Here is a 57671-nt window from a genome sequence, read left to right on the forward strand (position 1 = left end):
GCTGTTCACTAGTGACAGCTGATATTTTTCAGGATAGAAATACAGCATGAGTTCTGGCTGAACCGTCGTGGTTAAATAAAAAAGCCACTGATAAAACGTGGCTCTCTGTGGGGTTGCTGGCGCTGGGATAAGCTGTCCTTCAGGGTGCTTTTCGCATAAATGCAAACAAATTGCTGCACTCTCGAAGATGATTTGGTCACCGTCGACCAATGTCGGGATCCTTCCTGTTGGATTGAGTTCTAAATAGGTCGCAGACTTTTGTTGTTGTGTTTTTCTATCGACCAAGAGCAGTTCTTTTTCTAGTTGTAGGTGCTCGAGTACGAGATGCGGTGCCCAACTGGCATTTCGGGGGTAGTAAAATAACTGATACATCTTTTGCTATTCCTTGACGATACTTTTTGTTAGCGTGTGGCTGGTTTACTGTTGATAGTTACAACTTTTTCGGAGGCTGTAAACCGCTATTTTGCTTTTAGTAGGGAGAATCAAAAATGTATATTGGCAAGCTGTCAAAGCAAACTGGGCTGTCAGTCAAGACTATTCGCTTTTATGAAGAGAAAGGGCTTATTCCTACCCCGGAGCGTGTTGGTAAGTATCGCGTCTATTCTCAAGTAGATGTCGATCTGCTGTTATTAATAAAAGAAGCAAAATCGCTCGGCGTGTCGATTAAGCAATTACAGCAGGTGATTGAGATTAAAGGGCGGCAAGTCAACTGGGTCGAAATCAACATATTTTTAGTTGAACTCAAAGTATTTTTCATAGAGCAAGTTGCGCAGCTTCAGCAAAAAATACAGCGTATTGAACATTGCATCGCATCGCTTGATGAATGTCCACAGATAAAACTATCCTAGTCTCAGGTAGAGTAACTTGACTCTCCCGTTAAGGGGAGACAGTACACTCGTTTCTCAGTCATGTGATAAGGAAACGACGATGAAAAAAATACTGCTACTCAACGGTAATCCCAAAACCAAAAGCTTGTGCCATGCTATTACCACAAGTTATGAGCAAGCTGCAAGCATCCAACATCAAGTACGCAGAATGGATCTTAGTGAGATGCACTTTGAAATCAATTTGATGTATGGCTATGAAGCGAGCCAAACATTAGAGCCATGCCTCAAGCAATTCCAAGAGAACTTACTGTGGGCACAGCACATTGTGATAGTAAGCCCAATTTGGTGGTTGGCGTTACCAGCCAAGCTCAAAGGGCTAATAGATAGAACATTACTTCCAGGCTTTGCTTTTAAATACAGTGAGGCCGGCACTGAAATTGAAAAGCTTCTACCGCATAAAACCGCAAGAGTCATTCTCACCTCAGACACGCCGCAAACTTATTTGGAAGAAGTTGCTGCTGGGCTTATGGCGCAGCTAGAACATGGGACATTGGGATTTTGTGGTATAGAGCCAACTCAACATACGTTATTTGGCCCTGCGCACTTAGCAACTCCTGAGGTAATTGATAACTGGCTGAGTGAAGTGACAAGTTTAGCCGTGCGGGGCGAGTGAATAGAAACACACAACTTCCATTGCTAAGCTTATTTTAAATCAAAATTTGCAATGCCGAATGTTGCTATCTTTTACACCAAGATGGCAACTTGGGCGGAGTGTATGCGAATTTGGAGTTTATTACTTTTTGCGTTTCCATTATTGGGAGCTGCAAATGAGCCAATTCTGCCTCTTGAGCCTGCAATAGGGCTTGATACCGATAAAGTCACCTTAGGCAGATCACTTTTTTTTGATAAGCGGCTTTCCCGAGGAAGCCAAGTTAGCTGTGCGTCATGCCATCAATTACGCAGCCATGGCGCGGATGTAAAGCCCCTTTCCAGTGGGATTAATGGTGCACTCGGTGAGCTAAAAACTCCAACTGTTTACAACGCGGCTTTAAATATTCGTCAAGCTTGGGATGGCCGGGCGCAATCGCTGTATGATCAAATCGACTCACCCATCTTAAACCCAAAAGAGCATGATATGACTTGGCCAGAGGTCGTTGCTAAGTTAAATCAAGATAAAACGCTGGTCGCGCAATTTACTAAAGTGTACTCGCAGGGAGTAACGAAACACACGGTAAAAGACGCAATAGCGACTTTTGAAGGGTCGTTAATCACGCTTAATGCGCCGTTTGATTTATGGCTTAAAGATAAAAGCATAGGTTTACCTAAGTCGGCTATTGCCGGTTATGAGTTATTTAAACGGTATGGTTGCATTAGTTGCCATCAAGGACGCAATGTTGGTGGCAATATGTTTGCCAAAATGGGCACCTTTGGTGATTATTTTGGCGATAGAAATACACCAATTCAAAAAGCGGATTATGGTCGTTTTAACGTCACTGGCAATGAGCAAGATCGTTTTGTGTTCAAAGTACCGAGCTTGCGACTTGCTAGCAAACAAGCATACTTTTTTCACGATGCTAGTCATAGCAGCCTAGAAGCCGCCGTTGCGACCATGGCCAAATACCAACTTGGCCGCAATATCTCAGACTCCGATATTAACAAGCTAGTTGCCTTTATTGACAGCCTAGCAGGACATCACCACGAAATGGATTTGGAAAACCACGAATGAAGAATAAGGCCTTCATTGGTGTGCAAGCGTTACTGCTGTGCGCGCCAATTGCGCTTTTTGCGTATTTTTACTCGCAGCAAGAGCTCAGCAGTCAAACACACCAAGCACGAGTTACCCTGCTCTTTGAAGCCAAAAGTATTGATGCCAAACTGGATGCCGCTGTGTTACAAATGCTTAGTGCACAGCTCAATCAATATGATGAGTTAGCGCAATTAGCGCATGCAATTGACGCTTTGAATACACCAGAGCAGGATGCATTATTTGCAGAAGCCACGCCTGACATTCGACAGCAATTTGATGCTTATCGTCGGTTACTCAGTAATAAAGTATTGCAAGTCGAGTCCATTAAAACTGCGGCGGCAAATATTAAAAATAGCCTGCTTTATCTCCCCGAGTTGCTAATCGAGCTGGAGCAGAGTGAGCCCGAACTGGCGACCCACGCTAATAGAATGCTTGCTAATTTAATGTTGGGTCAGCTCTATGAATTTGTCGCAGAGCCTTTACTGACCATCAGCTCAGAAAGTAGCTTAGAGCAGCTTATCTATCAGCATTTTAAAGTTGCTCTTGCTAACAGTGCAGAATTAAAAAAAGCAAAACAACGCTTTTTGTCTTTGCCGAGTGACCAAGCTTTTTCAGCCCTTTACGCGGCATATAGTCAGCACCACAGTGAAACCATAGAAAAAACCAAGCATCAAAGTGAATTGCTCTTACTGCTGACCATTGTGCTATTTTTGCTCTTGATTGTGTTTGCAAACCGACTTTATGTGGCCAAAAATAAAATTCTGAGCACCAGCCAAACTTTGTCCGATGCCGTAGCGCGCTTAACCGAAGGCTTTGCTCTTTTTAGTCGCAGCGGCAATTTGCTGCTCTGTAACAGTGCTTGGCGTAATCATTTCGCAATTGCCGATAGTGAAAAAATGCCACGCAAACTAGAAGAGTGGCAGCAGCAGTTTGGAGAAATTTTTAACTCCGACGCCAATTTGCATCAAACCGAATCTGGCGCTTGGTTACAGGTAAAACAAACGAACACACACAATAATGGCCAAGTGTTTGTGAGTGTTAATGTCTCCCTTTTTAAACAAGCGGAAGAAGAGCTTCGCAAGTGGGGCCATGCCATTGAGCAAAGCCCCTCCTCCATTGTGATCACCGACCCTCGTGCGCGCATTGAATACGTTAACCCTAAGTTTGAACAAGTTACTGGGTATTCACTTGAGGATGTGAAAGGACAAACACCCAAAGTACTCGGTTCCAAACAAGGGTTTACCGACTACAAAGCGCTGTGGCAAACCATTAAACAAGGCAAAGTCTGGCGTGGTGAGTTTTACAACCGTCGTAAGTCTGGAGATTACTATTGGGAGTATGCATCTATTTCCCCGATTAAAAACCAGCAAGGGGAAATCATTAACTTTATTGCGATCAAAGAAGATATCACTGCACAAAAAAGCGCAAGTGCACAGCTTAAGACCGCAGCGGCGGTATTTAATGCAACCCAAGAAGGGATCATGACCACCAACGCAAAACTTGAGATCACTGCGGTCAATCCTGCTTTCACCAAAATTACTGGATATGAAGAACATGAAGTGCTCGGCCAACGACCTAATATTTTAAGTTCAGGTAAGCATGACAAACATTTTTATGAGCAGATGTGGAGCACCCTCAACTCGCACGGACAGTGGGCAAGTGAGATCTGGAACAAGCGTAAAGACGGTACGTTATATCCAGAGTGGCTAGCAATCAGTGTCGTGCATGATGACAAAGGGCTAGTGCAGCAATATGTTGCCATTTTGTCCGATATGACCGAGCGCAAAGCGCAAGAGGAGCAGATTGAATATCAAGCCTATTACGATGTGTTGACTGGACTGCCGAATAGAACGTTATTACTTGAGCGCATTGAGCAAGATATTAAACGCATGAGCCGTACTCATCATCAAAGTGCTGTGTTATTTATCGATTTAGATAGGTTTAAGCGTGTCAACGACACCATGGGTCACGAGGCCGGAGACGCTTTACTTATCTCCGTAGCTAAGCGCTTAAACGGCCTGCTGCGTAAAAGCGATACCTTGAGTCGCTTTGGTGGAGATGAGTTTGTATTATTATTGAGCCAAATTGCTCACCCGGATCATGCTGCCCAAGTAGCTGATAAAATTGTCAAAGCACTGAACGAACCATTTGTGATCAACGGCTTTGAGGTGTTTACCGGGGCAAGCATCGGGATCGCGATTTTACCAAGTGATGCAAAAGATCAAAAAGAGTTATTACGACTTGCCGATTTAGCCATGTATAAAGCAAAAGAGGCGGGGCGCAATCAATATCATTTCTTTGCGCAAGAAATGCAGCAACAGGTGAATCGTCGAGTTGAGCTGGAGCAGCTGCTCCGAGCTGCTCTTGAACATCGGCGCTTAACTGTACATTACCAACCTATTGTCGATACGGTGTCGGGTAAATTATATGGTGTCGAGGCGCTCATGCGCTGGCCAACTGATTTCGGCCAGTATATCTCACCTGCTGAATTTATTCCGGTCGCTGAAGAAAGCGGCCTTATTGCTCCTCTTGGTGAGTGGTTACTTGCCAAGGCATGTAATGATATTCGCAGGTTAAATAGAGCGCTTGGTATGAACTGTTATTTGACGGTAAATGTCTCGAGTCAGCAGTATCGACTTGGCTTTAACGCCACTACCATTAAGCAAATCATGCAGCAATCAGGCTTTCTTCCAGAGAACCTAACGCTTGAAATCACAGAAAGCATCTTACTTGAAGATGATAAAGCCGTAACCGCTTGGTTGCAAAGCCTGCGGGCAACGGGAGTCAACTTAGCAATCGATGATTTTGGCACTGGCTACTCTTCTCTTAGCTACCTTAAACGCTTCCCCATCAATATATTAAAGATCGACCGAGGTTTTATTCAAGATATAGATCAAAACCAAGATGCGGCCGTTTTGGTCAACGCGATTTTGTCGATGGCAGAGAGTTTATCACTCAAAGTGATAGCTGAGGGCGTAGAACAACAAGGACAACTAGATTGCTTAAAAAGCTTGGGCTGTCAGTATGTGCAAGGATACTTTTATGCCAAACCAATGGCGATTGAGGGATTAATCGATTGGGTTGAGCAATTTGCCATTGCATCGGAGCGAGCATCTCCTAAGTTATGGTTGGATTGAGGTGTGTGGTTGTTAAATTGCAGTATGGAGTGATGTGATCCAATTAGAGCTGATATCTGGGCTCGTAAATGGGTTCCCAATCAAATGACAATCCATTCTAAATAGGTTGGCAAAGCTGTTGAGCTTTGCCAACGACTCAATGCAAAATGGCAGTTAGTAAAATTAAGATCTGTAAAAGTAGGCAAAGTACATTAGTAACAATGATTGCTATTCGCTGAAATCTCAGCCCATACATCAACCAAAAACTAAATACCAACACATACCCGATTAAAAACGTAAAAGACAAGTTGGTTGGGCCTTGGCGCTCAAGTTCGCTGAGTAGCTGGCCGAATAATGCGATAAAGCCGATACCGCCGAAGAATACACCAGCGAAATCCCAGTAGGTATCTTTCGTTTGATAAAAGCCTGTCAGCCATGTTTTCATTCGCTTACTTCCTCTGATAAGTAGATATCCTGATAGTGATTGATACGGGCAACAATATGGTCATGTTGAATGGTGCAAAAACGGTTAACTACGACTACGTCACAGCCAGCGCTAAGTGCAGATCTTACCCCTTGATCTGAGTCTTCAAATGCAAGACATTTAGAGGTTGCCACTCCTAGCCGTTTGGCCGCCAATAAAAATGGCTCAGGGTGAGGCTTACCTTGCCCAACATCATCTGCGGTAATTAATATTTCAGGAATAGGTAAACCTGCTGTGGTGAGTCGTGCAACTGCATTGTGACGATTTGCAGAAGTTGCAACGGCCCACTTGCGTTGCTGTGCTTTTATTTCGCTTAAAAACGATTTAGCGCCAGGAATGGCTGTGACGGTATGGGCAAGGTCGGCTTCTGCTTGTTCCAACAGCTCAACTTCATGCAGGCTATCTAAATGCGGAGTAAATTGTTCTATAAAGTCTTTGAAACGTGCACCTCTGCCCGTAGTTAATACCATTTCCAAATCGACATGATGTTTCTCACACCAAGGCGCGACGGCCTGTCGTACTGCAATTTCAGAATCAACAAGTGTGCCATCCATATCGAATATCAATCCCTGATAACGGTTCAGGTTGAGTGAATTAAGTGCCATTTTTACTCCTTATGATAATATTTCACGCATAAACAGGCGTTTATTGATATTAAATCGGCTTTATCATGCATGTATATGCAAATAATACGCTTGTATCTCGATCTTTTTCAAGTAAAATTACGCAAAAACATGCAGGAACATGCAATGCTATTGGCAGAACGTCATCAATTCATTCTCGATCAGCTTAATTTACAAGGGCGGATCACCTCAGTGTCCTTGGCGCAAACGATTGATGTAAGCGAAGACACAATCCGTCGGGATTTAAACAAACTGGCTGAGCTTAAGCTCCTGCGGCGTGTTCATGGTGGCGCTTTAGCGCTGCAGGATAATACCCCTGACTATATCGAGCGTTTAGATAAACCCGATACCAGTAAAATTCGTTATATTGAACCTGCCTTAGCGATGCTCGTGCCTGGACAAACGATAGTGATTGATTCTGGCGAGACGTGCCGTTATTTGGCACAACACTTACCTAAAAATATGCCGTTGACTGTGGTTACGGGTTGTCCACTGATCGCCAAAGAGTTGGCTTATCATTCGCTGGTGGATGTGATTTTATTGGGCGGCCCTATGTTTAAACCAGCAATGCGGGTGGTAGGCATGACGGCGATCGAAATGGTGAAACGGATCCGTTTTGATATTGTTTTTATGGGGATTTGCTCGTTCCATATTCACCACGGTTTTAGTGCAAGCTATATCGAAGAAGCGGAGATCCTCTCTGCGACTATTCGTCAAAGCGATCACACTGTGATTATGGGACCGAGTAATAAACTAGATAAAGTCGCTACTTATCAGATTGTGACAGCTAACGAAATTGACACAATTATTACCGATGAAGAAATTAATCCAAGCTTAAAAAAGCAGATTGAGTCGCTAGAGATAGCGCTGACTTTGGTCTAGGTTAATACGGAGCCACTTGATTGCTTGAGTAGCCTACTTACGGTTGTACTAAGCAACCGCTCATTTAAGGCTTTAATAAGGCAAAAATGTGATTGTTGTAGAAACGCTCATTTTTGAATATAGCGCGTTTTAACACCGCCTCTTGCTCAAAACCTGACTTCTCTAGTAGCTTCATTGATGCATGATTGTCGTCAAACACGGCGGCAAAGACCCGTTCAATACTGGTCGCGTTAAATACCTCTGAGGTAATGTGTAAAATGGCTTTATGAGTAATCCCTTTACGCCAATGGCTTTTTGCGAGCCAATAGCCTATTTCACCAGAGCGCTGATATTCAAACTCGCCAGGGGTAATACCTATACAGCCGATAAGCTGCTGACCATCGCAAATCGCTCGGACATATCCGTGTTTACTGCCTTCATTTACCCACCACATAGCATCTTGCTCAGTGTAAGGTTGCGGAATTTTTGTTGATAAATACCGAACGACATCGGGATCGTTCAAAATCACGACCATGTTGTCAACATCATTGGCTTGGAACGATCTTAGCTTGAACATTGAGCTCTCTTTCAATAAATTTAAACGTAAATTCATCAATAAGTTACCATTCCCTCTCGAGGTATACAATGCGTGCTTTGTGTTGAGAAAAGCAAGCTGGGGCTGGTTGTCGCCATTTAATGTTATTTTGCGTATTCTGATTGCATTAAATAAGGTTAATTACTTTATGGACGAGGAATCTACAATGCTAACTTTAAACCTTGCACCGCAAATTCTTCCATTGAGATTACCTAACCTTAACTCGGGATAAGAAGTTAGTTAAGCTACTAAAATACCTAAGTTCAAAAGCGTAATATCACTCTAGCCAGAAGTTATTTCTTAATACAAGGCAAATTTGTGCGTCAATAGCTAGCCTATTGCAAGCAAATTTAACGCAGTAGTAAGGGATAACAGCAGCTAGAGAACAAGTTGTTATCCCGAGTTCAGGTTACCTATATTGTTTTTACTTTTTTTGCCCTAATTAAGAGAGTGAGATAACAAATTAATTGCAAAGGATTAGGAAGAAAACACGATGGATAAAAATACCTTAATTGAATTGGTGACTGAGTACTTTAAAAAGATTGATGCTGGAGATTCAAGCTATTTAGACTTATTTCATGATGAAGTGATTTTCTTTTTTCCAAAGTTTGGTGACGCTGTTGGTAAGCAAGCATTACTTGAGTTTGGCGATAAAATTGGCAGCTCACTCAACAGTATTTGGCACGATATTGTGCATTTTAATTTCATTGTGTCTGGAAAAACTGTTGTTGTTGAAGGGCGCGAAGGCGGTGTGATGCGTAATGGTACGCACTGGCCTGATAATCAAATTTCATCTGGCCGTTTTTGTAGTGTGTTCGAATTCTCTGATAGCTTGATCACAAGAATGCATATTTATGTTGATCCAGACTTCTCAAGCCAAGATAGTGATAGAATTTCAATATTATCGCGCTAATGTTGACTGTTTTGATAAAGAAAAGGATAGCTGAATTATGGTTTTCTCTGAAAGTGAAAAAAACACCTTACTGGCCCTCAAAGGAGTCGGCCCTACGGTGATAAAGCGTTTTGAAGAAATCGGTATTTGCAGTTTGAGCGAGCTTGCAACTTATGAAGTTGAAGAAATTTCTGAGCGGGTCGCTTCAATGTTGCGAACAACCTGTTGGAAAAACAGCCCACAGGCCAAAGCTGCCATTCAAGCTGCAATCACAAAGGCGCGTGAGATGAACTAGCGTGTAAAGCCCCTTTACGGGGCTTACTTAAAGTAGTCTGGTAAACATATGATCTAGGCTTATTTGACGGCTTACTAAGCAACAGCTTCTACAAAGTTGATATCAAAGCGTCCGTCAGGATCTTCTACTTTGATAAGCTCGTTAAGCGGTTTATTTTTAAGCGCTTTATTCTCAGCAAAGATGTCTAGTAATAGTGGTTTTACTTCGTTTCCGCATAGTGCCTCGGCGAGCGCTTCATGAGATAGCTTGAACAACAGATCCATATTCTCGTCCTCGTCTTCAACGAGTTCTATATCTTCCCAGCTCTCGAAAATGTCTCTCAGTTTACTGACTTCTGGACAATCATCTTCAAAGTCAGACAAGATGATAAACTCGTCTGAAGCAACGTTTTTATGCTGTTCGAAACGGCTTTCGGGCAGGCTGTAGATATTCCAATTTACATCGTAATGCCAAAACTCAACAGATAACGACATATGAGAATAAGTACTTTGATTTACATAAAATTTTAACTCGTTGATACGCTTTTTAATGAGCGTAATTAAAACGTTTTCGTAGGCTTCAATAAGCGTATTTTTATCAAACATAATGTATCCTAACTGCAGTCTTAAACAATAAAACTACGTGCTCCTAAATTGGTTCTCAGTATTAATTCCACTCTACTATGTAAATGTGAACTTTTGTTACTGGTGTTTGCTAAAAGGAAATTTATCCAAAACAGATCAATTTAACCATCAGTGTAGAAAAAATACCAGCCTATGCAGAGCCTGTATGGCTTTAATTTGACAGTATAGGTTTACTCAGAATAAGTTAGCTGTTTCGTTATAAAGCCACTGCACAATAGGGCCTTTGCTTTGATCTCTGCGTTGCACTATGCCCATTTCGACGACTAGAGGGTTGGGGATATGCTCGGTTGATAGCTCGAATAGTTCTCCCATATACCACGGTGTGTTGACAACATGTTCAGGTACTAATGCCCACCCAACGCCTCTAATGACTAAACCCATGATGTAATAGTAACTGTCAATGTGCCAGTGGCTTGTGGATATAGCTTGTGATTGAGTATTACCAATGCGGTCGCGTATTACGAGCTGCCGATGTCGATTTAGCTCCTCAATGCTTGGAGCAGAATGTTGTGCCAGCGGGTGGTGAGGGGAGCAGATCAAGATTTGTTTAAAGCTGTTTATCGAAGTGAAATCCAGCGATTCTGGCAATGGTTTTTGGTGAAATAAAATGCCTATTTCTGCCCTTTTTGCGCTTACCCATTGTGCAATGTCGTCTTGAGAGCCATTAATAATGGCTAATTTTAATAACGGAAATTGCTGAGCTAATCGTTCAAATAAAGATTCAAATGCGATAATGGGCACTGCTTCATCCATGGCAACGGTGAGAGACACCTCTTCGCCACTATTAAGAGAATTGGCTCTTGATTGCAGTCGCTGACACTGCATGAGCACCGCTTCGGCTTCTTTCAACAGATCGAGACCAGCTTGATTTAACACTGGCAGTCTGGCGGAGCGGTCAAAAAGTGCAAAGCCTAGATCGGCTTCCAAATTGGCAATAGCGGTGCTGACTCGAGATTGTGCCTTTCCTAAGTGTCTTGCCGCAGCTGAAAATGACCCCAACCTGACGGCGGTGACGAAGGCTTCAAGTTGATCGAGTGTCCAATGCATGATGATTTAACCTATCCGAATTTCGGATGGATACTAACTTTGACCAATCTCAATTACAAGGATAATAACGGCTTTTCATGTTTAAGGATTTCATTATGCTGTTAGATTCTGCGAACAAAGCACATGCTAAATACGCCAACGTTACCCGTACTTTTTGGCGTTATACCATCCCTGCCGTTGTCGCAATGATGGTCAATGGATTGTACCAAATCGTCGATGGTATTTTTATTGGTCACTACCTTGGTGCTCAGGGATTGGCTGCTGTAAACCTTGTTTGGCCCATTATAGGGATCATTATTGGTTTTGGCGTTTTAATCGGGATGGGATCTGGCAGTTTGTTGTCGATTTATTGTGGCGCTGGCGACAATACAGGTGTGCAGCAGCTGATGAGCACCAGCTTTTGGCTCATCGCTATCTTGACTGTGGTTGCAATGACTGTCCTTATATTATTCGGACCGGGTTTGCTCGAGCTTCAAGGTGCATCGGGTGAGCTTTTACATTCCAGTTTGGCCTACTTACAGGTATTAAATTGGGGCGCTGGGGTTACCATTGCGGCAGGTGCGTTGCCGTTACTACTAAGAAACAGCGGTAAGCCAGAAGTGGCAACGGCTTTACTGATTGTAGGGGCGCTCAGCAATATAATGCTCGATTATTTTATGATTGTGAAAATGCAATGGCAGCTGCCCGGTGCTGCACTTGCTACGCTGATTTCACAAGGGATAGTCGCACTTGCAGCGCTCTACTTTTTACTCACTTCTGGTGAAGCAAATAAACCCAAAGGTGCGTTTAATCAGCTCCTAGCCCTAGAAATACTGAAGCAAGGCGCAGCAGGATTGGTGATGTTTTTGTATTTTGGCTTTATCGTTGCGTTACATAACAAGCAGTTGCTGATATTTGCCAGTGAAGTTGAGGTGGCGGCCTTCGCTGTGGTTGGTTACCTTGGCGTTATTTACTATTTTATCGCAGAAGGCGTAGCGAATGGTGTCCAGCCGCCTATCAGTTATTATTATGGAGCAAGCCTTTACCAGCGCATTCACACTATATTTAAACTGGCGCTCAAAGTGAGCTTGGGTGTTGGTGTAGTGATGGTAACGATGTTTTACCTATTTCCGACGGATGTACTTGGGCTCTTCAGTGAGGATTTGGCTTTGCTCAACGCGGCCGAGCGTGGTTTGCAGCTGCATCTATCCACGTTATTCTTGGATGGCTTTATATTTCTTACCTCAATGTACTTTGTTGCGGTAGGCAAAGGCGGTAAAGCGTTGGCTATTTCGCTTGGAAACATGTTGGTGCAATTGCCGTTTTTATATTTATTGCCCTTCTGGTTTGGTGTTGATGGGGTGTGGTTTGCGGTACCTATCTCAAACATCACGTTAACCGTTATTATCATCCCTCTGCTTTGGCGTGACTTATGTCAGTTAAAGCATGCAGATATGGAAGCTACGTCAGAAGGTAAGCAGTGCGCTTAGTTGCATACTGTAGGCGCTTATTTTAAGCGCCTTCTTAGGGTTATCTTTGGCGTACGTAGTAATTTTTTACCACGCAATCTAAATATCTCACCGCATTCACATGTTTGAATTTAAGCGGTTCGTTTAATTCTCCGAATAAAGGTGTTCCACCACCTAAAATAGTTGGAATGGTCGTGATAATTAGCTCATCAATGAGATCTTGTTGAAGAAAGCTTTGTATGGTTTTTGCGCCATCAATGTAAAGGTTTTTAAAGCCCTGCTGAGCCAGTTGTTTGACGATATTTGTTAGTTCACCTCGCACAAGCGATACCTTATCTGAAAAGACTTTTGGTACATCTTTAAGCGTATTACTTAATACAAAAACAGGTTTATTATATGGCCATTCGCAATCAAATCCTTGGATTGTCTCAAAGGTATTACGTCCCATGATGATGGCATCTACGCGGGCCATAAAATCGGCGAACCCAAAGTCTGAACCCTCAGGGTTAGGTAATTCGTGTAGCCAGTCTAAGCAGTTATTTTTATCCGCGATAAAGCCGTCTAGGCTTGCCCCAATATAGACGATGTTTGCCATTTTATACTCCGATTGAACCCTAAACCATTTCAAGATAAAATAAATTCTACGGTGTAGAATTTATTTTATCTTAGCGAGAGTAAACAATGAGTGTCAAGGATAAGAAGCGTGGCCGACCGTTAGCGGAAGGTGAAGCACTAAGTCAGGAGCGGATCATACAAGCAGCAAAATTGCAGATGAAGGAAAGTAGAAAAGTACCTAGTATTCGAGCGTTGGCGAGCAGCCTAAATGTCGATGCGATGGCAATTTATCACTACTTTAAAAACAAACAGGCTTTGCTCGAAGCTTTGACCTGCTCTTTAGTCGATGAAATATATGAACCTAGCTGCGATGAAAAGTGGCAAACAGAACTACAACAGCTCAGTGCAAGTTATTTACAGCTACTCGACGACTATCCAGGGTTGTTAACTGTGCTGCTGTCAATGGACTCAGTAGGTCCAGCTCAGGTATTTCAAACTCGATTTGAAGAAGTGACTCAAACGCTTGAATTACAAGAACAGGCACAACAAGATGCGATTTGCTTACTGGTTGATTATTTACATGGTTTTGCACTTGCTATGGAGTGTAACCCAGATAGAGAAGCGTTTAATGTCTCGATGACAAGCGGTGCAATTGCACTAATTTGTAAAGCGATTGAGGCTTAAGTGTCATTGCGTTGTGGCGTTGTAAAGGGGCATTACAACACATAGAGGCGAAGTACCTGTTAGGGGCGTTTGAGATAACGATTGGGAGTGGTGCCTATTATTTCTTTAAAATCTCTAATAAGATGTGACTGATCGGTATAATCCAACTGAGCCACAATGTCTGCCATTGTAGTCGCATCAGATTCAAGCAGTGCAAGCGCTTGGTGTAGACGATACTTTCGAATTAGCCATTTGGGACTAAAACCGATGTAGTGTTGGCAGAGCCTTTGTATTTTTCGTATTGGCATGTTGCACTGTTCGGCCAGTTGCTCAACCGTAAAAATATCGCTGTGATCTTGCAAAGTGTTGAGAATACCTTCAGCCATAGCTGCACCTGTGCTTAAGGGGAGTGTAAACGGCATTAAAAATTGTGATAGCACTTTTACCCGCTCTGCATCATCACTTGCCGCCGTTAATGAAGAAATAAGCGAACTCGATGGCACATCGCAAAGATGCTCCAAAGAAAAGGTTTTATCGACACATGTCAAAGGGGTGATATCAAATTGCGCTACTAGGGCACCTACCCTAAATTTAACCCCTAAGATCTGCCCTTTTCCATGCATTGTGTAATCGTATACTTTGCTTACAGGACCAATAATTTTTATTTCATCGGTACTTAGTAGTAAATGAAAGTTGGGATCTGGTAAGTTTCGTTGTGTATGGGTTTTATTATCCGGCAAACTCCAGTCGACAAACCAAAACTGCTCGACAAGACCTTTTAACTCTGTACATGGGAAATACCGTCTAAGCTGGTAGTTTGGAGCGCTTTGTTGCTGGTGGAGTACACCGTTGATTGGGCTAAGGTTAGATTTCATCGCTGCCTTGTTATGGATAGAGCTCATTGTTTGTTGTCGCGTTTTTACAATACCAATTTTAAATTGCGTGCTAGATTTAAAACAAGCTGCATGAAACTGCAGAGCAAGGTCAAACTCCTCTACTATAAAATTAAGGGAAATGCGATGCAACTAACAGGTGTGTACGAAATTATCAATTGGCAAGAAACCACAGAAAAACAATTTGATGATGGTGCTAAACTCTCCAAAGCCGTGGTGAGCCTCAGTTATGACGGCGAAATTGAAGGCAGTAGCGAAGTTTATTATCAGCTTCACTATACCGAAGAAGGAGATGTTGAATTTAATGGCTTTGAAGCAGTAATCGGGTGCTTTTCTGGGCAACAAGGCAAAGTTGTATTGATGCACGACGGTCGTTTTAAGCACGGTAAAGCACATAGTAATTTTACGGTGGTACAGAGCGATGTTGACGCGATTGCGGTGGGTGACAAAGGGTCCTTTGAGTCGACTGAGGGAAAAAAGGCAAACTACCAAATAACACATAACTGATAGCTTCAATGTTATTGCGCTAGGCTAAGTAGCGGTGTCTTCTCATGTCTAGCGTGTACAGCGCATCAACTAACTCAGCAAAGTGACTAATGACGACATCTGCTTGCTCTGCGTAGTGAGGTTTGTCATTGGGGGCAAACAAGCATGATGGCATATTGGCGTTATGTGCCGCCTCTATATCGTAGAGGTAATCGCCAACATAAACGCATTGATAAGGTGGCACTTGCCAGGTCTGAGCAACTTGCAGCAGTGCGGCTGGGTCTGGTTTGGCTGGCGCGTCGTCCCTCGTTAAAATCAATGGGATTGGCAATCCCGCTGTTTTAAGCTTCAGTCGCGCCGCTTTTGCAAAGTTTCTGGTCACAACGGCAAGCGGGACACCCATTCTCGAAAGGTGCGCAATAGACTCCTTAACCCCAGGAATAACTTCACAGTGCTGTGCGTCACATAATTCATGTTGGTGGACGATGTTCATGGCCTCTTCACGCATATAAGGTGAAGGCAATCCACTGATAAAACTGAGTAAGTCTTGCCCTACCGGACAGCCAATTTGTGCCCGAATAAGTGAGAAATCGAGTTCAGATGTCACTAGTGTGCCATCTAGGTCAAAAATGATGCCTTTAACCGGTATCCTATCCATTTTTAATATCCTTTGGTTTCGCATATGTACTGCGTAGCCCTACTTAAAGGTAGGTACGTAATTGAAGTTTGTAAAGATCAAGACGATGGAGTTTTGCTTTTGCGAGATGAGTGGCTCACTGATGGTAACGGTGAGCCACTTTTTAGGCTTTTCGAAGTTTTATGCGAGTTTGCGTAGTAGTCCTTGTGTGTTTTGTTTCATGGTATTCGCCACCATAAAGTAGCCAATTACAGCGACGAACGTTGCGCCAGTTGCAGGCCCTAATAGCCAAATATAGGGGTGCAAGCGGCCATCCACATCGAATGTTTGGACTTGGATCACAAAAAGTGCAATGTCACTGACCACGGCAGCTACCAGCCCTGCTAATCCGCCAAGTAATAAAAACTCATAAAGCGTGGCGAGTTTTATCAAACGACCTTTGGCACCGAGAGTGCGCAAGATAACGATTTCTTGCATACGTTCGGCAAGGCTTGCCTGAACCTGAGAAATGAGCACCAAAGAACCGCTGATAAGCACGATACTAAGTACAAAGCTAATCGCCAGTGAGACTTGAGAAATCATCGATTGCGCCTGTTTGAGCTGGCTTTGAATGTCGATCATGCTAATTGTCGGATACGCTTTCAAAAACTGGGTAATAACCTTAGTGTCTGCTATTTCAAGCTTGGCGGCAGTAAAGTAAGTCACTGGGAATTGGCCGGCGATTTTATCGTTAAATATCATCACAAAGTTAGGTTTCAGCGAGCCCCAATTGACACTACGTAAACTCGTTACTTTGGCTTCAATTGTTTGACTATTGATTAGAAAGCTAAGCGTGTCCCCCACTTTTATCCCTACCCGTTCGGCGAGCCCTTGAGCGACGGAAACTTGAAGCGCATCAGAGTCTTCAAACCATTCGCCATCGACTACTTCATTGCCCGCTGGCAATTCATCTAGCCAGGTAAGGTTGAGCTCTCGCCCTACCCCTTCTCGTGCATCTTCGTCTTTTTCTTCACCTTCTTGTAGTGAGACCCGGCGCGCAAACTCTTCGCCATTTAGCGCATTGACACGGCCCAAAAAGACGGGGTAAAAATGTTCATGTTTGATGCCACTTTCATCGAGTTTGCTTTGCATTGGCTGAATTTCTTGTTCCATGATATTGATAAAAAACGCATTAGGTGCGTCTTCTGGAACTTGCATCTGCCAATCTGAGATCATGTCATTTTTCAGTACCACTAAAAACAACATTAATTTGATAGCCAGAGCAAAGCTAATAAGCTGTACCGCATTTGCATTAGCACGTTTTTGCAGTGTGGCAATGGCAAGAGACCAACTTGAGCCAGGGCTCAACCCCAGTTTTCTGCCCGCTGAAAATAACAGTCTTGAGATCACGTATAGCACGGCCATGAGTAGCAAGGTTGCGCCGAATAAAATCGCGGTGATCTTAATATCGCGACTAAATAGCCACATTAATCCAAAAATAGTTAATACCGAGAGCGCCATATGAATTCGGCTAATCGCGATGGTGTCTCCGAGGTTACGTCTTAGGACGCGCAGCGGCGGGATATCAAATAAATCTAATAGTGGTTTCAATGAAAACATCATTGCACACACTACACCCACAGCAATACTCAACAGCCAAGGCCTGAAGCCTGCTTCAGGCAGGGCTGTATCCATAAAGTTAATCAGGTAAGCGGCCCCAATACTTTGCAGCCCGTAACCGATAGCAAGACCGACTACAACGGAAAAAAAGGTCACTAAAGAAAGGTGTAAAAGATAAATACGGCGGATGGTTTTGCGACTACCACCGAGAGTTTTCATCATGGCGACAGGATCATATTGGCGCTCACAATAGCGCTTTGCAGAAACTGCCATCGCTACGGCAGCGAGCATGATACCGAACAATCCAGCAAGGAGTAAAAAGCTCTCCGAACGAGCTAAGTTTTCACCTAAAGGTGATTGCCTGTCTTTTATTCCCTGCCAAGATTGGTTGCTCTTGAGTTGCGGCTTGAGCCAAGTGTAGTACTCTCCCAGCTGCTGCTCTGTGCCCGAAAATAGTAGGCGATAAAATACTCGGCTTCCGGGTTGAATGGCTTTCGTCACCGCAATATCATCATAATTAATAAGGACGCGTTTGTTCCCCGCCAGCGAGAAGAAAGGGGCATCAGGCTCGCTAATAAGCACCTTACTCACGGTAAACTGCCCTGCCCCTATTTCTACCACGTCGCCAATGTTAAGACTAAGGGAATAAAACAAGCCTTCGCTGAGCCATACATTGCCCTTTTTTGGGGCGGCTTGAACTTGGTAATTCTCGCCATTAAGGCTATCTCTTAAAGTAAGTTTACCTCTAAGTGGATAGGTTTCTGTCACAGCCTTTAGCGCGCCAAGTATTAACTCATCGTTGGCAAATAACATCGAGTCAAAATACACTTGCTTGGCGGTATTTAAGCCAAACTCTCGTGCCGTGGTCAGTACTCGGTCGTCGAAATCATGGTTGCTCGAAAGCCGCCTGTCAGCAGCGATAAAATCTGCGGATTTTTGTTCTAGATTCAAACGGATCCGCTCGGTAATGGAAGACAAGCTAAACACAGTCAATACTGCAAGCGCAATTGCAGCTAGGATGATGGTGAGCTCGCCTCGTCTAAATTCCCTAGAGAATAAAGTAAGTGCTAACTTAAACCACATTGACAGCCGCTCCTTGTTTTATTACTTCTAGTTTTCCAGCTTCAATATGAATGATGCGATCACACTGTTGAGCGAGTTGCTCATCATGGGTAACAAGCACCAAAGTGGTGCCATTTTCCTTGTTTAGGTCAAACAGCAAACGCTCGATAAGATGGCCGTTCTTACTGTCTAAATTGGCTGATGGTTCATCGGCGAATAAAATTTTGGGTTTGCCAACAAAGGCTCTGGCTATAGCCACTCGCTGCTGCTCACCACCCGAAAGTTGTGAGGGATAGTGAGTTAGTCGATGAGACAAACCAACTTTTTCTAATAACTCTGTCGCTTGATTTTTTGCACCTTTGTCCCCAGCTAATTCAGCAGGAAGCATCACATTTTCAAGCGCCGTTAAGCTTTGTACTAACATAAATGACTGAAATACGAAGCCGACTTTTTCTGCTCGCAACTGAGCTCGAGCTTCTTCATCCATTTTTTGCAATGATTCGCCATCTAAATGAACTTCTCCTTTGGATGCGATATCTAATCCGGCAAGCAAACTAAGTAAGGTTGACTTACCAGAGCCTGAAGCACCAACGATAGCCACGGACTCACCTGACTTGACAGTGAAATCGATATCACTAAGGATAGTGAGATTACCTTCGACGGTAGAGACCTGTTTAGTAAGGCCTTTTACTTGGATCATATTTAACTGAGAAAGCACTGACATGAAGTACTATTTCCTAAAGTTGTTGTTCATACTTGTTGTTGTAATGGCGCCGTTAAGCGCAAATGCCAAGCAAAAACTCATGATAGTTGGTGATAGCTTAAGCGCCGCTTATGGCCTGAAACAAGATGATGGTTGGGTTAAATTGTTACAAAATAAATACGAAACAGAACAAAATCCGATCGAAATTATCAATGTTAGCGTTAGCGGTCAAACAACAGGTAATGCTGTGGCAAAAATAAATCAGCAATTGAAAACGATTTCGCCTACTCATGTATTAATCGAATTGGGCGGTAATGATGGCTTACGTGGCTTCCCTGTTAAAAGGTTAAAGGCAAATCTCACACAACTGGTGCAATCTAGTCAACAAGCTGGCGCCAACGTTGCCGTAATGGAAATCCAAATACCTCCTAACTTAGGTCCGCGTTATACCAGTATGTTTACTGAGAGCTACCAACAAGTGACAGAGCAAACCGGTAGCTATCTAATGCCCTACTTTATGTTAGAAGTGGCGGACAAACCGGAGTTAATGCAAAACGATAACTTACACCCGAACAAAGAAGCACAACCTCTAATCCGCGACTTTATGTATAAAGAAATCAATCAATGGTTGGCAAAGTAAGCATACATCGCGCAAAAAAACCCGCTAAGAGCGCGGGTTTGGGTGTGTTTTAGTTTGAAACTTGAACGTCAAGCGATTACTTGAAGTTTGCGATGCTCGTTTTAGTCGCATCTACCGTTTTCCAAGCATATGATTGACCAACTACACCGTAAGGCACACCGCCAAGAGACCAGTTCGGGTTAGCGAAGTAGTCGTACTGTGTTGCATTACCAAATACATGTGGATAAGCCATGATACTGGCGAAGTTGTCTTGTACGCCGTGGCCCATACCGTCAACGTATACACCACCGCTGGTGTCACCTTGTTTGCGTGAATGCGCTAGACCTTGGTTGTGACCAAGCTCATGAACAAATGTTGTTGCACCACAATCGATACCTGTAATGCTGAACATACGGTTGCTCATGCTTGAATATAGGTTGCCATTGCTACCTTGACCTACCCAAGCTAGACCACATGTGATGTAGTTACCATTGCGCTCACCTGTACCAAGTACTGCAACCATATCTGCACGCCAAGTATTACGTAGGTTAGCTACATAGCTGCTGTTAGTCACAGAATCTAACCAAGCACTCGTTGGTGTGATGTTGTAGTTACCTAAATTTTGCGTGCCTGCAAGACGTAGTTGCAGATCGATACCATTTTGGCTGTAAACTTGGTTTGTAAACGCAATCAACTGATTGATTTTAGTGTTAATGTTTGATGTAGCAGCCGCTGACTGATCAGTATAAAGAATGCCGATATCAACGGTGACTGCTGATGCGCTTGCAGATAGAGCGAGTGCTGTTGCCAGCGATGCTGCCTTTACTGTTGTCTTCATTGTTTTTCCTTTCTTTTAGTTAACGTTACTTTTGGGTTGAAAAATATCTTCCTTCACAGACACTGAGTTACGTTCTGTTTCGTCATGACTATCATGCGGATGCAATTCTTCTTCTTTGTGAGAGCGATATAAGTCTCGCTTGGCTGCGATCCAGCCAAATTGGTCTTTTGATTCGAATACATAGTTGCCGCTTGGCGCGGTGAGTTGACCATATACGGCGTCTTTTCCTACCGTCAAAACGGTGGTATGGAAACGACCATCAGCACCAGTGACCTTACCAAAGACGCTTTTATCGCCGTTTTCTGCTAAGGATATGCCGGTCACTTCTGCTACAAATGACTCTTGTGTTTGCGGAATAAGCAATTCAAAGTTATCGCCGCCTTCTAATTTTCTGAGTGTAGGTAAGTCAAATTCAATATAAGCTTCATTGTTTAAGTCTTGTGGTAACACCTTTGCGGCTGACAGCACGGCTTTTGCTTTATTCGATACCTTATTCACCGCATAAAAGTCACTGCTTTTTTGTATTGGCGCTGCTGTGATGGTGACTTGCTTAGAACCTTGTTCAAGCGTATCAAGCTCTAGGGTCGCCTTAGACTCATCTTCTGGGTTGTTCGAAACTTGAATTACATTTGCATGTGAAGGCTGAGCTTCAGGCATCATTTTCCAAAAAGCAATTCCAATAAAACCAACAAGTAATGCAACAATGAGCAATCGCATAATCCACCACGAATACGTTAATAAGTGGTGAAATACTATTCATTTTGAGGGGTTGTGATCAACTTTAAATTTACCAAATGTTTTCATTTTGATTCATTAAAATTAAATATCTTCATGATATATATGTATAAATCTCATTAACAAATCTTTACAATGTGATGTGCTTAAATGTGTTATGCAGTATGTTTGTCAAACTAATGTAACTAAAGTGTGTTTTTGAAAGTGATTGATTAAATTGACTTTATTTTTTCAATTAGTGGTATTATTTATCTGTTACTTTCCATCTATTTGATTTATATATTTAAAGTTTTCTGCTTTAGTTGACGCTTTTATTCATAATCCTGATGCGTGTTCAGGGTATTTTGCCATTTGTTTTGAAAACTGTTGTTTGACTTGGTGAAGTAACTGATCTGGAGTGAACTCTGTAGTATTGTTAATCGCCGGCATAACAACAAAAGTTTTACTACGGTAATCTATTGCCATAGGCACAATGGGGACTTTGGCGGATTGTGCGATGTAGATAAAACCTTTTTTCCATTCTGAGGTGTATTTACGAGTCCCTTCTGGGGCTAGGCCCAAAATTAATTTGTCGTTGGCATTGAAGATATCGCGAACCTGCGTGACCATACCATGAGGTGCATCTCGCCTAACCGGAATACCGCCCCATTTGCGTAACAGCCAGCCAAATGGTGGGATAAAAATGGTGTGCTTGCCTAAAAAACGAATTTCAACATCAAGTGCAAGCTTGACAGCAATGCCAATAAAGAAATCCCAGTTTGATGTATGCGGCGCGACAGCTGCTACGAATTTGTCTTCACTAGGGAAGGTGCCAGCTATCTTCCATCCCATCATCTTAAGCATCAAGTTTCCAAGCTTTCGACCAATAGGGCTGTTCGAGCGTGGGATATTGGGTGGAATATTGATCAAGGTAATGGCCTTATTTGCTTTTGTTATTTATTGATGGTGAATGTATTTTAGCTGAAAGTTCTAAGTACCAGCACTGGTGTGCGATACCATTGTATAAGATGAATTACTGATTAGGCAGAGAAATCTACAAAAGCATGATTGAACTAATGTCGATCCCTTACTGCTGTACCCCAGTCCCAGATTAATTAACCAAAACTAGGGCCTGTTGATCTTTCAAGTTTGTTTTTGCCGCAGTTTGATTGGTATTTATTCAAGGCAGAGCCTGCGTAGCATAGTTATTCTATGTGAGTCAGGCGATAAAGACTTTGTGCTCCTGCAAAGTCACCTTACCCCACACCCTTGTGGGGCAACACAGAAGAAATGCCAATCAAGCGCTGCCCTTCGGGTTCACCTGAGTGCGCTTTGTTCATTGTTGCTCAACTTTTGCTTAGATTACTAGGCGGCAAGTCGAGCGCCGCGACCAAAACCCACTCAGGGGAACAAAAATCAAACAGCAAAGGTAAACAGGCCCTAATAATTCAAGTTTCAATAGTTTGTTACGCTGAGTTAGGTTTAGTTGGGTGATATGCACTGGTGGATAGGTTGCCAAGTATATTTGGGGTTAAACAGGGTATCCCTTGTGTGGCCACTCAAGTTTGGGTTTTGCAGTTTTAATGCTTTTCTCTCTTCAAATTTAGCTTTTGTAATGGCTTCACGAGTAATTGGGTGATTGAAAAACAGTTTATCAAACGAGCCATCTTCTATTGCTTTGTTGAGGCCATAGGTAAGGCGCTCCTTGAGTCGATGATTGTTTTTATTGACGAAAAAATACATGGCGGCGGGATAACAAAACGCGAACTTGGACTCTACTACTGCACTATTCATACTTTGTAACTCGGTCCATGGTTCGTGAAGCGCACGAGGAAAGAGCTCAAAGCGCTTTTCTTCTAGCATTTTAGGTAAAAGGGATGCCATGCTAGTAACCACAACAAAGCCATTTTTTTCGTAGATTGAGGTATCAGGCCAATCGATACCACTACCAAGTGTTAAACTCATTAATTGGGCGGGAGAGTGAAGTAGAGAGAGTCTTTCTTCGCTATCTTTGTGGATAAGAAATAAACGCGCGCCCATCATTCCTTTTAGTAGTGGCACATATACCGTCGCTAAACTTTTTTCCCTTCTGAGTGACGTCATGCTCCAGTGAACATCTAAAAGCTTCCCTTGTTCCAAAATTTCTAAGGTGCGTCCTTGGGGGGTGTGATCGAAAGAGTTTTCACTGAGTTGGTAAGCACCGTATTTATCGCGGCTCTTATTTAGAGCCAGTCTTAATAACGCGATATAGTAGTCTTGCTTGGGATCGGCAAGTTCTTTAGAGATGTTATAGCGCACTAGATCGCTCGCACAGACGCTATATGATGTCAGTAATATGAAGGTCAAAACCAGCTTTAGTGAGGCCATCATTCCTTTTCCTCATCGCGCATTAACAATGTATGCTTTAACTTTAGCGCAGAACGCGAGTTGATAAAGTAAAAAAGGCACCGAAGTGCCTTTTCCTCATCGCGCGTTCACAATGTATGCTTTAACTTTAGCGCAGAACGCGAGTTGATAAAGTAAAAAAGGCACCGAAGTGCCTTTTCCTCATCGCGCATTAACAATGTATGCTTTAACTGTAGCGCAGAATGTGAGTTGATAAAGTAAAAAAGGCACCGAAGTGCCTTTTCCTCGTCGCGCGTTCACAATGTATGCTTTAACTGTAGCGCAGAACGCGAGTTGATAAAGTAAAAAAGACACCGAAGTGCCTTTTTACTTTAGCGATTTGGATAACCTAAAACGTAACGCTTAGCCAATCATCATTGCCATCAAAGTGCAACGACCTGACTTTTCCTTTGCCTTCAAAGTTTACTAAATTGACTTGTTCTGACCACACATCTCTGAGTGCATTATGACGCATTTTAAGCTCAGTTATTGGTGAGAACAGCGGGGTTTCTTGATATACCCAAAAGAATTGGCCATCAATTTCCGCACCAACCAAATTTAAAGGCAGCACTTTCCCTGCGCCTGTTTTTATTTCAACGTGCTTACTGACATAATCCGCAAAGCTTGCTCTATCTGCAGCATTGTTAAATATGTCGGCATTGTGACTCAGTAGGCTCTCTATCGCATGCTCAGTATCATGGAGATAAAATCTGTGCATGATCTCGATATTGCCACTGCGTTCGTTAAATAACACGGTGGTGATCGCTGCTTTCAATTGGTGCGCCTGACAAAACGGCGAAATCAGCACCAGTAAACAGGCTAAACGCCAGGTTTTCATTAGTTATCCTTTTTCTCTTCAAGTGGTTTTAGCTCGGTTTTCACGTCTTGCATGATATCGCGATACACTTTACCTTCACGCTCTTTCTTTTTATAGAGTTCTAGGCGGGATTCTATAATGCGCCTTGGGTAATGGTTATTCTCGATATCAACGTCAGCAGTTTCCCATCGCGGATCAACAGTCACGGATGCAAGCGGCTTATCTTTATCTGTAATAATTAGCTTGCTGACGTTACGGGCATTGCGCCGCCAAATCTCGGCAGGGATAACGCGTTCTTCTTTGCTACCATCTTGGTAAGTGAGCTCAAGTAAGATTGGCATCACGAGTCCGCCGACATTGCTAAACTTAAGCACGTAATAGTTTTTGTCTTCTTTTACCGCGCGCTCAAGGGTACGTTTTTCCCAAGGCTTAAGCTCAGATAAAAACTCACGATACTCATTTCGTTCTTCATTGGTTACCGTAAACTGGTCATTACTATCATAAAAGTCTGTTATGTCTTGGTTTTTATCAATCCAAAGTGCGCGCCCTTGTTCTTGATTACGCTTGACGAATAACGACATTGGTTTGTTCTTTTCAAACTCACGTAGACGGCCAAAGTCGATGTCTGGGTTTTTGGTGTCTAACCGCAATTGATAGATTTTATCTAGTGAGATATCGACATGATCTGTGCTGTAAAACCAGCCACGCCAGAACCAATCTAAATCGACTCCAGAGGCTTCCTCCATTGTTCTAAAAAAGTCGGCAGGCGTTGGGCGCTTATATTTCCAGCGTAGGGCATATTCTTTAAATGCAAAATCGAATAGCTCACGGCCTAAAATCACCTCGCGCAGAATGTTAAGAGCCGCAGCTGGCTTAGTGTAGGCATTTGGACCTAAGTGCAATACGCTGTCTGATTGCGTCATGATTGGAGACTGATCTTCAGATTTCATGTAGGCAGCAACATCTCTTGGCTCAACGCCCCAAGGAATGGTGGGATCCCATTCGCGGCCAGCAACGCCATCTAAAAAGCTATTGAGGCCCTCATCCATCCATGTCCACTGGCGCTCGTCTGAGTTGACTATCATAGGGAAGTAGATGTGCCCTACTTCGTGAATGACAACGCCGATTAAAAAACGTTTCTCGGCCAGTGAATAGGTGCGAGAGCCATCATCTTGCAATTTCGTACGAGGACCATTGAAAGTGATCATCGGATATTCCATCCCACCGACAGGACCATTTACCGACTGCGCGGTTGGATAGGGGTAATCAAACGAGAAGCGTGAATAGACTTCCATGGTATGAATAACGGCTTCGGTGGAGTACTTTTTCCACAAGTCACCCCCCTCTTTGGGGAAAAATGACATGGCCATCACGAGAGGCTGTTCGTCACCACCTTGCTGATAGCCTTTAGCATCCCACATAAATTTACGTGATGAAGCCCAAGCAAAATCGCGCACATTTTTGGCCTTGAAGCGCCACGTTTTGGTGTCATCTGTACCGGCTTTTTCGTTTTCTAGTGCTTCTTCTTCAGTAACGACAAATACCGGACGTTTTGCTGTTTTTGCTTGCGCTAGTCTGTCACGCTGGGTTTTGCTCAGAACTTGCTTTGGGTTATCTAACTCACCGGTTGCAGAAACGATATGATCGGCCGGCACCGTGATTTCAACATCGTAGTCACCAAATTCAAGCGTGAACTCACCACTGCCAAGAAACGCCTTGTTGGTCCAAGCTTCATAATCTGTATACGCCGTTAGACGAGGGAACCATTGCGCGAGCAAAAAGATGTCATTACCATCTTTTTCAAAGTGCTCATAACCCGAACGTGCGCCAACCGCATCTTCTTCAACAATATTAAAGGCGAAGTCCATGCTAAATTGCAGATCTTTACCTGATTTGAGCGGTTCGTTTAGGTCAACACGCATCATGGTATCAACAATCGTGACCTTGAGCGGTTTACCGCGACCATCCTTGACATTATTGATGACAAAACCGAGCTCAGTGTCATCCATAAACTGCTGGCGTCTGAGTTGATTTAGTGAAATTTTTGCATGTTTTGTAACCGGATTACTCTGTAATTCGTTCCCAAAAGTTGCAGTGCGTTCAGCGATTGAATCGTTTTTGAAGATATTTTGGTCTAATTGTAGCCATAAATATTTGAGGGTGTGAGGAGAGTTATTTTTGTAATGTATGGTCTGCGTAGCGGTTAATCTTTTGGCTTTCTCGTCCAAGTTGACATCAATATCATAATCCACCTTTTGTTGCCAATAACGCTCTCCGGGCTCACCGGCTGCGCTGCGGTAGATATTTGGGGTCGGTAAAGTCTCGTCTAATTGGCGAAACTTATCTTCAAAGTGCCCTTTGGTTTGTGAAATAGCGCTGGCGTGTGCGACACCGGAGAGCGCGAGTGCAACCAATAAAGGCATGGCAGGTGTTGATTTTTTCATTGTTATTTCCCGTTTTATCGTGCCAAGGCATTGACCAATAAACATTTTTATTTCAGTTTTTTGCTCGGAGTGAGTAGAGGGGATTTACATGGTGACAAAGGAAGACAAATAAAACCTTCTACGTGTCAATAAACTGACAAATAAAAACACATAAATCAAAGTTTTGAGATAAAGTAACAAGATTTGGACACGACTGAAATCAGACTGTTTTGAGTGTTTTTTAATCTATTGTTTTTGATAGAAAAAATACAGTGGTCTAAAAAATTAATTTGTATGCCAAAAAGGTATTTTGCTGGGTTATTGTGTACATTTTATAAATAAATAAAGAAAACAAAATTAGTTGTTGATATTGACCCAAGTTTGTCTTTAAAATCGCGCACTTTACAATCTCTGGGTAAAACTGGCGTTAGTTTTGCTCTGTACTAAATACCCGTTTAGCGAATCAAATGTGGTGGGCAGTATGGATTTCTACATACTAAAAAAACAAGAGAAGTTTGTTGCAATTCCTGCAGACGAACAAAACTGTAAAGATTATTTAGATGACGGCTATTTTTATGTTGATAAAGTGGCTGCCTGTAACGAGAAATCGGCGATTAAACGCGTGCAAGATAAGCATAGTCGTGTTTTCAAGTTACCTGCTAAATTCTTTTTACTGGCATTACCTATAATCATTTTTGCTTGGTGGCAGTTGACTCACTAAGTTGTTAAAGCGTCAATATTCACAAGACGAATATTGCTCGACGGTGCTATATTAGCGTTTCTATAGGAAAAGGAACGCTAAATGAAGGTTTTACACACGTCTGACTGGCACTTAGGGCAATCGTTTTACGAGCATGATCGCAGTGAAGAGCATCAGCTGTTTTTAGACTGGCTATGCGATGCGCTGGTTGAACAGCAAATCGATGTACTGTTGATCAGCGGTGATATTTTTCATACCGCAACACCGCCCGCCAGTGCTGAAAAGCAACTGTATACCTTTATCCAAAAAGCATCTCAACAGTGCCCTCAGCTGCACATTATTCTGATTGCTGGCAACCACGATTCCGCTAATCGCATTGAAACCGCAAAACCACTCTTAACCTTATTTAACACCCATGTTATTGGACGTTTTAACAAGCAAGCGCCGGAACAGGTTGTTATCGATTTACCCATCGCAGCGCAGCATATGCATGTTGTGGCAATGCCATTTTTACGCAGTGCTGATTTACCAAAACCGCTAGATGACGAGTTTGACTATCAAGCAGGGGTGCAATTAGCTTATCAGCATGCGCTAAGTACGATAGAAGAAGTGAAAGGCCCTATTGTGCTAATGGGGCATCTGCACGCCAAGGGGGGAACGATTTCTGAAGATTCTGAGCGTAACCTCAACATTGGCGGCTTTGATGCGGTGTCTGCAGGCGTGTTTGGCGAGCAGTTTGACTATGTTGCGCTAGGCCATTTACATAAAGCGCAAACCGTCGCTAAGCAAAGTGCTATCAGATACTGCGGCACACCTTTGCCAATGTCATTTTCCGAGCGCAATTATAAGCATCAAGTATTGCTCGCTGAATTTAACGAGCAAGGTCTGGTCGATGTAAACCCCCTTTACGTTCCCCGTTTTAAAGATGTGTTATATATCCCTGAAGATGGTGCAAAGCGCTTGACTGAATTATGCGAAGCTATCGCGGCGCAGGATTTTAGCAAGTTCGATAGCGCTCCCTATATTCGCTTAAAATTATCTGCTGCGGAAACCAACAGCCGTTTTCGAGCCGAGATTGATGAAGCGCTAAAAGGAAAGGATATTAAGTTTTGTGGTATTGAGCGGGTGTCCAAAGGCGCAGCTGCCAGTGAGTGGTTGTTTGAAGATTTGGGCAAAGTTGAATCGTTATCGCCCAATACCTTGTTGGATATTGCCTATCGCGAAATTGAACCTGAGCAGGAAAAGGCACCCGCGACATTGCATGAAAAATTAGCTGAAGTGATCGCGAGCATGGAGGAGTAGGGCGATGAAACTTGAAAAAATATTAATCACCAACCTTGCCTCTATAGAAAGTGCAGAAGTCGACTTTACTGCGGCACCACTCAAAGACACCGGTCTTTATGCCATTACTGGTGATACAGGGGCGGGAAAAAGCACTTTACTGGATGCGGTTTGTCTCGCGTTTTATGGCAAAACCGCACGGTTAAAATCGGACGACAAAGAGAAAGTTGCCTTTAATGGCGATAACATTAAATTAAATGACCCGCGAAACTTATTGCGTCGGGGCTGTGTTGCGGCTTCTGCGAGCGTGGTTTTTATTGCCCAAGATAGTAAACGTTATCAAGCTACCTGGTCGGTAGAGCGCGCTAGAAAAAGCCCTAAAGGTAATTTAAAAACCGCCACTATAGAGTTGTTTAGCCTACCTGATATGACCCTAGTCTGTGAGAAGAAAAAAGAAACAGAACAAAAAATCGAACAGCTAGTCGGGCTTAACTTTGAACAGTTTACTCGAGCCGTGCTGCTTGCTCAGCATGAATTCTCTGCGTTTTTGAAGGCAGGGGGAGATGAACGGGCTCAGTTACTAGAATGTCTTACGGGTACCGAAAAGTTCAGCAATATAGGTAAAGCGGTTTTTGAAGCGCACAAACAAAAGAAAATTGAGCTGCAATCCCTGCAAGATAGGCTAGGTCAAATTGTGCTCTTGTCACCAGATCAGCTTGCCGAACTTGAAGCACAGAAGTTGGCGTTGATTGAAACAAGAAATCGACAACAAGAAACAAGCACAAAGCTGCAAGCTCAGCTGCAATGGCTCGCGGATGTCGAGCTAAGAAAGCAAAAAATAGCTGAGGTGGAACACACGCTAAAAACGCTTGAGCAGCAAATAGCAGAGGGAAAGCCACAGCAGGAATATGCGCAGCAAGTCTTAAAAGCCAATGAGATGCGTGATAATCGTGAGCAGTATGAGCTGGCGGATAAGCGCGTTGCGCAGCTATCGCAAGAGCGGCTAGCATTGCAGCAACAAGATTTTGCATCCGCTATTGCAACGCTTAAAGCAAAACAGCAGCAACTGGAACAGCAGCTTATTACGCAGCAAGCCAATTTTGTAAAGTTAGAACCAAGCTTTAATACCATTCGTATATTGGATGAAAAGCTGAGCCTACACAAAGCGCAAGAACGAGAAACTAAGCCCTATCTCGATAAGCACGCCAATCTTATTGCGCAACATGAGGCTGCAATACAGCGGTATCAAGTGCAACAAGGCGAGATCGCTAATGAATTACAGCAGCTAGAGCATGAGCAAGCGAATTTGCACTCAGTTAGCAATATTGCTAGGCAATGGAGCGTGGTTCAACCTCAATTCGATGATCTGCAAAAGTACCAACAACAACGCAACGATCATGAAACCCAGTTGCAAAAATTACCGAACGAACAGCAAGCGCTAGGTACACAATTGAGCAAACATGAGGCTGAGGTACAGCACCTACAAAAGGTTTACGACACCGAAGCCAGCGTGCTCTCCGCGTTAAAAGAAGCACTCGCACCTTTGACTCAACAAGACCTAAATTTGGCATTGCAGGACTGGTCTCTATGCGTGCAAGCCTATCGTAGTATTGAAGAAGGGGATGCCTTGCTGCATCAGTTACGATCGCAACAAACTCAGCATCATATTGGCTTGGAAAGGCTTGAGATACTGATCCGAGATACCAAGCAGCAAGATGAGTTGTCTAAACAGCGTCTAGCCCTAACTCGTGATAACTTGGAGCAAGTGCAGTTACGCGCAAGTGAGCGGATCAGCGATTTACGTTCTCAACTGCGAGCAGGGCAAGAATGTATGGTGTGTGGCTCAAAAGAACATCCTTATGGTGTGGAGCATATCGATGCCCATTGGGAACAGTTACTATCGGATTTCCGGTCTCAGTATCAAGCTGCTGAGCAAGCTCGGGAACAGGTGTTGCAGCGTTATAACCAACAAGTCGGTGAAAAAGAGCGTGAAAATGCACTATGGCAGTCCGTCAGTCAGGAAATTGCTCACTGCACTAAGCAAATAAATGAGAATCGCGCTCGACTAGATACGTTAAATGATGAGTATAAAGTTGGCAGCGCTGAGCAAGCTGAATTGCAACTGGAGAATATACAGTCACGGCTAAATGAACTATCCAAGTTACGCAATAATATCGACCGCCAGTGGCAATCGGTTCAGCAGGCACAACAACACCTCGAGCAGGCTAAACATAAAGGGCAGGCACTTCAGCAGCAGCACCATGATTTAGGTAATCATATTGCCTTTTTGCGAACCGAATATGATCAGCTATCACAGACAGTGGATGCCTTACGCAATCGGCTTGAAGCGTTAATTTCCGATAAGTCGTGGTGGCAAGACTTTGATTCATCTCCTCAAGCTGCCATCAGCCAACTTAAAACAGGGGTGCAAACTTGGCTAAAAACCACCGAGCGTACAGATGCATTAACGGCGAATAAAGTTCAGCTTGAGCATCAATTACATCTTGTCAGTCAACAAAAACAAGATGAGGCGCAGCGGCTTGAAGAATTAGAACATACGCTTATACAACATCAGCAGAATATTGAACGCCTCAATCGCGAACGTGCTGAATACTTACCACAGCAGCACACCAGCTTGGATGATTGGATTGCAGAGCTTAAGCAGCAAGAACAGCAAAGCCGAGAGCAGATCACACAAACCCAGCTGGCGCTGAGCCAAACCGAAGCACAGCGTGAAAAGGCTCAGCACAGCCTGACGCAGCTAGAAAAGCAAATTGCCGAGCAAACATCGCGGTTGCAGCAACTTGATGCGCGCTTTGAACAATGGTTGCTCGACCAGCAGGGGCAGCTAGACAAAGTAAAAGTATTAGCATTACTTGAGGTTTCGTTAGATGAAGCTCGAGCGAATTTAGAAAAGTGTGCGCAAGTTCAGCAAGCTTTTCAAAACACTAAGCTGCAGCTTAGTCATCAGCGTGAAGAACTCAGCCAACTTGAAAGTAAATACCCTGATGGAGTTGATAGTGAACAAGTGAAACTAAGTCATGCCGAGACGGCGCAAGCACTTGAGCAAACTCAAAATCAGTTGCTACAAGTGCAAAGTGCATTAGAGGTCGATGCTCAGAATAAACAACAATTCTCTTTGCAAGCGGCAAATCTCGCTCAGCAGCAACAAGACTACGAGCAATGGCATTTGCTAGATAAGCTATTAGGCGACGCAACAGGCAAAAAGTTGCGTAATTGGGCGCAAACGCAAACGTTAAAAATCTTATTGCAGTATGCTAACCAGCAATTGCATACGCTTTCTAGACGTTATCTGCTTACCAATATCGAGCAATCTTTAGAAATTGCGGTGATAGATAAAGACATGGCTGACGAACAACGTAGCGTCAACACCTTATCTGGAGGAGAGTCCTTCTTGGTATCTTTATCTTTAGCACTTGGACTTGCCGCGCTTTCATCAAATAAAGTGCAAATACATTCATTATTCATTGATGAAGGGTTTGGTACGTTAGACCCCGAGACGCTAGGTGTCGCAATTGATGCACTAGACGCGTTGCAATCACAAGGCCGCAAGGTTGGAGTGATCTCGCATGTTGCTCAGATGAGCGAGCGGATCGCCACCCGTATCCATGTGAATAAACAGCCGGGAGGCTACTCATCTTTAAATTTAGTACCACAAACATAAGGAAATTTGGATGCCGACTTTTACGGGCGAAGAAGCCCAAAACTACGACTCTAGGATCACAAAACTGGTGCCAGGTTATGCGTTAATTCACCAACTTACCGGGGCGCAACTGTTAGCACTTTACCCAGATAGCGCAACCATTTTGGTTGTGGGTGCAGGGACAGGCAAAGAAATTGTAGAGCTTGCTCAGCTAAACCCGAGTTGGCGGTTTATAGCGCAAGATGTATCTGCTGATATGTTGGCAATTGCAGATCAGCATTTTACTAAGTTTGGCCTACAGGAGCGTGTGCAGATCCATCATGGCGCGATTTCACCACAGGCCTACCAAGCGGATGCAGTACTGTGCTTGCTGGTGATGCACTTTGTAAAAGATAACGGCGATAAAGCAAGCTTGTTTAAACAAATGAGTGAGCAGCTAAAGTCGAATGGGCGTCTTTTTATTGCCGACTTAGAAAAACCTGCGACAAGCTTTGAACGTGAAGCGCAATTAATTGTTTGCAAACAACTTGGGCTGACTGATGTTGGCGAGCAGCGTATGAGGGTGAATTTAGAGCATGAGTTTTACCCCGTGGATAAAATGCGCCTTGCAGAGCTGCTAGACACCGCAGGTTTTGGCATCGCCAAACCTTTCTTTAAAGCCCTTGGCTTTGCGGGCTTTGTGGTAGATAAACAGTAGCTTTTTTTATCTAAATAACCTGATCTTCGGATAAATAAGCCAGACCACATAAGGGTTTGGCTTTTACCTTCTAACTCTTTCAAAGTAGCTTGTATTAAGTTAGTAAAATAGTGATCTATACCAAGTCAATTGCTGCTCTGCCACTGACGTCACCGCGCTTTATCTATCTATAACTTCTAAAAAGTTAGTAAAACTCTGATCTCAATGACTGTGATACGGAAGGTAGATCAGTATTTTACTTAGTAAAAATTTGATCTATTCACGAATTGGTATGCAGTTCAGTTGTCGCCTAATATCTAACCTTGTCTTATTATTTCCACTAACTTATTGATTTTTATATTACTAAGTTGGCGATAATCCAAAAATGGCGAAATGATAAGGCGCAAGTTATAGTCAACGGCGAACTCATCATCTAGCCAAATTAGATTGTTAGTAAAAATCTGATCTCTGAGCAATGATTTCGCGTAGGTGCGTCCTGCAATAATATGCCAATCGTATGTTTTTGCTGAAAAATCAGGCGTTGAGAAGAGCAGGGCTTCTTGACTTGAAGCTTGAAGTAATGCGCTATCACGATATGACTGCCAAGTTGAATAGTTAGTAATATCGTGATCTGGCAGCTTTGCAGCAAATAAGAACTTGGCAAAAACATTGAAGATTTTCCGCCAACCATTGCCGCAATGCGCATTAATATGTTCGATCTCCCTATTGGCTAACGCACTGACTTGCATCAAATTATTATAAGGTTCTATGCTTGGTGGATGTTCAATATAAAACGCAACTTTACCCGTTGCTACACCCAAACCATGAGTTAGTATTTTTTTGCTCTGTGCTGTATTCATCATACTTTGCTGCGATCTATTTATTTGCACGTAAGTTTAAAATAAATAAGGTGAAATTGGCATGGTAAGGGTCTCAATTTAAATTTTATTCTTACTAGGTAAAAATCGAACCTATCGTTAATCTTAGTGCTTGGTTACTACGTATGACATTAAGATGGAATATGGAGAACTTATATGAAAGTACGTCAGTTATTTTTCACGGTGATTTTGGTGCTTGTAGTTTCAGCATGCACAGGGCTGCCTGAGGGCATCAAACCAGTTAAAGACTTTAATGTTGAGCGTTACACAGGCACCTGGTATGAAATCGCGCGATTAGATCATTCATTTGAAAGGGGCATGCAGAATGTCACGGCGACGTATAGCCAAAATCCTGACGGTTCAATTAAAGTCGTCAATAAGGGATATGTAACAGAGGAAGGGGAGTGGAAAGAAGCGATTGGCAAAGCTAAGTTTGTTGCAAATGATGAAATAGCGCATCTGAAAGTGTCATTTTTTGGTCCGTTTTATGGCAGTTATGTGGTATTCGAGTTAGATGAGGATTACCAATATGCATTTGTTACCAGCTACAACCGTGATTACCTTTGGTTGCTTTCTAGAGCACCTAAAGTGTCCGATACCGTAATGAACAAGTTTAAAACCATGTCAGAACAATATGGTTTTAACACCAATGAACTTATCTATATGAGACACAAACCCGTTCAAAAAGAATAGTGTAAACCCCCTTTACACTAAAGTTCCTTTTATGGGTATTTTAACTTACTAACAGAAGGGAGGCTGTATGTAGGTTGAGCCTAAGTGTCTTATTCCTGTAGGAAATGGTTAATAAATCATTCAGTCAACTGTAACAGGAACACTTCACACTGTTGCACGCTTTACAAAAAATAATACTTAGGAACTGGAGTAACTCATGAAGCGTGTAGCATATTCTCTTATTGCAGCGGCAGTTGCAATGGCACTTACAGCCTGTGATGGTGACGACGGAGCACAAGGTCCTGCGGGTCCTCAAGGTGAGCAGGGCACTGCTGGCCAAGATGGTGCAAACGGTACTAATGGCTCAAATGGTACAAACGGCACAAATGGACAAAATGGTACTGACGGCCAGGACGGTCAAAATGGACAAGACGGCCAAAATGGTCGTGATGGTAGTTACAGCGTACCAGGCCTTGTTCGCATCGCAACCGTCCCAGCTGGTGCTGAAGTAACTGGTCTATTTCTTTCTGAAGGGGGTGACTTGTTCTTCAATGTTCAGCACCCAAATGACACCAACACAGCTACTGATAAGTTCAATAGCAAGCCATTCAATACGGGTACTGTCGGTGTACTAACCGGTGTGAACTTTAATAATCTACCTGCAAATATCCCAAGCGCGCCGGTTCCTGCTTCGACCATGGAACAACAAACCGTGATTTCTGCAATTGGTCAATATCAAATTCTAGGCCAAACAGGTGATACATTTGCAAACCTCGGCACTAAGGGGTTAGCGGGTGGCTTGGGTGTACATTACAGCATCTCAACTGGTGAAGAAATCATTAAAAATGATAACCCTGATTTCAATGGCTATATTCCAGTCGATGCAAACACAGGTTACCTATTCACAAACTGGGAAGCGTACCCAGGTGGTGTCAGTCGTTTGAAAATGAGTAAAGCGACAACGGGTAAATGGTCAATCGAAGAAGCCATGATGGTAGACTTCGACGGTGTTAAAGGCACTGCTGCTAACTGCTTTGGTTCAGTATCACCTTGGGGCACACCGCTGACTTCGGAAGAATGGATTGTCTGGTCGGCTGTGGATACTACTCAAGATCCCCAGTGGAATAATCCTGCTGAAACAGGCAATGACACAATGGAAGCGTTAATGGCACCTGATTTCCCTAACCCTTATCGCTACGGTTACATTGCAGAAATCAAAAATCCTACAACCGAAACGCCTGATGTTGTAAAACACTTTACAATCGGTCGTTATGAGCATGAAAACTCAGTTGTAATGCCTGATCGTCGTACTGTTTATTCATCACAAGATGATACCGGTGGTGTACTATTTAAATTTGTTGCAGATCAACCTGAAGACTTAAGTGCAGGTACCTTATACGCAGCAAAGCTAACTCAAGATGCGGGCCTTACCGATCCGGCTGTAACTGGTTTTGACATTAGCTGGGTTGAGCTTGGTAGCGGCAGTAATGCACAGATAGAAACTTGGGTGGCTGAATATGATGGCATCAATGAAACTGACTATGTTGAAGGTCAAACAAGCTATCTGTCTGTTGCTGATGTAAAAGCGTGGGCAGAAGGTGCTGCTACTTATCCAACAGTTGCAAACGGTGGCGGTAAAGTAACAGCAGGTAAAGCGATGGACAACCGCGCTATCTTCCTTGAGTCTCGTCAGGCTGCACGCCAAAAAGGCGCTACGGCTGAATGGCGTAAACTTGAAGGCTTAAGCATCAACCATAACCGAGTACTTGAGGCAGTAACTGGTCAAGATGTTGTGGCCGGTGAGGTGGTAGATAAAGCCTATATGTATATTGGTATCTCTGATATCGACAATACCATGATTGATGGCGAAGGTGACATGCAGCTTTCTGCGCGTGTTAAAGATTGTGGTGGCGTATACCGTGCACATATCGATAACAACTATAACCTAACTCGCATTGAGCCAGTTGTTATGGGTGCAACTTACCGCTCTTCTCTGACTGGCGCTGAGCGTTGTGACGTCAATCAGCTTTCACAGCCTGATAACGTAATCGTTATGGAAGATGGTCGCATCATTATTGGTGAAGATGGCTTCCAAGAAAACAACACGCTTTGGCTTTATGACCCTAAAGCAAAATAATTAAGCAAGTAGCAGCGCACTTCATGGTGCGCTGCTTTTTTTTAGCAAAATTTTGGAGTCATAAAAATGAAATACGTTAGCCTAACTCTAGTGGCATTGACGAGCGTAGCCTTGTTTGGTTGTAATGATGAACAGACTCAAGGGCTAACCAATACCGCACTTATGTCGGCGCAAACTACAGCACCTTATAAACAGGGTGATGACATTCCTGCGACCGCGTTTATGCAGCACAATGAAGTCTATAACCCCGAGTCAGTGATCCCACCTCAGTGTTACACCAAAACGGATGGCGTGAATAACCCTTGCTATGCTTGCCATCAGTCATATGATGAAAAGAACCGACCAAATATGATGCGCGATGCCAATTTACAAGGCGCCTATGAGTTTTCCGATCTTGGATTTAAAAACCACTGGAAAAATTTATTTAAAGATCGTTCTGAGCTTATCAAAGGTATCTCAGATCAAGATATTACTAACTGGATCAACCAAGATAATTACAGCCCTTTCATCGAAAAACTAAAGAATAACCCTGATTGGAAAGGTGAGATCACCCCGCTTAACAACTTGGCATATCCAGAAAAAGCCTTCGATGACCTGGGTATAGCAAAAGACGGCAGTGGCTGGGTGGCATTCAATTATAAGCCTTTTCCTAGTACTTTTTGGCCAACGAATGGCTCGACGGGGGATGTCATGATCCGCCTTGCTGACGCCTTCAGAGAAAAGGGCGAAACGTATAATCAGGACGTCTATCTTGCCAACTTAAGTCTGGTTGAAATGGCTGTAAAGGGGCTTGACGAAATATCAACGCCAGTGATTTCTGAATCGCGAGTTGGCGTAGATTTAAATGGTGATGGCAAACTCACACAGATCACCAGCATGCTGCGCAGTGAACGTTACCTTGGTGATGCCAATACTATCGAGCTTGCTCATCAGTTATATCCACAAGACACTGAATTCTTACACACCGTTCGGTATATTGGAGTGGATGATAATGGCCAAGTATTTAATGCGCCAAGAATGAAAGAAGTGCGCTACATGAAGAAGCACAACTTTAAATCCAAGCAATCACTCGGTGCTGCTTATTACAGAGAAGCGAAAGAAAAGTCATTCGAAAATTACCCACAAACGCTTTATTTGGGCGACCAAGGGATCAATAACAACTTCGGTTGGACGATTAACGGTTATATTGAAGACAAAAATGGTGCACTTCGTCCGCAACATGAGCAAGAGCTTGCTTTCTGTAATGGTTGTCACAAAACCATTGGCTCAACCTATGACCAAACCTTCTCGTTTGCGCGTAAAGTTGAAGGCAAACTGGGTTGGGGTTATATCAATTTAAAAGAGATGCAAGACGTACCTAACAAAGGCGAAGAGCAGGGCGAATTCTTGACTTATATGATGCGTGTTGGCGGCGGTGATGAGTTTAGGCAAAACCAAGAGATGCTAATGCGCTGGTTTAACGAAGATGGCACGGTAAACAGCAAAAAAGTGCAGTCTGCGAAAAACCTTTATGAATTGATCACACCATCAAAACCACGTGCGCTGGCACTGAATAAAGCCTATTTAACCATTGTCAAAGAGCAAAGCTACCTGTTCGGTCGTGACGCCACTATAGTAAAAGCGCGTAATGTGCTTGAACAAGTCGATGATTCTCAACAGCCTCTAGAGCCAGAGCACCGATACGTGTGGGATATGCAGCTGGATTGGAATAAAGCCGAGTAAAAATGGTAGGAGCTCAATGAGCTCCTACATCAGATTTAACCTTTTTTAAAGGTTAACAAACGCTTTGGGGATCTCAGGATGAAGGTCCCTAGGAGTAAAATAAGTAAAAGCATATGCATGTTGCCAGAGCTTTTCTCTGGTGGTGTTTTTGGCTGATTTTTCACACTGATTTCAACCATCTTAGTTTCTGAGTTTGCGAAACCATCAGATACAAAGTACTCAAAGTGGAAACTTTGTGGTGTACTTTCATTCGCTGTAAATTTTACAACCCCTGTTTGGCTATCAATAATGAAATTTGCAAGCTTATTTGGGTTACTCACAGTGTAAATAAGTAGGTCTGAGTCAGCATCGTTACCATCAAGTTTAATTGTTGTCAGCTCATTTCGTACAGCATCAAACGCTAAGTTCTCGGCGGTTGGTGTGCTGTTGGTGAGTTTAATCGATACAATGCCAGTTTCAGAGTCCACATAACCATCATTTACTTTGTATTGTATATAGACGTCACCGCAACAAGATGTGGGTGTAAATAGTAAAATCCCGGCTTCTCTATCAAGCCATGTGAGCCCTTCGATATTTTCTTTATTTAGCAAGGAATAGCTTAAAGATGTTGAATCGTCGTCTTCTGCAGGTAATGTAATCTTTAAGGGCTTATTCCAGTGAGTAGCCACTTCAATATTGTTTATTTGTGGTTGGGCATTGTAGACTTCAATGTTGATGTCCCCTTTTGCGACTTCCCACTCTCCCTGCGTTGCACTATATTCTAAGTATTCATGGCCAAGAGACTGTGGCTGATATAAAAAGCGCTGACTAGGTGCAGGATCTATTGAGCTTAGCTCCCCATGACGGGTGAAATTTGTGAAAGCGTAGGAGGTATTTTCATGTTTTTCTGGTAGCGTAATAGATAATTGCTCGCTAATATGAACTCTATAGTCGAGTGGCGGTATTACTTCCTGATTTGGCTGACCTTTTGCGATTTCAAACACTTGGGGAGCGGATCCAGATGTCACCAAAAACTTACTATCGTTCACTACCGAAGTATTAACATAGCCGTTATTGGCAACCCCATTGATTTCCCAATCTATTTGCTGAGAAAATGTATCAAGCTGGCCGAACTTTGTACTGCAAGAATAGATCAGTGAATGTGGGCCACTTTGGTGTAACCCGACCGGCACATCACCTTCACACACTGTTGTGATTGGAAGTGGAGTTTCGCTTGTATTGATCACAAGAATGGCACCATCTTTCGTTAAGGCATAAGTGCCAATTTCTTCATGGTATGCTGCAGATGCTATGTCGACATATGACCCGTCACCAATTTGCTGAAATTCTGAATCAAATTGGTAATACCATGTAGAATCCTGCACTTGAACATATAACCCATGCAATAGATGGCTCTCTATCGTTCTTGCGTAGACAAGCTTTTTAAGTGGTTCGACATGAAATTCTAGAGGGAGAGTAGCACTATCTAGACTGTTTTCATTGGCTTCTTCTTGAGTGGTAACAATGAAGCGATGAGGATATTTGTCGAGTAGCAAATACGTATAGAAGAGTTTATCTAGCTTTCCATCGTTGTTGAAGTCATCATAAAATTCAAACTTTTTGCTTGTGAGGTACTCGGCAAATTCAGAATCATACGTATACCTTGAGAGTGTATCGCTGTTTTGTAAGCTGATTTTGGTTCTCATGTTCTTGGTGTAAGTTCCCCCGCTCATTGCACTTTCAAAAAGCGTTTTGGAGTGGCAAGATAATTGCGCTTGATCGTTGTTGACATCCTCAACCATATTCTGCTGAGAATGCATACAGCGAACATCATATGCTGGTAACATGGCTTGCTGTGAAGCGACATGAGTATCAAAAATAATGTTTTGACGGTTAAATTCAGTAGTATAAATCAAATCTACTTTACCATCGAAAGTGATGTCTCCATAGTAGGTTATAAAACGATGGACGTATGTAAGGTCATGATCGAAGCGATAGCATTTTGCTGCGGGAGCATTTCTTTTTAAGTCTCTAACTCAGTATCGGTATCGCTCAAACTGCCGTTCGAGGCCTCTTGTGTGCGATGACCAAGTTATCAACTTATCAGTTTCTGTTTGATTTATTGGATGGACTATTCGGTGCTCATCTGGCAGTCCGAAAATAGCTTCAACTCGTTGAGAAATACTATCAAAGATCTCAACTTGAGAATCAGCGTCATTTTGCATTAAGATTTCGTGAATACCGTCCTTATTTTCATCTAAAGTCTTTAAGAAGTTTTTGCCAGATAATACATTTGCATTGGCATTACCCACCACCGTTAACTGTTCCGCGATGAGCTCATAGATAGCTCCTGTGGACAGCAATATCTGTTTACGATTCTCAGCAGTAAAGCTACCTGCGAGCATGCTACCACCAACATCAGATAGTTTTCGAACTTCGGTATTACTGTCGATGGATACTGCGTATATTGAACTTGCTGTTGTAATCAACACCTCGCTTTGTTTCCACGGCGATTTTTGCAAAGAAACAATGGGAGATGTTGATATTTCAGTCGAATTAACAAGAGTTTTACTATTAGTATCAATAACTAATAATCGATTTTCTGCTGCTAAGACTAAAAACTGAGACCCAGTGTTATTTACAGTAACAAGTACATGTTTACTTGTAGCTGCACCAAGTAACATTCTTTGATTAACGATAAAACGATCATCTTTTTTGACTAAGAAAGTCACATAATTAGAATTGTCGATTGTGTCGACTAATACTATTTCATGCTCTCCATTTGGTTTTTTCTCTGCATGTAAAACTTTTTCAAATTGTCCAATTTCAGAGAGGTTGAAATAAGACTGTGGTAATTCATTTTGAGCTTGAGCAAATGAAGCTGTAAGAAGAAGTGCTAGAGCAAAGCTATTACTTACTTTTAAATGTACACTCTGCATACATAATCCTTTTGTTTTATAAGAACTTTATATTTAAGGGGGTATCATGAGTTACTTACATTGTTTATTATCAGTAACTTAGTTTGGCTGTTTTTTTATGAAAAGCTTTTTGTCGAAAGAATATAGCACGAGTTATTGTTGGATAGCAGTAAGTAGTTAATTCTGGTTCACCTAATTATATCTCTGTGTAAATCATGAAGAGTTGGGAGTGGTTGTTGATTGAAAAAGTTAGCGGTAATAGTCATTTTTATTAGCCTTTGCATTCTATTTTCTCTGAGCTTGTACGAAAATACTCATAAAATACCGGCAAGTAACGATATTAATGTCGTTGAAAAACCTTCCATAATAGAAGCTTATGCGAGCAAGAAAACTGTAAGTAATGAAGTCATAACCCAATCGGATCATTTAGATCGTGAGCGTCTATTTCAAAATGCAAACAACATAAGAATATGCAGAAGAGTGCCTAAAACGCAGAGCGAACTCGATACTTGGGCTGAGCGAGCGCATGCTAATGATGAGTACTATGAAATCATAGATAGTATGCATAGAAAATTTAAAATGTGCTTAGGCATCGCAGATCGCGATGGCCCTTATGTTGACATGTTGATAGAAGCTGCTGAAAAGGGCTCAGATAAAGCGGTGTCTTTGCTTTGGCTACTGGGCGACGTTGAGCTGGTTGATGAGCTGAAGTTAAAATATGTCCCAAGAGATGAACAAGTTTCGCGTCGACAAGCATTTATCGCGACTAAGTATCGCTTAGCGCACAAGGTCGCACTTCAAGGTGGTGAGAGTTCGATGCTAAAGCTTATCTCTGGCTTTCAACACTTAGATCCACAAACTGGTGGGCAGGATTATGTTAAGTCTCTCGCTTTTGCTTACTTTTTTGTAGAAGTGGTGAGTAACAGTGAGGTATTTGGCAGAGTTGAGTGGACTATCAGAGATCTCGAGGGAAAAATGTCACCAGAAGAAATTATTCAAGCCAACGAACTGACCCGTGACTTTTTAGCGCAGCATAGAGCGCTATAGACCTTGAAGGTAAGATAAAACTTAAGCTCGGAGCAGAGCTGAGTTACTCTTCTCGTTTTCTGGATCAGAATTTAACTAACCAATAGTATTCCTTTGGCGCTTAGATCAGGATTTTACTAAGCTAGTCCGAAAACAAGACTATCAGATCATATTTTTACTAACTGATTAAGCTAATTGAGCTCATTAGATCACGATTTTACTAACTTACCTTAGTTTGAGTTAGTAAATTTGCGGTGTATACCGCCATTATTGCTGATATTTTATGCTAAATGATGTGGTTTCAAAGAGTTAACAAAGGAATGTTAGTAAAATTGTGATCTAAAAAAGGCGCCATTAGTGGCGCCTTAGTTAAAATATGATCCAATACAGCGTACTGAGCAGCATACCGGTAATGACTAGGTAAAATAGTGATCTGAAGTAACTAGGTTTGGTCGCAAAGATAGCGATAAGTAGTAATACTGCCAAGGTCATATAACCGATAAACTCTAAGCTACCGTAGGCCCCTTGAGTTTTAAGAGCAAGTGCCAAGCTGCCGCTGAGGCAAAGCCAGCCGGCAATGGTTAATTGGTTTGTTATGTTTCCTTTTGGACGTGTACCAAATACTTCTTTATAGTGATTGGGTTTTGCTACTGCAAAACCCATAAACGCTAGCAGACAAAGTAAAAATGTTAGCCATTCCATTAGGCGTTTACCTCATGTTTTGCTTGGCGACGTGGTGTCGCTGGTGCTGCTTTGGTACTGCCGAGCTTTTTGGCTTGAACCAAGAAACCGAACGCGATACCGATAGCCATCACATCAAAACCAAATAATACCCACTGACCATTAATGAAATAGCTCACAAGGCTGCCATCAGTGGTTAGCATGTTTACGACAGGCAGTAAGCCCCACACGATAGCATTTACTTTCGCAGATAGCCGCCAAGCTAGCCTATCCGACTTAAAGAGAGCAGCCAGAGTGAATACTCCCCACGTAACAAAGAACGCCAGAACTTCTTTGTCTGCACGCCCCGCTAATTCCACTGGAAGCAATCGGTTTGCATAAAAGAACATCGCCGTTGCGGCTGGCAGACCCATAATGGTGCCTAAATTGAGCGACTCCACAAGCCTAAGGCCTACACCCGGCTTGTCATCACCTTTGAGCTTTTGGCGCAGTCTTTTTGCCCACATAACCGCACCCGTTGCAATCATGGCACATCCTGCTAATCCAGCAACAAAGTATAACCAACGCAAAAGCGGCTCTGCTAACCGCCCGGTGTGCAGTGCTATCATTCCGCCGTAAAGATTTTCAGCGCCAGACAGTGTCACATTGTGTGTTTTTAACAACTCTCCTGATGCCGCGCTATACATCCAGCTTGGTGGATCATCCTGAACAGCACGTTGAGCATTGGCATAAAGCTTAATTGTTGCACTTGCATCTCCTGGCGAAGAGATCACAATGCGGCGAAGCGGTGCGTCGCCTGAGTTAGTAAAATAATGATCTAACGCTGTATTTAATTCAAGATCCTGCAGTGGCTGTCCTGTTTCAGGGATCTCAGCAAGAAAGGGGTAGCGTTCGGCTCGGAGCGTTTTGGTATCTTCAAAGCGCTGCTCGGCAGGTTGTGGCAGCAACATAAAGATAAGCGTCACTAAGCCGGTATAAGTGATCATAATATGAAACGGTAATGCCACCACGGAAGAGAGATTGTGGGCGTCTAGCCAACTTCTCAACCCTTTCCCGTTTCTAAATTGGAATAGGTCTTTGAAAATGCGCTTATGGATCACTACGCCAGAAATAAGCGCAATCAGCATAAACAGAGTTGCAAAACAGACAATCCAACGCGCGGTGATCGCGTTCATGTAATGTAAGTCAAAATGCAGACGGTAGAAAAAGTTACCACCTTTAGTCTCTCTAAACTCAGGAAGTGCCTCCAGCGTTACTGGGTCGAGATACTCCGTGTGACGTTTTCCACGTCTTTCCCCTTCGGCTGGTTTTTCGGAATACATCAATAGCAGGCTTGGGCGACGCTCCGTTGGCATTTCAATACGCCAAGACTTGGCGTTTGGTGCTATATCTTGAAACCGTTCGATACTCTTTTTGACGGTTTCATTTTGTTGAGCGCTATCGTAATGAGGTAGATGATGTGTCGCTGGTTGTGCCCACAGACTGACCTCATGTCTGAAAAAACTCGCTGTACCGGCAAAAAAGATTAAAAACAGCAACCAACAAACGAGTAAACCAACCCAAGTGTGTAGCCAAGTCATACTGCGGAAAAATGACTCTCTCACAGGGAGCCTCCAAAATGCGTCAGTGCGCCGTAAAGAATACAAAGTAGTCCGATCATGCCAAGAAAGACTTTTCTAAAAGAGCGGCATCCAAACACCCAAATAAAAACGATGGCGTAAAAGACGATGCCGGTTGTTAATGCATATAAAAGCGCATCTAGGCGCGGAGTAGGTAAAGTTAAAGCCAACAAAGATGAAGCCAAAACGGTCACGTAATAGCCGCCGAAAATAGCGATGAAAAAGCGTGCTAGCACTTCAGCTCTGTACAAAATAGCCTTATTGTTTGTGTTATCCCGACTAGGCATAGCACCCCTTTAAAAGACAGCAAACGTAATAGAATATTATCCAATAATTTGCATCTAAATGATAGTGATTCGCACTTGTTTTAAGTTGAGTGGAGTCGTTTTAACGACTAAGCACTTTAAGTTTTGTTGGTTAAATGGGGTTTTGAATATGGCTATGCCATAATGACCCTTGGTGTCATTGGGTGAAATAAGTAAGGAAAGATGGATATTTTTGAACGTGTTAGGCAGTGCAAGCTTTGTGATAAAGCGCTTCCCATGGGGGCAAAACCTATCATCCAAGGCAGTTATAAGGCCAAAGTCTTAATTATAGGCCAAGCGCCGGGTTTAAAAGCACATCAAACCTGCCAGCCGTTTAATGACCCAAGTGGAGATAGATTGCGAGACTGGCTCGGTGTAAATCGAATACAGTTTTATAACCCTGAACTATTTGCCATTATGCCTATGGCGTTTTGTTACCCGGGTAAAGGGAAGTCTGGAGATTTACCGCCGCCTAAAATCTGCGCGCCAACGTGGCATTCTCAGGTGTTAGCTACACTCAGCCACGTATCGTTGACACTACTTATTGGGCAATATGCGCAAAAATGCTACTTAACGCAATATTCATCAGTAACTGAGATGGTAAAAAATGCTGACTTTTCCAGCCAAAGTCATTTGCCATTACCTCATCCTAGCCCCCGTAATCAGATCTGGTTAAAAAAGCACGACTGGTTTGAAAAAGACAGTGTACCGCAGTTAAAGACAAGAGTTTCAGCTGCGCTATCATCTTGATAACGCGATAATTAAGTTTTCAATTAATGCTTTAGGGTTAGGTTTAAAATCAAATGCAATCTGATAGGTTTAAAACTAAGGAATAAAGGTCATATCAGCCAATATTTATCACCATTTAGTTGCGTAATTACGAGTATTACCTCATACTCCAGCCTGTTTACATAACAAACACTTTTTAACATTTTCAAAGGACTTGATAATGATATACAAAACTACCGGTTGGGCTGCTGTACTCCTTTCTCTCGTCGCATTTTATCCTAGTATGCAACCTGGTGCGTTTTCCGTTATAGGCTTCTACTTATGCCTGTTTTCCCTCATTATCGCAGCATTTGCGAGCCATATGGATAAACCGATTTATTTTCGCAGCGTGATCACATTGTCTCTTGTTAACATCTTGTTAGTGAATGATGGTACTCGTGCAAGCCTTTGGTTTGGCCAAAGCGACTGGGTTTATATCGGCTCTATGTACGGTATCTTTTTAGTCGTGGTGAGCATTTGTGGTTTTCTAGTGAGCCGAGACTTATTGATATCAACCTTAGAAGGTAAGGTTGAGTAAAAAATAAGTGCACAAGCAAAGCCTGTGCACTATATCAGCGGTAAAATACGCTTAATTTTTTGCGAGCGACTGGGCCACCGTTGTGGTCGGGCGACCAATCAACTGGCTGAGCGCATTATCCTGGGTTGCCAAATATCCTTGTTGCGCTTGTGCCTCGGCGTCAACCAATAACGCAGCAAACGCTACTGGCACGCCAAGAGCAACCAAGTAGGCCAAATACTCTTCGTCAGATACAAACTTTGCTTTTACTTCAACTTGAGTATGCTTTGACACAGCTTGTGCCAAACCTTCAATTGTAAATGCGTTATCGCCAGCCAGCTCATAGACTGAATTATCATGGCCAGAACTAGTTAATACGGTTGCAGCAGCCAGTGCGTTGCTGTTTCACTTTGAGCTGGCCGACCAAATGCAGTTCTTAATGTTTTTTAAAAATATTGCAATGGCAGGTGGCTTTCTCGCACTTGCCGTGTCAGGTGCTGGTAAATTCAGTATCGATAGTAAGCTCGTAGAGAGTAAGTAACCTGAGCTGCGGATAATTAATGCCTTTCTAGCAGCCAGTTTTAGCGCTAACTGCGTTGAATTCACTTCCAATAGCCAGCTATTGGTGCGTAAATTCGCCTTGTTTTCCCTAAAACTCTCTGGCTAGACAAGGAAAAAACTAAGTTGTGCTTTAGCAACAATGAGTTGGAACATTCCTTATCCAAACCTCAGGTTAAGTAATTACAAAATAAAAGCGCACAGGGTTGGGACCGTGCGCTTTTGGTTGTCCTGTTAAGCCTTTTTAAATTTAATTTGTGCGACAAAAAATAATGCTAGCGTTTGTGTAATTAGGGCGGCCACATGGAGGTAAATTGGAAAACCCAAGGTGGTATCAATGGTCGAAAGCGCCAATTGGGAAATATGGAAAGTTGGCAACAGCCAAGCAAACCATTGCATTGCTTCAGGAAATAGCGTGATAGGTAGCCACAGGCCAGAAAGCAAGGAGAGTGGTAGGTAAACTAAATTAACCACTGCAGGTGCCGCTTTTGCTGACACTGACAGCCCAACTAACAGCCCTAACATACACAAAGGCAAGGTGCCGAGCAGGGCAATGGCAATCACGAGTAACCATTGAGCTAAACTTAAAGACACGCCAGAAAATAATGCCAGCAAGCTCATTAGGCAGGCTACGAGCAATGAAAAAGCCGTCGCACTCACACATTTTGCGAGCAGATACTGATAGGGAGAAACGGGAGAGAGCTGCTTGAGTATCAGCCAACCATTTTGCTTTTCAAGGGCGACGTTAACGCCAAAGGAAAATAGCGCAGGTCCTATCATGCCAAATATCAGATAATTGATATACATATAGTTATGGGAGTCATGATGACTGAACACCACGCCGAAGAAAAGATAAAACAAGCAAGGAAATAGGGTGGCTGGGATCACAAAACCCTTACTTCTAAATGTGCTCAAGAGTTCAGTTTTGCTTTCAAGTATAAAGGATGTTGTGTTTATCATGGTTAAGCGCTCCTAGCATTCATTAGAGATAAATAAGCTTCTTCGAGGCTCATTGGGGCTACATACAAATTGCGGATAGAAAATTTCTCTAATAACTGCTGCAAAATATGGTTTGGCTCGTCCGTCAATATAGTGAACTGATCGCCTTTAACATTCAGATCTATCATGGGAAGTGCGTTAACCAGTGCAGCAGCAGACAGGTCGCTGGTGAACTTGATTTGTGAGCGACGATAGGTGTAAGCAAGTTCAGGTATATCGTTAAGCTTGGTACATTTTCCTTCTTTTAACACCAACAATTCATCCGCTAATGCTTCTGCCTCGTGAAGATAGTGTGTGGTAAGGAGTACCGTTTTATTTTGTTGTTTTAACGTCCGTACGGCCTGCCACAGTTGCTGTCTTGACTCTACATCCATACCAACACTGGGTTCATCCAAAAAAACAATGTCGGGATTGCCTGCCAGTGCAATTGCCATAAACAGTCGTTGCTTTTGACCTCCAGATAACGTATCGAAAGTTTGTTCTAAAAATGGTGCTAATTGGCAGAGTGAAATTAACCTCTCCAATGGAATTGGGGCTTGATGGTAACTTGCAAATAACGCTAGAAACTCCTTCACCTTGGTTTGCAGAGGTAGTCCGCCTAACTGCATCATGGCACCCACGCGCTGGCGACAAAAATCAGACTCAGGCTGATGACCAAGAACCGAAACTCGTCCTGAAGTGGGTCTTAGTCTGCCAAGCATTATATTGATTAGGGTGGTTTTTCCTGCGCCATTTGGACCAAGAATGGAATATACTTTACCCTGTTCAAGCGTAAAGTTTAGGTCTGCTAATATTGGCTTAGTATTGTTGTATGCAAAACTGATATTTGATAACTCAATGGCGTTGCTCACCGTCTTCGCTCCTACTGAACTGTACGATTTGCAGTATGCGCTGCTATAAGATGAAGCGTGAGTGAGGGTTGTCAGGAAATAAAATGACAAATGTCAGAACTTAAAAAGAGAACTCACAGGCATTGCTGCACCTGTGAGTATTCAAGCATTACAGCCCTGTCATTTTTGATAAATGCGTAGAGAGGGCAAGTTGGATCTTAGTGTCAGGGGCCTTTACAGTAAACAAAGCCTCTTCAAAATCGCCTTTTGAAAAGCTATCGTGAATGTTATTCGACAGCGCATAAGGCTCACTTGGCATACCGGTAAATGGGAAGATCATCCGATCCATGCCGCCATCACCATCTTCGTCATGGATCACGTGGATCGCATACTGGCCTGCAGGCACGCCTTCAAAAGTGACCGTTGTGGTAGGGGTTTGCGGTGTGACAATCAGCTTGCGGAAAAAGTGAGCGTCTGGATCATTCACATTTTTATCGCTGTGGTAGTCAGCGCTGTTGTCAAATAACAGTACTAGCATTTGACCATCGGTATTGGTCACATCAGTGATCTCAACCGTAAGATTCGTTGGGGGACCTGCAACCGTATTTACGCTTACCGGACTTGTTGAACTACACGCCGCAAGTAGTGCCAGCGCAAACAATAAACTTAGGGACCTCATCCTTTGCTCCTATTAAGGGTTAAATTGTAGCTTCACAAGCTTGTCAGATAATTGTGTAAATACTGTTAAAAATTGTTAGATGCGAGCAATGTTAAAGACTGTTCTGACCAGTATGACCACGCGTTGTAATAGATTGGAACAATCATTCGATGTAATAGAACGAAATAGCCAAATTTGACTAATTTTATTCTCACGCAGGTTTGGTAGGCTAACTATTAAATAATTGCGCTGAACTGATTATTCCAAGTTCAGGTTAACCCGAGAGCTATTATGAAAATTATTCGAACTAACAAAGCACAGGCAACACAAGATGGTGCTGGCGTAAATATTAACCGCATCGCTGGATTTGACGGCAAGAGTTTAGATCCTTATCTCATGATTGATGAATTGAAATCAGATAATCGCAGTGACTTTATGGCTGGCTTCCCACCGCACCCACACCGAGGCATTGAAACCTTTACCTATATTCGCAAAGGCGGCTTTGAGCATAGAGATCAAATGGGTAATGTCAAAGCCATTCGCAGCGGTGATGTGCAGTGGATGAGTACCGGGCGTGGTGTGGTGCATTCAGAAATGCCGCTAAGTGACGCACAAGGCATGCATGGCTTTCAAATTTGGTTAAATATGCCGGCAAAAGACAAAATGCGAGCGCCTAGATATCAAGATACAACTGAGCACCCTGCACCACAAAAAACAATAGCAAAAGCTGGTCATTTCAAAGCATTGGCTGGCACATGGCAAGTGGCGGGCGAAGTGCTTACATCGTCATTACAGTCTCTTGCAGGGGAGGGAGCTCTTGCAGATGTGACCTTAACTGCGGGAAGTCAATTGCACCTTGAACTGGCTCAGTTTGGCAAGGTGATGATCTACATTCATTCGGGCAGATTTGAAAACCATGGGGAGCAAACGTTGCTTGAGCTTGACCCACGCCAAAACTTTGATCTCCTCGCGACGGATGATGTTGGTTTTTTGATCCTTGCAGGGCAGCCGATTAATGAAAAAATAGCGCATATGGGACCATTTGTGATGAATACTCAAGAGGAGCTTCATCAAGCGGTAAGAGATTATCAACAAGGACGCTTCGGCGATATTGTATAGGAGGTTTACATGGGATTATTAATTGACGGTCAATGGCACGATAAGTGGTATGACACAAAAAGTAGCCAAGGCAAGTTTGAGCGTGAGTCTGCAAAACTAAGAAGTTGGGTAACAGAAGACGGCAGTGCGGGGCCAACGGGTAAAGCGGGCTTTAAAGCAGAGTCCGGACGCTACCATTTGTATGTTTCCCTTGCGTGTCCTTGGGCTCATAGAGCGCTTATTTTCCGAAAGCTTAAACAATTAGAGGCGCATATTGATGTATCGATTGTAGACCCTGATATGTTAGACCAAGGTTGGTGTTTTACCAGTCAGCGTCCAGAAGTCGGCGATAGCCTGTATCAGCTCAGTTTTATGCATCAGCTGTATACGAAAAACGACCCAAATTATTCGGGCCGAGTCACGGTGCCAGTCCTTTGGGATAAACAAACGGAGCAAATCGTGAGCAACGAATCGAGTGAAATCATTCGTATGTTTAATCGTGCGTTTAACCAAGTAACGGGAAACGACACCGATTATTACCCAGAGGCGCTACAGCATGAAATCGATGAAATAAACGAACTTGTTTATCACAATATCAACAATGGCGTATATAAGACCGGATTTGCGACAACCCAAGATGCTTATCACAATGCGGTAAGTTCGTTATTTAACGCACTAGATAAGCTCGAAGCAAGACTCGCTGCGCAACGTTATCTTGTGAAAGGACAATTAACGGAAGCCGACTGGAGACTATTTACGACTCTCATCCGTTTCGACAGCGTGTACCATGGTCACTTCAAGTGCAACATTAAGCAAATCGAAGATTACCCCAATATTTCTGCGTATGTGCGTGACTTATATCAACATCAAGGTATTGCAGATACGGTTGATTTTTACCACATTAAAAGGCACTACTACTTTAGCCATACGATGATCAATCCAACCCAAGTAGTACCAGAAGGGCCAAGCATTGATTATCACCGTTTTCATAACCGTAAAGGGATCACGGTGTAAATAACCTAACTGCTTATCCCGCATTCAGGTTAAGTAACCTTTGTCTTTGCTTCTAATTGGACTAGATTTAATAATGCGTTTGCTTGTAGCTGCCCTTTGTGCTTAAGTGCAAATGCATTTTAGGTCTTTATGCCTAACAGTCAGACCACTGTCCAAGGAGAAAATGTGTCTTCCTCCAATATTGCTAAGGGTACTATCGCATTACTGCTCATTGTGATGGTGAGTGCTATCTTATATTTTGAAAATAGCATTCATCGCGACCTGAACGAGAGCTTTTATCAGCGGTTAGAGCAAGTTCATTCGGCACAAAACAATATCTACTTGGGCGAGATCGACGACAATCGCCGGTTTCTTTATTTTCTGCTAGACACCCCACCTATTCAGGGTATCGCCAGAGCTGAAAAAAACGATGGTATCGACCCTCAAGAAAACACTCAGCTTGATGTTTGGCGGGCACGACTAAGTACGATTTTTAGGTCAATGTTATATTCCTATGATGGCATTAACCAAATCCGTTTACTTGATGCCCATACAGGGATGGAAATGGTTAGAGTCGAGCGGCAATTAGGCCAAGTGATCACGGTTCCCGATAGCAAATTACAAGATAAAAGTAATCACGATTATTACCTTCAAGCACTGCAACTGTCAGAACGCACTATCTATTCCACCACAATCAACCTAAATCGTGAGCACGGACAAATTGTCACGCCCTTTCAACCAACTAAACGTTTTACTTTACCGACTTATGATATAGATAACGACTTATTTGGTATCTTGGTAATTAATACCAATGCTGAAAAGATGATAGAGAGGATTGTCTCTCAAGCGCCAAGTATGCAAAAAGTGATGTTCTTAGGTGAAGATGATTCGTTTATTTATCACCCCGAGTTTTCGCTACGATATAGCAAGGATTTAAACCCTGAAATCAGCTTTAATACACTGTATCGCGTTACTCCGTGGTCCAGTAACATCCAACTGGTGGAAGATAAGCAAACTGGGGAGCAGTTTTTAGCGCTAATTAGCAAGGTCGAAGGGGCAAACTTTAATAACTTAGCGGTAAAGCTGGTTAATCTCATCCCCTTTGCCACCTATCAGCAAAACCTTAATGAAAAACGCTTAACCACTTACGTTTTGCTAGCCATAACCTGTAGTGTATTTGCTTTAATCTTTTTTGCGTTTTGGCAATATACCAGTAGTTTACGTACGCTTGATTCAACGCGAGCAGAGTTTAAGGCGATTTTGGACGGTGCGTCTGACGGCGTATTGGGTTTTGATAACAATTTAAAGCTCACCAGCTTTAATGAGTCAGCAAAGTGTTTTTTTAAGCAATTAAATAACAGTCGCTTAGGTAGCGCCCCACAGTTTTTGCCAGAAGCTGTGCATAAGTTTGTATTTCACTACGCCAATATGGTTTTGCAGGGTGAAATGGTGGAGCCTAAGTCATTACAACTAGACCTGAATGCTCATGAAAATATTTGGCTCTCACTTAGCCTATCTCCAATCTACGCGGGGAATGGGCGTATTCAGGGGGTTGCGCTATTTGTTGAAGACATCACAGCCAAGAAAGAAGCGGAAGTGCAGCTAGTTGGTGCAAATGAACGACTTGAGCAAGAGGTGAAGGAGCGTACCAAAGAGCTAGTGGATGCTCGGGATAAAGCAGCGAAAGCGTCAGAAGTGAAAAGTGCATTTATTTCCACTATCAGCCATGAAATGAGGACGCCTCTCAATGGTATTTTAGGGTCGTTAAACTTGGTGAGAAAAGAGCCCGTTACTAAACACCAACATAAGTACCTAGAAATGATGGAAACGAGCTCGACTACGCTTTTGTCGTTAATTAACGATGTGCTGGACCTGTCGAAGATAGAGGCAGGAAAGCTGGACATTGATAATGAACCATTCAACCCGCTCTCTGTCATTGAACATGTTGCGCTGTCTATGTCGGCGAAAGCCAAAGAGCAGGATATCACTTATATCTTAGATCAAACCGGTTTAGAACACATTGAGTTGTGTGGGGATGCGGCGCGCGTTAAACAAATAATTTATAACCTCCTGAGTAACGCAATTAAATTCACTAAAAAAGGTCATGTGAAATTGACCGTTACCACAGAGCAGCTAGACGACACGGTATGGCTTAAAGTCACTGTGGAAGACACAGGGGTTGGAATTGAAAAGGCTAATCATAACAAATTATTCCAATCGTTTAGTCAAGAATCTGCTAATACCTCGAACGAGTTTGGTGGCACCGGTCTTGGACTGTCTATTTGTTTACAGTTAGTCGAAAAAATGCTCGGCCACATTCATTTTGAGAGTGAAAAATTTAAAGGCAGCAAATTTTGGTTCGAATTACCGTTTTCTAGCTCGCAAACTAAGCCCATCAACGTGCCTGAAGTATTGGCAGGAAAAACAGTCTCTGTGCTAAGTAAGACGAAATTGGAGACAGACACAATTGTCAAGCTAATCGCCAAATGTGGTGGTCAGTACGTTGAGAAAGGTGCACAGAGTGATATGTGCATCATTACGAATGAGCAAGATTATATGCAAATGAAATCGGCTCAACATCATTTTGAGAAACTTATTTTAGTAGGGGATGAACTTCAGAATATTAACGATGCTGATAATATAGTGCATATCTCTTCACCTCTTAGAGTTGGAGAGTTTGTTGCGCTATTTGACTTAAACAAAGCAATCAGATTACAGCCTAGCTTGAAAAAGTCAGGTGAGACAGTCGCGTTAAGTGGTAACTTGGTCGTGGGCTGTCACTTTTTGGTGGTAGACGATAATCAAATCAACCGGATTGTGGCAAAAGGTATTTTGGAAGGTCAAGGAGCTAAGGTGAGTTTTGCCGTTGATGGTCAAGATGCTGTGAATAAACTGCTGTTATTTGAGCATCAAGAGATTGATTTTGATGCGATCTTTATGGACTGTAATATGCCTGGAATGGATGGTTATCAGGCTACAAGAGCGATCCGTCAAGGTCAAGGTGGTGATAAGTATAAAGATGCGATCATTATTGCGATGACTGCCAGCGCCCTGGCGGGTGAAAAAGAACGTTGTCTCAATGCAGGAATGGATGAATTTGTGACTAAGCCTGTGGTCGTCGAACAGTTATTTGACGTGCTAGATGCGCTAGGTGTGCATGCTAAGGATGATGACTCTGTGCTCACTCAACCGTTTGAAAGCGTGGCAGAAGAGCAAATAAGCCTGCCGATAAACGAAGCTGACGTGCTCGAGCGCCTCTCTGGGGACGAAGAATTACTTAAAAAGGTGTACACCTTATTCTTGAACGACTCTGAAAATCAAATGCAACAGCTTAGATTGAGTATCAAAAATAGTAATTGTGACGCATCGGCAAAATACAGCCATGCACTTAAAGGTCAAGCTGGTGATTTAGCCGCAGAAGCACTCTTTGGTCTGCTCGATAAAATAGAGACATATGCGCGTGAACACCAAGCAGGGCAATGTAAATCACACTTGGAACAGGCGCAAAGTGAATACGATAAAGTCGTCGTATTTGCGAAAAAACGCGTGAGTGAGCTAGAGTTCGTAGATATCAACAGTGGCTAAAGTGAGTGAGGCTTTGGTTGAATAATGGTGAGGTAACTCACCATTATTAACTTCTAGGCCAGTCATAATCCATTTGGGTTGCGGTTTTTCTTGCAACAGATTGCCCAAAGCGTTTTTTCACCAGCTCTAAACTCATATCTATACCTGCCGAAATACCCGCTGAGCTAGTAAAATTCTGATCCATCATAAATCTTACGTCCTCAACGACTTCCAAAGAGGGATATTGCTCTCTCAAATCGTCGATATCCTGCCAGTGAGTGGTGACTCGCTTGCCATCAATAAGGCCTGCTTCGGCATATAAAAACACACCTGTACAAACAGATGCGCACTGAGAGGTATGATTCGCTGTTTCTGCAAGCCAATTAAGTACGTTGTGATCTCCGCAAATTTGGTGATGAAGCCCGCCGACTACGATGAGCAAATCAAACTTTGGATGCGAGTAGATACTGTAATGGGGGTTTACACTCATGCCGCCACGCGAGGTAACAGGAACATGACTTGGTGCGACAAGGCTGACGTTAATTGGCGTTTCGATAAATCGCTTTGCGGTGTTGAATACCTCAAACGGGCCACAGAAATCTAAACACTCCGCACCGTCATAGATAAAAATACCAACTTCCATTATTTCTTCTCACAGATCAGTTTTTTACTAACTTGGCTGATTTTAGTTAAATTTTCAAGGTAAATTGTAACAACCCATGAAAAAACTCTACTCACTGTCGTTTTAGTGTTTTTAAGCTACTATGAACTCTAGCTTTTCTGCTCTATCGCAGAGAACCTTGTTTCTCCCGCAAAGCGATTGCACTTTTAGAGACGATCCGTAATATCTTACCTACGATAACAACAAGCGATGAAACAATATGTTCAAACCTTCCATCACATTATTAAGTGCAGCCGTATGTTTAGCCCTTGCGGGTTGTGCGGGCACTGCAGACCAAAGCCAAGAACCAGTAAAATCACTGCAAAGTAAGCAATATGATAACGTGCTTTTGCAGGAGTTTTCAGGTCCTTATCAAGGCGTTCCTCATTTTGACAAAATGAAGCTTGAAGATTTAGAAGCTGCGCTTGAAATTGGTATGGCTGATAATTTGAAAGAAATTGAAGCAATAGCTAACAATCCAGCTAAACCAACTTTTGAGAACACCATTGTTGCGCTTGAAAGAGCGGGTGCCGCTTTGGATCGCGTTTTTACCTACTATGGTCTTTGGAGTGCAAACATTTCAAGCCCAGAGTTTAGAGAAATCCAATCGCGAGTTGTGCCAAAGTTTTCAGAATTCAGCTCTAAAATCACCCAAAACCAAGCGCTTTTTGAACGTGTAAAAGCCGTTTATGAAGGTGCAGAATATAAAAAGTTAACGGCAGAAGAGCAGCGTATCACTTGGATGCGTTATAACGGCTTTGCTCGCAATGGTGCGACGCTAAAAGGTGAAGACGCTAAGCGTTACGCAGACATTAATCTTGAGCTATCAAAGCTACATACTAAGTTTGCAAATAACGTCCTTGCTGATGAAGAAAACTACGTGGTTTACCTCACTAAAGCGCAGTTGTCAGGTTTGCCTGAGTCGTTTGTTGCATCGGCAGCGGCCGCTGCAAAAGCACGCGGCAAGGCGGATATGTACGCGATCACCAACTCTCGCTCGTCAATGGATCCATTTTTAACCTACTCAACAGAGCGTGAGTTACGCGAGAAAGTATGGAACAACTACTATAACCGCGGCAACAACGGTGATGAGTACGACAACAAAGCGATTATCTCTGACATCTTAACGCTTAGACATGAGCGCGTTAACTTACTGGGTTACGATAATTATGCGCAGTGGCGTCTTGAAGATCGCATGGCGAAAAAGCCTGAAAACGCGATGGCGCTGATGAAAAAAGTGTGGCCAGCAGCAATTGCGCGCGTGAAAGAAGAAGTTGCTGACATGCAAGCGATCGCCGACAAAGAAGGCGCTGATATCACCATCAAGCCATGGGATTACCGTTTCTACGCCGAGAAGGTTCGCCAAGCTAAATATCAATTGGATTCAAACGAAGTTAAAGCTTATTTACAGCTAGACAATCTGCGCGAAGCAATGTTCTATGTTGCAGGCCGTTTGTTTAACTTTGAGTTCACCGAAGTGCCTAAGGGCTCAGTACCAGTGTTCCACCCTGACGTTCGTGTATGGGAAGTAACAGACAAAACCACCGGTGATAATATCGGCCTTTGGTATTTAGACCCGTTCGCACGTAAAGGTAAACGCTCTGGTGCGTGGGCCATATCATATCGTAGCCATACAACATTTGATGGTAAAACAAATGTGCTTAGCTCAAACAACTCCAACTTTGTGAAAGCACCAGAAGGTGAAGCGACCTTAATTTCTTGGTCAGATGCAGAAACCTATTTCCACGAGTTTGGTCACGCACTGCATGCGCTTTCATCAAACGTGAAGTATCCAAGTTCAAACTCTGGCGTGCG

Annotated in this window: 53 protein-coding genes (2 of these 53 only partly in view); 25 read left to right on the forward strand and 28 right to left on the reverse strand. The window is 43.0% G+C overall.

Annotated features, from left to right (window positions below):
* Positions 1–372, reverse strand: the 5' portion of a protein-coding gene (locus tag A587_RS0106465; RefSeq protein ID WP_017216910.1) for a glutathione S-transferase family protein. Its footprint begins 264 nt before the window's first position; only the first 372 of its 636 coding nucleotides appear in the window; its start codon is at positions 370–372; its stop codon lies off the left edge, out of view.
* Between the two features lie 116 nt (positions 373–488).
* On the opposite strand from A587_RS0106465, the gene A587_RS0106470 reads away from it, so the two are divergent.
* The 4 genes from A587_RS0106470 to A587_RS0106485 all read left to right on the forward strand — a co-directional run bounded on the left by A587_RS0106470 (position 489) and on the right by A587_RS0106485 (position 5711).
* Positions 489–848: a MerR family transcriptional regulator gene (locus tag A587_RS0106470; protein WP_017216911.1), complete on the forward strand. Its 360-nt coding sequence runs from the start codon at positions 489–491 to the stop codon at positions 846–848.
* 79 nt (positions 849–927) lie between these two features.
* A complete protein-coding gene (locus tag A587_RS0106475) occupies positions 928–1500 on the forward strand; it encodes an NAD(P)H-dependent oxidoreductase (protein ID WP_017216912.1) in 573 nt (190 codons plus the stop codon).
* 102 nt (positions 1501–1602) lie between these two features.
* Positions 1603–2553, forward strand: a complete 951-nt coding sequence (locus A587_RS0106480) for a cytochrome-c peroxidase (protein ID WP_017216913.1) — start codon at positions 1603–1605, stop codon at positions 2551–2553.
* Positions 2550–5711 carry an EAL domain-containing protein gene (locus tag A587_RS0106485; protein WP_017216914.1) on the forward strand — a complete coding sequence of 1054 codons (3162 nt, stop codon included), beginning with the start codon at positions 2550–2552 and terminating at the stop codon, positions 5709–5711. The genes A587_RS0106480 and A587_RS0106485 overlap by 4 nt, the downstream gene beginning before the upstream one ends.
* Positions 5712–5847: 136 nt before the next feature.
* Here the strand turns inward: A587_RS0106485 and A587_RS0106490 are convergent, their stop codons facing one another.
* Entirely contained in the window at positions 5848–6135 is a 288-nt protein-coding gene (locus A587_RS0106490) for a hypothetical protein (RefSeq protein WP_017216915.1), read from the reverse strand.
* The gene (locus tag A587_RS0106495) at positions 6132–6779 is read right to left on the reverse strand and encodes an HAD-IA family hydrolase (RefSeq protein WP_017216916.1); all 648 of its coding nucleotides are present in this window, start codon (positions 6777–6779) and stop codon (positions 6132–6134) included. Before A587_RS0106495 ends, A587_RS0106490 begins: the two co-directional genes overlap by 4 nt.
* Before the next feature lie 144 nt (positions 6780–6923).
* Between A587_RS0106495 and A587_RS0106500 the strand changes: the two genes are divergently transcribed.
* Positions 6924–7679, forward strand: a complete 756-nt coding sequence (locus tag A587_RS0106500) for a DeoR/GlpR family DNA-binding transcription regulator (protein WP_017216917.1) — start codon at positions 6924–6926, stop codon at positions 7677–7679.
* A gap of 64 nt (positions 7680–7743) precedes the next feature.
* On the opposite strand, the gene A587_RS0106505 is transcribed toward A587_RS0106500, so the two are convergent.
* Entirely contained in the window at positions 7744–8235 is a 492-nt protein-coding gene (locus A587_RS0106505; protein WP_017216918.1) for a GNAT family N-acetyltransferase, read from the reverse strand.
* Positions 8236–8746: 511 nt separating this feature from the next.
* On the opposite strand from A587_RS0106505, the gene A587_RS0106515 reads away from it, so the two are divergent.
* Both A587_RS0106515 and A587_RS0106520 read left to right on the forward strand, forming a co-directional pair.
* Positions 8747–9166: a nuclear transport factor 2 family protein gene (locus A587_RS0106515; protein WP_017216920.1), complete on the forward strand. Its 420-nt coding sequence runs from the start codon at positions 8747–8749 to the stop codon at positions 9164–9166.
* 37 nt (positions 9167–9203) lie between these two features.
* Positions 9204–9440 (forward strand): helix-hairpin-helix domain-containing protein, encoded by a 237-nt coding sequence (locus A587_RS0106520; RefSeq protein ID WP_010376112.1) that lies wholly within the window; start codon positions 9204–9206, stop codon positions 9438–9440.
* Between the two features lie 74 nt (positions 9441–9514).
* On the opposite strand, the gene A587_RS0106525 is transcribed toward A587_RS0106520, so the two are convergent.
* Together A587_RS0106525 and A587_RS0106530 are read right to left on the reverse strand one after the other, a co-directional pair.
* Complete coding sequence (locus A587_RS0106525; protein WP_017216921.1) at positions 9515–10024, reverse strand: hypothetical protein; 510 nt, start codon at positions 10022–10024, stop codon at positions 9515–9517.
* Positions 10025–10237: 213 nt separating this feature from the next.
* Complete coding sequence (locus A587_RS0106530) at positions 10238–11110, reverse strand: LysR family transcriptional regulator (protein ID WP_017216922.1); 873 nt, start codon at positions 11108–11110, stop codon at positions 10238–10240.
* 95 nt (positions 11111–11205) lie between these two features.
* Between A587_RS0106530 and A587_RS0106535 the strand changes: the two genes are divergently transcribed.
* Positions 11206–12579: an MATE family efflux transporter gene (locus tag A587_RS0106535; RefSeq protein WP_017216923.1), complete on the forward strand. Its 1374-nt coding sequence runs from the start codon at positions 11206–11208 to the stop codon at positions 12577–12579.
* Positions 12580–12619: 40 nt separating this feature from the next.
* On the opposite strand, the gene A587_RS0106540 is transcribed toward A587_RS0106535, so the two are convergent.
* Entirely contained in the window at positions 12620–13153 is a 534-nt protein-coding gene (locus A587_RS0106540; RefSeq protein ID WP_017216924.1) for a dihydrofolate reductase family protein, read from the reverse strand.
* An 86-nt stretch (positions 13154–13239) separates the two neighbouring features.
* Between A587_RS0106540 and A587_RS0106545 the strand changes: the two genes are divergently transcribed.
* The gene (locus A587_RS0106545) at positions 13240–13797 is read left to right on the forward strand and encodes a TetR/AcrR family transcriptional regulator (protein WP_017216925.1); all 558 of its coding nucleotides are present in this window, start codon (positions 13240–13242) and stop codon (positions 13795–13797) included.
* A gap of 59 nt (positions 13798–13856) precedes the next feature.
* Here A587_RS0106545 and A587_RS0106550 read toward each other — a convergent pair whose 3' ends face one another.
* Complete coding sequence (locus A587_RS0106550; RefSeq protein ID WP_017216926.1) at positions 13857–14651, reverse strand: helix-turn-helix domain-containing protein; 795 nt, start codon at positions 14649–14651, stop codon at positions 13857–13859.
* A 144-nt stretch (positions 14652–14795) separates the two neighbouring features.
* On the opposite strand from A587_RS0106550, the gene A587_RS0106555 reads away from it, so the two are divergent.
* Positions 14796–15176, forward strand: a complete 381-nt coding sequence (locus A587_RS0106555; protein WP_010376098.1) for a DUF3224 domain-containing protein — start codon at positions 14796–14798, stop codon at positions 15174–15176.
* A gap of 19 nt (positions 15177–15195) precedes the next feature.
* Here A587_RS0106555 and A587_RS0106560 read toward each other — a convergent pair whose 3' ends face one another.
* From A587_RS0106560 to A587_RS0106575, 3 genes are all read right to left on the reverse strand, one after another.
* The gene (locus A587_RS0106560; protein WP_010376096.1) at positions 15196–15813 is read right to left on the reverse strand and encodes an HAD family hydrolase; all 618 of its coding nucleotides are present in this window, start codon (positions 15811–15813) and stop codon (positions 15196–15198) included.
* 159 nt (positions 15814–15972) lie between these two features.
* Positions 15973–18474, reverse strand: coding sequence for an ABC transporter permease (locus A587_RS0106570; RefSeq protein ID WP_017216928.1), 2502 nt, complete (start codon positions 18472–18474; stop codon positions 15973–15975).
* On the reverse strand, positions 18464–19177 hold the full coding sequence (locus A587_RS0106575; protein ID WP_010376092.1) for an ABC transporter ATP-binding protein: 714 nt from the start codon (positions 19175–19177) through the stop codon (positions 18464–18466). Before A587_RS0106575 ends, A587_RS0106570 begins: the two co-directional genes overlap by 11 nt.
* Here A587_RS0106575 and A587_RS0106580 point away from each other — a divergent pair.
* Positions 19176–19796 carry an arylesterase gene (locus A587_RS0106580; protein ID WP_017216929.1) on the forward strand — a complete coding sequence of 207 codons (621 nt, stop codon included), beginning with the start codon at positions 19176–19178 and terminating at the stop codon, positions 19794–19796. The genes A587_RS0106575 and A587_RS0106580 overlap by 2 nt on opposite strands.
* 76 nt (positions 19797–19872) lie before the next feature.
* On the opposite strand, the gene A587_RS0106585 is transcribed toward A587_RS0106580, so the two are convergent.
* The 6 genes from A587_RS0106585 to A587_RS0106615 form a co-directional block, all read right to left on the reverse strand.
* Complete coding sequence (locus A587_RS0106585; protein ID WP_010605588.1) at positions 19873–20613, reverse strand: reprolysin-like metallopeptidase; 741 nt, start codon at positions 20611–20613, stop codon at positions 19873–19875.
* A 15-nt stretch (positions 20614–20628) separates the two neighbouring features.
* On the reverse strand, positions 20629–21330 hold the full coding sequence (locus A587_RS0106590) for a hypothetical protein (protein ID WP_017216930.1): 702 nt from the start codon (positions 21328–21330) through the stop codon (positions 20629–20631).
* 333 nt (positions 21331–21663) lie between these two features.
* Complete coding sequence (locus tag A587_RS0106595; protein WP_026000896.1) at positions 21664–22257, reverse strand: 1-acyl-sn-glycerol-3-phosphate acyltransferase; 594 nt, start codon at positions 22255–22257, stop codon at positions 21664–21666.
* Positions 22258–22809: 552 nt separating this feature from the next.
* Complete coding sequence (locus tag A587_RS0106605; RefSeq protein WP_017216932.1) at positions 22810–23697, reverse strand: hypothetical protein; 888 nt, start codon at positions 23695–23697, stop codon at positions 22810–22812.
* A 364-nt stretch (positions 23698–24061) separates the two neighbouring features.
* On the reverse strand, positions 24062–24550 hold the full coding sequence (locus tag A587_RS0106610) for a DUF6702 family protein (RefSeq protein WP_017216933.1): 489 nt from the start codon (positions 24548–24550) through the stop codon (positions 24062–24064).
* Positions 24550–26973, reverse strand: coding sequence for a M1 family metallopeptidase (locus A587_RS0106615; RefSeq protein WP_017216934.1), 2424 nt, complete (start codon positions 26971–26973; stop codon positions 24550–24552). Before A587_RS0106615 ends, A587_RS0106610 begins: the two co-directional genes overlap by 1 nt.
* Positions 26974–27433: 460 nt before the next feature.
* Between A587_RS0106615 and A587_RS0106620 the strand changes: the two genes are divergently transcribed.
* The 4 genes from A587_RS0106620 (at position 27434) to A587_RS0106635 (ending at position 33294) form a co-directional block, all read left to right on the forward strand.
* Positions 27434–27673, forward strand: a complete 240-nt coding sequence (locus A587_RS0106620) for a hypothetical protein (RefSeq protein ID WP_010376069.1) — start codon at positions 27434–27436, stop codon at positions 27671–27673.
* A gap of 81 nt (positions 27674–27754) precedes the next feature.
* On the forward strand, positions 27755–28954 hold the full coding sequence (locus A587_RS0106625; RefSeq protein WP_017216935.1) for an exonuclease SbcCD subunit D: 1200 nt from the start codon (positions 27755–27757) through the stop codon (positions 28952–28954).
* Positions 28955–28958: 4 nt separating this feature from the next.
* Positions 28959–32618, forward strand: a complete 3660-nt coding sequence (locus tag A587_RS0106630; RefSeq protein ID WP_017216936.1) for an AAA family ATPase — start codon at positions 28959–28961, stop codon at positions 32616–32618.
* A gap of 10 nt (positions 32619–32628) precedes the next feature.
* On the forward strand, positions 32629–33294 hold the full coding sequence (locus A587_RS0106635) for a class I SAM-dependent methyltransferase (protein ID WP_017216937.1): 666 nt from the start codon (positions 32629–32631) through the stop codon (positions 33292–33294).
* 296 nt (positions 33295–33590) lie between these two features.
* Here the strand turns inward: A587_RS0106635 and A587_RS0106640 are convergent, their stop codons facing one another.
* Entirely contained in the window at positions 33591–34133 is a 543-nt protein-coding gene (locus tag A587_RS0106640; RefSeq protein WP_017216938.1) for a DUF6942 family protein, read from the reverse strand.
* Positions 34134–34307: 174 nt separating this feature from the next.
* Between A587_RS0106640 and A587_RS0106645 the strand changes: the two genes are divergently transcribed.
* The 3 genes from A587_RS0106645 to A587_RS0106655 all read left to right on the forward strand — a co-directional run bounded on the left by A587_RS0106645 (position 34308) and on the right by A587_RS0106655 (position 38682).
* Complete coding sequence (locus tag A587_RS0106645; protein ID WP_010376057.1) at positions 34308–34844, forward strand: lipocalin family protein; 537 nt, start codon at positions 34308–34310, stop codon at positions 34842–34844.
* Between the two features lie 196 nt (positions 34845–35040).
* Positions 35041–36960, forward strand: a complete 1920-nt coding sequence (locus A587_RS0106650) for an alkaline phosphatase PhoX (protein WP_017216939.1) — start codon at positions 35041–35043, stop codon at positions 36958–36960.
* A gap of 66 nt (positions 36961–37026) precedes the next feature.
* Positions 37027–38682 carry a hypothetical protein gene (locus A587_RS0106655; protein ID WP_017216940.1) on the forward strand — a complete coding sequence of 552 codons (1656 nt, stop codon included), beginning with the start codon at positions 37027–37029 and terminating at the stop codon, positions 38680–38682.
* A 35-nt stretch (positions 38683–38717) separates the two neighbouring features.
* Here the strand turns inward: A587_RS0106655 and A587_RS0106660 are convergent, their stop codons facing one another.
* Positions 38718–40577, reverse strand: a complete 1860-nt coding sequence (locus A587_RS0106660; protein ID WP_017216941.1) for an Ig-like domain-containing protein — start codon at positions 40575–40577, stop codon at positions 38718–38720.
* A 120-nt stretch (positions 40578–40697) separates the two neighbouring features.
* Positions 40698–41600, reverse strand: coding sequence for a hypothetical protein (locus A587_RS0106665; RefSeq protein ID WP_017216942.1), 903 nt, complete (start codon positions 41598–41600; stop codon positions 40698–40700).
* A 459-nt stretch (positions 41601–42059) separates the two neighbouring features.
* On the opposite strand from A587_RS0106665, the gene A587_RS0106670 reads away from it, so the two are divergent.
* A complete protein-coding gene (locus A587_RS0106670) occupies positions 42060–42626 on the forward strand; it encodes a hypothetical protein (RefSeq protein WP_017216943.1) in 567 nt (188 codons plus the stop codon).
* A gap of 348 nt (positions 42627–42974) precedes the next feature.
* Here the strand turns inward: A587_RS0106670 and A587_RS0106675 are convergent, their stop codons facing one another.
* From A587_RS0106675 to A587_RS0106685, 3 genes are read right to left on the reverse strand one after another with little or no spacing between them, the layout of a single operon-like run.
* Complete coding sequence (locus A587_RS0106675; RefSeq protein WP_017216944.1) at positions 42975–43307, reverse strand: DUF3325 domain-containing protein; 333 nt, start codon at positions 43305–43307, stop codon at positions 42975–42977.
* Complete coding sequence (locus tag A587_RS0106680; protein ID WP_017216945.1) at positions 43307–44890, reverse strand: PepSY-associated TM helix domain-containing protein; 1584 nt, start codon at positions 44888–44890, stop codon at positions 43307–43309. The genes A587_RS0106675 and A587_RS0106680 overlap by 1 nt, the downstream gene beginning before the upstream one ends.
* Positions 44887–45192, reverse strand: a complete 306-nt coding sequence (locus A587_RS0106685) for a hypothetical protein (RefSeq protein ID WP_010376045.1) — start codon at positions 45190–45192, stop codon at positions 44887–44889. The genes A587_RS0106680 and A587_RS0106685 overlap by 4 nt, the downstream gene beginning before the upstream one ends.
* 201 nt (positions 45193–45393) lie before the next feature.
* Between A587_RS0106685 and A587_RS0106690 the strand changes: the two genes are divergently transcribed.
* Both A587_RS0106690 and A587_RS0106695 read left to right on the forward strand, forming a co-directional pair.
* On the forward strand, positions 45394–45960 hold the full coding sequence (locus tag A587_RS0106690) for a uracil-DNA glycosylase family protein (protein WP_017216946.1): 567 nt from the start codon (positions 45394–45396) through the stop codon (positions 45958–45960).
* Between the two features lie 199 nt (positions 45961–46159).
* Positions 46160–46516 (forward strand): hypothetical protein, encoded by a 357-nt coding sequence (locus A587_RS0106695; protein WP_010605604.1) that lies wholly within the window; start codon positions 46160–46162, stop codon positions 46514–46516.
* A 51-nt stretch (positions 46517–46567) separates the two neighbouring features.
* Here the strand turns inward: A587_RS0106695 and A587_RS23845 are convergent, their stop codons facing one another.
* The 4 genes from A587_RS23845 to A587_RS0106720 all read right to left on the reverse strand — a co-directional run bounded on the left by A587_RS23845 (position 46568) and on the right by A587_RS0106720 (position 49561).
* Positions 46568–46789, reverse strand: a complete 222-nt coding sequence (locus A587_RS23845) for a hypothetical protein (RefSeq protein ID WP_017216947.1) — start codon at positions 46787–46789, stop codon at positions 46568–46570.
* Between the two features lie 498 nt (positions 46790–47287).
* The gene (locus A587_RS0106710) at positions 47288–48013 is read right to left on the reverse strand and encodes an ABC transporter permease (RefSeq protein ID WP_017216949.1); all 726 of its coding nucleotides are present in this window, start codon (positions 48011–48013) and stop codon (positions 47288–47290) included.
* Between the two features lie 2 nt (positions 48014–48015).
* Positions 48016–48903 carry an ABC transporter ATP-binding protein gene (locus tag A587_RS0106715; RefSeq protein WP_010376032.1) on the reverse strand — a complete coding sequence of 296 codons (888 nt, stop codon included), beginning with the start codon at positions 48901–48903 and terminating at the stop codon, positions 48016–48018.
* A gap of 148 nt (positions 48904–49051) precedes the next feature.
* A complete protein-coding gene (locus tag A587_RS0106720; RefSeq protein WP_010376030.1) occupies positions 49052–49561 on the reverse strand; it encodes a DUF2141 domain-containing protein in 510 nt (169 codons plus the stop codon).
* 270 nt (positions 49562–49831) lie between these two features.
* On the opposite strand from A587_RS0106720, the gene A587_RS0106725 reads away from it, so the two are divergent.
* The 3 genes from A587_RS0106725 to A587_RS0106735 all read left to right on the forward strand — a co-directional run bounded on the left by A587_RS0106725 (position 49832) and on the right by A587_RS0106735 (position 55216).
* Positions 49832–50659 (forward strand): pirin family protein, encoded by an 828-nt coding sequence (locus tag A587_RS0106725; RefSeq protein WP_017216950.1) that lies wholly within the window; start codon positions 49832–49834, stop codon positions 50657–50659.
* 9 nt (positions 50660–50668) lie between these two features.
* Entirely contained in the window at positions 50669–51652 is a 984-nt protein-coding gene (locus A587_RS0106730; RefSeq protein ID WP_017216951.1) for a glutathione S-transferase family protein, read from the forward strand.
* Between the two features lie 165 nt (positions 51653–51817).
* Complete coding sequence (locus A587_RS0106735) at positions 51818–55216, forward strand: ATP-binding protein (protein ID WP_017216952.1); 3399 nt, start codon at positions 51818–51820, stop codon at positions 55214–55216.
* A gap of 46 nt (positions 55217–55262) precedes the next feature.
* Here the strand turns inward: A587_RS0106735 and A587_RS0106740 are convergent, their stop codons facing one another.
* A complete protein-coding gene (locus tag A587_RS0106740; protein WP_017216953.1) occupies positions 55263–55838 on the reverse strand; it encodes a DJ-1/PfpI family protein in 576 nt (191 codons plus the stop codon).
* A 238-nt stretch (positions 55839–56076) separates the two neighbouring features.
* Between A587_RS0106740 and A587_RS0106745 the strand changes: the two genes are divergently transcribed.
* Positions 56077–57671: the 5' portion of a M3 family metallopeptidase gene (locus A587_RS0106745; RefSeq protein WP_017216954.1), read on the forward strand. It continues 571 nt past the right edge of the window; 1595 of the gene's 2166 nt are visible here — the first part of the coding sequence; its start codon is at positions 56077–56079; the stop codon falls past the right edge of the window.

Source organism: Pseudoalteromonas sp. NJ631 (assembly GCF_000276645.1).
Taxonomy (GTDB): Bacteria; Pseudomonadota; Gammaproteobacteria; order Enterobacterales; family Alteromonadaceae; genus Pseudoalteromonas; species Pseudoalteromonas piscicida.

Bases quoted from the DNA above. Each gene is read 5' to 3' on its own strand.
- A587_RS0106530 (WP_017216922.1), bottom strand. From the start codon at position 11,110: ATGCATTGGACACTCGATCAACTTGAAGCCTTCGTCACCGCCGTCAGG.
- A587_RS0106495 (WP_017216916.1), bottom strand. From the start codon at position 6,779: ATGGCACTTAATTCACTCAACCTGAACCGTTATCAGGGATTGATATTC.
- A587_RS0106675 (WP_017216944.1), bottom strand. From the start codon at position 43,307: ATGGAATGGCTAACATTTTTACTTTGTCTGCTAGCGTTTATGGGTTTT.
- A587_RS0106560 (WP_010376096.1), bottom strand. From the start codon at position 15,813: ATGGATAGGATACCGGTTAAAGGCATCATTTTTGACCTAGATGGCACA.
- A587_RS0106575 (WP_010376092.1), bottom strand. From the start codon at position 19,177: ATGTCAGTGCTTTCTCAGTTAAATATGATCCAAGTAAAAGGCCTTACT.
- A587_RS0106520 (WP_010376112.1), top strand. From the start codon at position 9,204: ATGGTTTTCTCTGAAAGTGAAAAAAACACCTTACTGGCCCTCAAAGGA.
- A587_RS0106650 (WP_017216939.1), top strand. From the start codon at position 35,041: ATGAAGCGTGTAGCATATTCTCTTATTGCAGCGGCAGTTGCAATGGCA.
- A587_RS0106625 (WP_017216935.1), top strand. From the start codon at position 27,755: ATGAAGGTTTTACACACGTCTGACTGGCACTTAGGGCAATCGTTTTAC.
- A587_RS0106525 (WP_017216921.1), bottom strand. From the start codon at position 10,024: ATGTTTGATAAAAATACGCTTATTGAAGCCTACGAAAACGTTTTAATT.
- A587_RS0106620 (WP_010376069.1), top strand. From the start codon at position 27,434: ATGGATTTCTACATACTAAAAAAACAAGAGAAGTTTGTTGCAATTCCT.
- A587_RS0106535 (WP_017216923.1), top strand. From the start codon at position 11,206: ATGCTGTTAGATTCTGCGAACAAAGCACATGCTAAATACGCCAACGTT.
- A587_RS0106470 (WP_017216911.1), top strand. From the start codon at position 489: ATGTATATTGGCAAGCTGTCAAAGCAAACTGGGCTGTCAGTCAAGACT.
- A587_RS0106555 (WP_010376098.1), top strand. From the start codon at position 14,796: ATGCAACTAACAGGTGTGTACGAAATTATCAATTGGCAAGAAACCACA.
- A587_RS0106490 (WP_017216915.1), bottom strand. From the start codon at position 6,135: ATGAAAACATGGCTGACAGGCTTTTATCAAACGAAAGATACCTACTGG.
- A587_RS0106630 (WP_017216936.1), top strand. From the start codon at position 28,959: ATGAAACTTGAAAAAATATTAATCACCAACCTTGCCTCTATAGAAAGT.
- A587_RS0106550 (WP_017216926.1), bottom strand. From the start codon at position 14,651: ATGAAATCTAACCTTAGCCCAATCAACGGTGTACTCCACCAGCAACAA.
- A587_RS0106540 (WP_017216924.1), bottom strand. From the start codon at position 13,153: ATGGCAAACATCGTCTATATTGGGGCAAGCCTAGACGGCTTTATCGCG.
- A587_RS0106585 (WP_010605588.1), bottom strand. From the start codon at position 20,613: ATGAAGACAACAGTAAAGGCAGCATCGCTGGCAACAGCACTCGCTCTA.
- A587_RS0106590 (WP_017216930.1), bottom strand. From the start codon at position 21,330: ATGCGATTGCTCATTGTTGCATTACTTGTTGGTTTTATTGGAATTGCT.
- A587_RS0106685 (WP_010376045.1), bottom strand. From the start codon at position 45,192: ATGCCTAGTCGGGATAACACAAACAATAAGGCTATTTTGTACAGAGCT.
- A587_RS0106730 (WP_017216951.1), top strand. From the start codon at position 50,669: ATGGGATTATTAATTGACGGTCAATGGCACGATAAGTGGTATGACACA.
- A587_RS0106485 (WP_017216914.1), top strand. From the start codon at position 2,550: ATGAAGAATAAGGCCTTCATTGGTGTGCAAGCGTTACTGCTGTGCGCG.
- A587_RS0106605 (WP_017216932.1), bottom strand. From the start codon at position 23,697: ATGATGGCCTCACTAAAGCTGGTTTTGACCTTCATATTACTGACATCA.
- A587_RS0106655 (WP_017216940.1), top strand. From the start codon at position 37,027: ATGAAATACGTTAGCCTAACTCTAGTGGCATTGACGAGCGTAGCCTTG.
- A587_RS0106515 (WP_017216920.1), top strand. From the start codon at position 8,747: ATGGATAAAAATACCTTAATTGAATTGGTGACTGAGTACTTTAAAAAG.
- A587_RS0106645 (WP_010376057.1), top strand. From the start codon at position 34,308: ATGAAAGTACGTCAGTTATTTTTCACGGTGATTTTGGTGCTTGTAGTT.
- A587_RS0106500 (WP_017216917.1), top strand. From the start codon at position 6,924: ATGCTATTGGCAGAACGTCATCAATTCATTCTCGATCAGCTTAATTTA.
- A587_RS0106695 (WP_010605604.1), top strand. From the start codon at position 46,160: ATGATATACAAAACTACCGGTTGGGCTGCTGTACTCCTTTCTCTCGTC.
- A587_RS0106725 (WP_017216950.1), top strand. From the start codon at position 49,832: ATGAAAATTATTCGAACTAACAAAGCACAGGCAACACAAGATGGTGCT.
- A587_RS0106640 (WP_017216938.1), bottom strand. From the start codon at position 34,133: ATGAATACAGCACAGAGCAAAAAAATACTAACTCATGGTTTGGGTGTA.
- A587_RS0106570 (WP_017216928.1), bottom strand. From the start codon at position 18,474: ATGTGGTTTAAGTTAGCACTTACTTTATTCTCTAGGGAATTTAGACGA.
- A587_RS0106720 (WP_010376030.1), bottom strand. From the start codon at position 49,561: ATGAGGTCCCTAAGTTTATTGTTTGCGCTGGCACTACTTGCGGCGTGT.
- A587_RS0106635 (WP_017216937.1), top strand. From the start codon at position 32,629: ATGCCGACTTTTACGGGCGAAGAAGCCCAAAACTACGACTCTAGGATC.
- A587_RS0106505 (WP_017216918.1), bottom strand. From the start codon at position 8,235: ATGTTCAAGCTAAGATCGTTCCAAGCCAATGATGTTGACAACATGGTC.
- A587_RS0106665 (WP_017216942.1), bottom strand. From the start codon at position 41,600: ATGCAGAGTGTACATTTAAAAGTAAGTAATAGCTTTGCTCTAGCACTT.
- A587_RS0106480 (WP_017216913.1), top strand. From the start codon at position 1,603: ATGCGAATTTGGAGTTTATTACTTTTTGCGTTTCCATTATTGGGAGCT.
- A587_RS0106710 (WP_017216949.1), bottom strand. From the start codon at position 48,013: ATGATAAACACAACATCCTTTATACTTGAAAGCAAAACTGAACTCTTG.
- A587_RS0106580 (WP_017216929.1), top strand. From the start codon at position 19,176: ATGAAGTACTATTTCCTAAAGTTGTTGTTCATACTTGTTGTTGTAATG.
- A587_RS0106615 (WP_017216934.1), bottom strand. From the start codon at position 26,973: ATGAAAAAATCAACACCTGCCATGCCTTTATTGGTTGCACTCGCGCTC.
- A587_RS0106545 (WP_017216925.1), top strand. From the start codon at position 13,240: ATGAGTGTCAAGGATAAGAAGCGTGGCCGACCGTTAGCGGAAGGTGAA.
- A587_RS0106690 (WP_017216946.1), top strand. From the start codon at position 45,394: ATGGATATTTTTGAACGTGTTAGGCAGTGCAAGCTTTGTGATAAAGCG.
- A587_RS0106610 (WP_017216933.1), bottom strand. From the start codon at position 24,550: ATGAAAACCTGGCGTTTAGCCTGTTTACTGGTGCTGATTTCGCCGTTT.
- A587_RS0106740 (WP_017216953.1), bottom strand. From the start codon at position 55,838: ATGGAAGTTGGTATTTTTATCTATGACGGTGCGGAGTGTTTAGATTTC.
- A587_RS0106475 (WP_017216912.1), top strand. From the start codon at position 928: ATGAAAAAAATACTGCTACTCAACGGTAATCCCAAAACCAAAAGCTTG.